The organism is Carboxylicivirga longa, from assembly GCF_050589825.1.
Taxonomy (GTDB): Bacteria; Bacteroidota; Bacteroidia; order Bacteroidales; family Marinilabiliaceae; genus Carboxylicivirga; species Carboxylicivirga longa.
Map to the genome: position 1 here is coordinate 57672 of NZ_JBNGOZ010000002.1, position 57671 is coordinate 115342.

Below are 57671 nucleotides of genomic sequence, written 5' to 3' on the forward strand. Positions count from 1 at the left end.
TTAATACAGAAGAACAGTGGCAGCGTTTCTTGTATACTTTGCAAAAAAGTAACATTCAAAATGCGACAAAGCCAAAAAATGACGCTAAAGTTCAATTATTTAGGGCCATTGCATCGATTGCAGCGGTGTTAATAGTTACCTTCTCCATTTACTATACTTACCAGATCGCTAAACCCACACAGCAGTCACAGGAACTTGTTAAGGCCAATATTCAACCCGGCACACCACAGGCCACTTTGTTATTAGGCAATGGACAAGAAGTTAGTTTAGAGTCTGCTACCGAAAAGATAATTGAAGAAGGTAACTTATCCATAGAGAACGAAAAAGGTGTTCTAGCCTATAATACAACTGAGAAAAAAATACCTGAAACAACTATAAACCAACTAATAACACCCAAAGGAGCAGAGTATCAGGTGGTTTTACCCGATGGCACAAAGGTATGGCTAAACTCCGATACAAAGTTAACGTATTCTGTTCCCTTTAATGACAGTGTACGCCAGGTTGAATTGAAAGGAGAGGCCTATTTTGATGTAGCTACTAATGTGAATAAGCCTTTTGTAGTCGAATCGGGCAACCAGTCCATTGTAGTACTGGGTACAGAATTTAATATCACCTGCTATTCGGAAGACGTTAATATAGTGACAACGCTTGTAGAAGGAAAAGTAAAAGTACAGCAAACTATCGATAAACAACGCATAACGGAAGACTACCTGCTTCCTAATGAACAGATAGTTTTCAATAAAGAGACAAATTTACTAACAAAACAAAGTGTTGATGTAGAATTATATACAGCCTGGAAAGACGGTCGGTTTAAATTTAGAAATGAACCTCTGGAATCTTTCCTAACGAAAGTAGCACGCTGGTATGATGTTGAAATATATATTACTGATGAGAGTATAAAGAATCTGCGTTTTACAGGCGATTTGCCACGATATAATAACATGTCAGATATATTAAATATCCTAGAGGCTGAGATGTCTGTTCATATTGACATTAAAGATGATAGTGTAATTTACGTATCAAAATAAAAGAGGGTGTTGCCGCACCCTCTCAGCTAACTGTATCCCCTTAAAAAAGAAAAACAATTAACAACTTACTTCAAATGTATGAAAAATAAACGATTACCAAGGCCTTTTCAGCCACCTGGAAAGTCTTATAAAATATGGATGATTATGAGGCTGTCTTTTGCTTTAATCTTTAGCTCGGTACTGGCTGTTTCCGCTAGTTCTTATTCGCAATCAAAACTGGTGAGTTTAAAGGTTAAGAACATTAGCATTTCAAATTTATTTGAGGAAATTCGTAAGCAGAGCGGCTATAGTTTCTTTTTTAACGAAACAAATGTGGCAGAGCTCAATACTGTTACTTTGCACAAAAACAATATAAGTGTTGAAGAGGTGCTAGAAGAAGTGCTGGCCAACACTAATTTAGAATTTACGATGGTGGGTGATGTCATCGTAATTAAACCAAAGGAAGCAGATCTGGCATCTGATCAGCAAAACGAAACCAAGATTATTAAAGGCCGTGTTACCGATGCCCAAACAGGCGAAAGCCTGCCGGGAGTTAATGTGTTGGTAAAAGACGGTATTTTAGGAACCGTAACAGATATTGACGGTAATTTTATTCTCAAATCACCCAAGCCGGTAAAAACACTCGTATTTTCTTTCATAGGCTACGAAGCCCTGGAGTTAGCAGTGCAAGGTCAGACAGAATTGAACGTGAAGTTGGTGACTGAGATGCTGGAGCTCGGGGAGGTTGTTGCAACAGGTTATTACACTGTTGATAAACGAGAGCTAACCAGCTCAATAGCTTCTGTTAAAGCGGAAGATTTGGACATGATGGGAGCCTTAAGTGTTGATAGAATGCTGGAAGGTAAAGCGGCTGGCTTGATGGTAACAAACATTAGCTCAACACCGGGGGCAGCATCAAAGGTAAGAATTCGCGGCGGAAGTACTTTTACAGGCAATCAAAGTCCGCTATGGGTAATTGATGGGGTAATATATGAGGATCCGGTTCCTTTAACTGCAGATGAAATCAATAGTTTTGACAATATCAATTTGATTGGTAATGCACTTACGGGTATTAATCCGCAGGATATTGCTAAAATTGACATACTTAAAGACGCATCAGCCACAGCAATTTATGGTACCCGTGCAGCTAATGGTGTGATTGTTATTACCACTAAGCGGGGTAAAGAAGGGAGCGCTTCGCTATCATACTCTGGCGGTTTGAGCTTTGTGCAGGCACCTGCGTACACCGATCTGGATCTGATGAACTCAAAGGAGCGTATTGCTGTATCCCGAGAGATGTATGAAAAGAACCTGGGTTTTTCTCAGCAATACACCAATGTAGATCGTTTGGGGTACGAAGGCGCACTGTTAAACCTCTGGGACGGAAGCTATAACTTCGATCAGTTTCAGAACCAAGTATCCTACCTGGAGACATTGAATGCAGATTGGTTTGGAGAGCTTTATCAACCCGCCATAAGCCAAAAGCATTCTGTTAGTGCATCAGGAGGATCTAAGGGAACGCGCTATTACTTATCAGTAGGTTACGATGACCAACAAGGAACAGACAAAGGTGTCGATTTAAATCGTATCACTGCCCGTTCAAACATAGATTTAGATCTGAGAGATAACCTCTTGCTATCGTTCCAGTTAAACGGTTCGGTTCAAAAAGCAAAATATAACCACAATTCAATTAACCTGTTTAATGAAGCTTACTACACGAGCCGTGCGGTACCTATTTATGGAGAAGATGGCGAGTACTTCTTTCAGAGTAAAGAAATTTACGACCCGAATGGTGCAAATAATCTTGTTTACGGAAGGTACAACATCTTGCGCGAAATGGAGAACTCTGAACGCAATATCACCAATAAGGATTTTGCTTTAACAGCTTCTCTGAAGTGGAAATTCCTAAAGAACTTCCGCCTGAATACAATGTTAAGCTATCGTAATACTACGAACCTGAAGGAAGAGTGGATTACTGAAGATACATGGTATGTAGCTAAGCTTAGAACCTATGATCAGTTTGAAGAACTCATAGAGGATAATATAAATGAAGGTGCCATGGTTCCCTTTGGTGGTATCTATAACGGGGGAATGATGAGCCAAGATACCTATTCTTTAAGAAATCAGCTCAACTTTAATAAAGTGCTCAAAGAAAAGCACGTAATTAATGTGAATCTGGGACAGGAAATTCGTTCTGCACAATATTGGGGTGCAACAGGCTTTGCTGTGCCAGGCTATAATCATTACCAGGGTCGCGGATTTATTAGTTTGCCAAAAGTGAGTTCAACGGCCGGCACTGTAGGACTTGATTTTTCAGAGTATGATTATGATTATGCGTTCAATTGGTTAACTAACCAAGGTAGTCAGTCGGTATATCCAAGCATTACCGATCAGCTTAAAAATACCTTCTCATTATTTGCCATTTTCAACTATGTGTATAATAACCGCTACGTGGTGAATTTCAATATGCGAAGCGACGGTTCGAATACTTTTGGACAATATCAACGCTACAAGTTTAAGCCAACCTGGTCAGCATCCGGTAGGTGGAATATTCATAATGAGAATTTCTTGAGCCATTTTGAGTTTTTCGATGAACTGGCTTTACGGGCATCTTATGGTGTCAGGGGAACAATGCCCAATACAACACCCTATCTGATCATTAGAGATTACGGTCGAAATGAGGTGGTTTACAGCCCGGAGACGATTGCTCAATTATCCAGTTTTCCGAATGCCAATTTGCGCTGGGAAAAATCAGAAACAGTAAATGCAGGATTAAACTATAGCATCTTAAATGGTCGTATTAGTGGCGCTTTCGATTATGCCTATACCAAAAGTTCTGACCTTATCCAGTTACGTCCGGTATCTCTGGTAAACGGAACCAGTACACAGGCTTATAACTCCGGCATTAAAGATGTTACAAGTTATGAGTTCACCATTCATACGGTTAACATCAAGAAAAGGAATTTTGGTTGGAGCACCAACTTTAACTTCTCGTATGACAAAGACCGTGTTTTAAAAGGCTTTGAAGATGGAGCAGAACAGAACCTAACCATTCAGAATTATCTCAATGGAAGCATTTATCGCGAAGGGTTTCCGACGAACGGATTTTTTTCATATCAGTTTGATGGTTTAAATGAGGAAGGGCTACCCACCTTTAAACATTTGGTTGAGGAAAACATGACAGCAGAAGAACAGCTGGAAGCAGCTTTAGTATATGAGGGAAGTCGTTTGCCATTATATTATGGAGGATTTGGAACTGAATTCAAGTACCGTAATTTGAGGTTCTCGGCCAATTTCAGTTATAAATTGGGGTATAAAACACGCTTATTAAAGCTTTATAACGGCAATCAAAACCTGCCCCTTCCGTACGAAAATATGCATAACGCCTTTATTGACCGATGGCAACAACCGGGCGATGAGTTACATACTGACATTCCGGCCATCTCAAATCATAACATGAGTTATACATATAGTTTAGAGGCCGATGGCTATAATAGAATATATGTAACCAACTACGGTAAAGTAGTGCCCGAAGGTAGAAGCGCCTGGTGGATGTATGATTATAGCGATGCGCGAGTAGTAAATGGTGATCATATTAGATTGCAGACCGTTACCCTATCCTACAACTTACCTAAAGAATTACTAAAGGGCGCTGGTATATCAAATCTGAATATTGGCGTCCAGGCCAGTAATGTTGCGGTTTGGGCCTTTGACAAGGAGCTTCGCGGACAAGATCCTGAACAGGTTAATGGTATTGGTTTACCAAGCTTGCCTACCTATAGTATGAGTTTAAATATGAGCTTTTAATGAGTTACTGCTAAAAGGAAAAAGATGAAGAGAATACTTTATATAATTTTGTTACTACCATTTTTTAGTAGCTGTGGCGACTTTCTGGACGAAGTAGACCAGGATAAGTTAGTCCCGGAAAAAACAGATCATTATGCCGCGTTGCTTTTGTACGAATTTAATTACAACTATCCCATATTCAGAACAGTGGATTATATGACGGATAATGTAGTGGAGAACGCTAGTGCACTAACGTCTAAAAAGTTTGATTATAAAACCACCTATACATGGCAGCGTGAAATAGAAATTGATGAGGACGGTAACGCGCTTTCCCGTATCAATAATGCATGGGAAAAAATGTATGAAGATGTTGCAATAGCAAACTATGTTATCGAATTAGTCGATGAGGCAATAGGTTCAAAGGAAGAAAACGATTTTGTGAAAGGTGAAGCCTTTTTTATCAGAGCTTTCTCATATTTTAACTTGTTGAATTTATATGGTCAACCATATGATGCATTAACGGCCAATGTCGATCTCGGTGTTCCCATCCGAGATAATATTGGGGTTGAAATGAACTATTCGCGTAATACGGTAGCTGAGTGCTACGAATTTATTGAAAAAGACATTCTTAAGGCACGCGATTTAATTCTAAATAGCGGGATTGAAAAATCTGTTTGGCACCCCACAGTTATTGCATGCGATTTACTAATGTCACGGGTTATGTTGTACCAGAAGAAGTGGGATGACGCTATTAACTATGCATCGCAGGTAATCGATGAAACTCAGTTGGGATACATGTATACCCATCGTCCTTTTATTTCTGAAGATAATAAAGAAATACTGTATTCTTATCACAATACAAATCCTGTGTTTCCAGCTAACAAAAGTGAATATAGGCCAAGCTTAGAATTGGTAAATCTGTTTAGTGAGAAAGATAAACGCAGAGAAGTATATTTTACAAAAATAGACGATGGTACAGGTAACATAGCCTATGGTGTTAATAAGTATGCATTAAATACTTATACAACCCTCGGGTACAATAATTTCAGGACATCAGAAGTTTACCTAAACAGAGCCGAAGCTTATGCGCAAAAGGGAGAGACTGAAAATGCCATTAACGACATTAAGCAGTTACACGCTGTTCGTTATAACAATGTAGATGAAATTACATACCCGGCAGTAGCTGAAGAAGTTCTCGCGTTTGTGTTAGAGGAACGTAGAAAAGAGTTGTGTTTTGAAGATCATCATCGATGGTTTGATTTAAGAAGAATGAGTGACAGGCCGGAAATTAAGCACGTATTTACTTTAGTGTCAAATGAAGGTACTGTTCTGGGAACCGAGACATACACACTGCTCCCCGATGACTATAATTATACCTTACCGATACCTTTAAAGGAAAGAGAAAATAATCCGCTCATAAGGAATAATGAGCGTTTCGAGAAAATTCCTGAAGTTGATGATGTAGTTATCATACCATAAAAAACATAGTAATGAAAAATAACTGGTTTATATATATAGGTTTAGTTGCATCGTTGTTATTGACAGGGTGTGAATCTGAAGATATGCTAACGCCTTCTAACATGGATAAGAATAGAGTTAGCGATTTTGTAAATAGTACTGATAAGCAATTCGTAAAATCTATTTATGAAAAATTTAATTGTGGATTACTGTATGAATATGATGCAGTTTTGGATTTTGCCTATACTGCTGCTAATAGCGATGCTTCGGAGAAATGGGCGAAAATCGAGTTATCGATGATTCAGGATGCTTATCTCGATGAAAATGGGAACATGCCTGCTGAAAGCAAAGATCAATACAATTTACACGTCGACAAAGCCTTAACATTTATCGATACAACCATATTTAAGTACATATCCGATGATGCACTGATGGCTCAAAAAATGCCATTCAAGGTACTTGTATGTAATATAATCGAGACTCCTACAGAGGTGAAAGGGAATAATGTTTTTACAGAATCCGATTCACGTATTGGCGAACAAGCAATAGGTGTCCTTAACTGTTTATACAATGAACATTCAATTGCCATTAGTACAAATCAGGATGCACTTTTGTATAATTCCGAGCAATACAGGAGAGATAATTTTTATATTTTTCTCTGTCGAATAATGGAAATGCATGACCTCTATGCCTATATACCCGAAGCTTTTTATGCTATGTCTTCAGAAAATTATGGAAGACTTATAGAAACAGTTTATGCCGAAGAATTTGGAATTGACCTGGAAGATGATTCTGAAGGTGCAGAAACAGTCCCCGATGTGGTAAGTAAAGATTGGTTTTACTCAAAAGGATTTATTGACGCCCGTTATTTCTATAATGGAACCATTGGTTTAACCACTATTGATGGTGAGCCGAAGGCAATTAAAAAGAAATATGTATTCGTTCAAGACATGAAGGCAGATGTAAGAAGTTATCTGAATGAAATGTTGCACCGTAACGAGGCAGAACTATTAGCCTTTCCGGATTCCATTAAATCAAAAATGCTGATTCTGATGAATTTAATGGAAGAATGGGGCGTGGATTTGAAAGCTTTTAATCCGGATCTGGAAATTGTTCGTGTCGGTTAAACCCTTAAATGTTGAGATTATGAAAATAAAATATTTATTACCATTGCTTTGCCTAGTAACATGCCTTTTTTATGCTTGTCAGAAAGTACCGACTTTTCCTGATCCTGGTTTCAAGCTGGAAAATCAGGACGTGGAAGTAAGGCGTGACACGGCTGATTTTTATACTGTAAAAATGCAGATGGAAGTGCCAAACGGTGTTGATAACATAGAAGTGTTGAATGCAACCAATTATGAGTTAGTCGAGTCTATTTCGGCATACGCCGGGAAAAAGAATTTTGAGTTTAATTACGAAATAGACCTACGTTCTTTTGAAAAGGATACCGTATTGTATTATATTTTTAAGGTAACAGATCAAGATAAGCGTTCGTTTAATCGTGGGTTTACATTATCGGTTAAACGGTTGTCATTCCCGGAAATCCGACTTGTTGGTGGAACCTCGCTCAACGTGGTAGTACCTGTCTATCAGCTAAAAGGTCTTATTTCAACAGGTTTAAATGAATTAGAGTCTGTTCAGGTATTGTTTAAAAACGAAGAGCAATATGCATATATTCCTGGCGCAAATGAAGCCGTATATGAGTATATTTTATCGGAGCAAATAGGATTTGGTACTTTGGTTGCAGGCGAAGAGTATCCTTTAGATATTATAATTAAAGATCGGAAAGGACAAACAAGTATTACAACCATAATGGTACGTAAAAGCGATGTATTAAAACAGCCTGTCGGAATAAATGTGTACACATATTCAGGACGAAATCTTTATTTTGGCCTCGAATACGATGAGTTACATCGGGTATCTAAAATTACCAAACAATGGGAGAATTCAGATGATATTGATAGCTATTTATTATCTTATAATGAAATGGGCTGTGTTGATACCATAACCTACCTATCTCGATACGAAAGTGATTATTATCAAGAATATGGGTTGAACCAGTATGGTCACGTATATAAATACAAGGAAGGAACAGCTCAGCTGGATCAGATTTTATATTTCGATATTTTTTATAATGACAATGGTTCAGTTGAAATTAGAAGCAATTATGAAATAGAAAGTCAAAATTTCCAATATAACGAAAATGGTATATTAACTTCCTATTATGGCGAATCGGCAACGCATGAAATGCAGTACACAGATCCTTTTAATACCGGAGAGTTTATATTTGCCGATTATTGGCAATTTGATTATTATAATATACTAGATAAAAACCGGCAACACCGCACTGATTTTGTACCTCTTTACATGCCATCTTATTTAGAAGGTTTACCACCCTTCTTAAGTTTAAGCGATAAAAGGTACTTCAGCGATATCTTTTTCAGTAAATATGTGTTTACAGGCACCCAACATAGTAGCGATGAGTACACCGGAACATATCTTGAAGAGCCTAATTATAAATATGAAACGGATGCTGATGGCAACCTAATTACCTTTACAAAAAACTATTTGTATAATGGCTGGAAGCCCCGAGCATATGTATACACATTCAAATATTAATTAAGTCGTTGATATTTATCAACAGAAAGGTCATCTGCATAGATGGCCTTTTGTTATTTTATTAGATAGTGTAGCTTTATGCATAATCCGCAATAGCAGTCATTTACTGTCAAATGCATTTATTTCCTGAAAGAAAGAAAAAGGTGAAATATAATTGGGTGCGATAGCAAAATTTAATGAAAAACAGATTTTTTTTATCCTGCTGTCACCCTCCCTCCCATCTCTTTGCGTCCTGCTTATAACAACGTTAAAATTCATTAAAAATGTTGTTAAACAGCATAAACGTATGCAAACATTAATTTTTTTAAATTACTCAATTATGAAAAAAATTTACTCTTTTTTGTTCTCTGTAATGTTAACAACTTTGGCCTATAGCCAAACGGTTAACTTGGTTGTTGATTCTCACGAGGGAGAAGCCGAAACTGCGCCCGGCAAGATGATTGCTAACAGTACTTTTATGGTATACGCTGGTAATGGTGCTAATACATGGACTGCTGCAAGGTCTATTGCCGGAAGTATTTACTATTACGACTATACCGATAGTGAAGTTTGGGTGTCGGATGGTACAGCCCCAAATACACGCATGCTCGAAATCAATGCAACATTCACAGTGGCAACCGATGCTGAAGGAACTGAATATACACAGCACAACAGTGCCGGTTTTTCTGATCAGATCCTTTTTAATGATAAAGCTTACTTTAACGCCAATAATGGTGAAGGTTTTCATGTATATTATATTGATGGCATTAGTGGGGATAAGGTTATGGCACTTGAAAATTCCTGGGCCAGAGTGCTGCCTGATCAGGCCAATGGAATAGTATACCTCACGGAAGGGTCAGCGTCGCCATGGAAGACATGGGATGGTGTTAATTTAAGTGAGCTGGTGGTGTTGCCGAACCAATACGAAGCCGATGGTACAACCCTTAAGGTTGAAAACTCATCTAACGGAGCTTGTTTGCTGGGGGATAAAATTGTTTTTGCCGGCTCTTATGTGGATCCAACGTTAGATGTTATAGGGACTGAGTTGTTTGTTTATGACCCAGCTGGTACCGACGGACCTCAGCTCCTTAAGGATATCCGCGTAGGTACAAGTAGTAGTTCACCAAAATATTTTGTTGAGCATAATGATATCGTATATTTTATGGCTAACGATGGCAGTGGTACTTATGCTCTGTGGAAAACAGATGGTACCTCGGCTGGTACAGTAAGAGTAACCCCAGGCGATGCTGAATGGACAGTTGATGTTAACGGACAGCCATTTTTGTTTAATAGTAAACTGTATTTCGAGGGAGATGATGATAACTCAGCTACAGATGCGTTGGATCAATTGTATGAGTATGACCCAGCTGCCAACACTTTGACCCGTATTTCAGGATTGTTGGATGCCTATAAAGCAAGCCTTCCTGCGCCGGAAGAGGTATTTATAAATTTTGACCCTAAAAGCTTTGTCGTTTTGGATAATACCTTATACTTCTACGCTAAATACTCTTTTGTAGAAGGCGATAAGACATACGACAGTACAACCAATGCCATTTATAAACTAAATGGTACATCAGTTGAGCTTGTTAGTGAATCAGTTGGGTTTTACCCTGTAGAGCTATTGGCTTTTAACGGTAAAATCTATTTCGCAGGTGAAGATACTGAGTTGATTGACAATGGCGACGGAACTTTTACAAGTTCAGGCGAAGAGCTATTTGTATACGATCCTAACGGAACACCTACTTCTATTGAACCTGTGCGTAATCAGAATGAGATTGATATCTTTCCAAATCCATCTTATGGCCATGTTAATGTAACAGGTTTTAATGGCGAAACAGCAGAATATAAGCTATACGACCTAAGTGGTCAGCTTGTTGAAAGAGGTATGCTTAACAACGATATCATTAACTATAATGTAAGTAAAGGAGTATATATTCTTAAAGTAGCTAATGGTACCTTAAGTAAAGCCATGAAGTTAATTGTAAGGTAGTAAATACACGTTGATATATTAATTTAAGGGTGTTGCAGTGCAACACCCTTTTTCTTTGTTATAAGTTGGGAACTTACGTTGAAAAATGAATATGGAATAAAGGAACTTGTCACACTGAATTGATTTTTATGCGTCTTAAAACTAAACGATCAATGTAATTTAGATTGTTGGTAAAATGATTCAAAGAATAAAAGACAAACCTACGAGGTGTTGCAAATTAGTTTTACCTATTTTGCTGGTGTGGCACCTATGTGCGCTGACTTCATGTAACCACACGAATACTGCGGAGACAAATGGCACGATAAACCTTCTGGTGGATGAAGAAGAAATGGGTTCAACCTCGGTAACAGGTAAAGAACTATTATGGAGTAAATGGCAGGTGAAATGGCCGGATAGTACAGGTCGTGTGCAGTTTAAAGCCAATATAGAAGAAGCTGATTTATTATTGATTAAAAGTAATAACTCATATAAAACTTTTCGTTGTTATTTAGAACCTGGTCAAACTTTAAATGTTATTTACAAAACTCATCAGTATACGATCATTGGTAATTCAATCGCAGCACGACAAAACATGCTGCTTCAGAAAGTTGATCAACAAATGACATTGTTGAGTAGTCAAAAGGAGTTAGAAAAATGGCCAAACTATCAAATCCTGGAACAATTGGTTTCCAAATTTTCAAATGATAATCCGGATGCTTCCACGGTTTTTCTTCGATTTATAAGGTTTAATATTCAGTATTTCTTATATACTGAACTGCTGGGTGAAAAGTCAGTCAAATCAAGCATTTATCGTGATTTTAATGGTGATGAGCTCAATATCCTGAATAATGTGATTAAGGATTCAAATTATGAATTGGCCTACTTATCGCCTTATTATCGTCAGTTATTAAAAATATACATTGATTATTATCGTGTAAGACTTTTTGTAGATAAAATAAAACCTGATGATAATCCCATATTAAATGAATTAGCACTATCGTCATTGTTAAGTAGTAAGCAGCTTAGTGAGTATCAAATGGCCATGAGTTTAAAAGCAATATTTCACGTTGGATGTAACCTTAATTTTGAATATGCCATTAATCAATACACGGGATATTGGAAGCTTTTTCTACTATCGGAATACAAAGAGACTTGTAACAGAATACCTTCCGGTTTAAATTTAGAAGATAATCACAAACAAATTACCATTTCAAAAAACTCTTTGTTAAATATACCTATTGAAATGGAGTCTTACCGGGGAACTTGGGTGTATTTAGAAATTACCAAGGGCAGCTTGGGGTATTCCCCATTTGAAACATACTATCTAAAACGGGTTAAAGAACGTGTGAACAATCTGGATTACATGTTTATATCCCTGGCCGATAAGAAAGTTTCAGGAAGAGATACGCTTGCCTTTCCAAAGGTTGTATGGGCTTCAGAAGAAAATTTACGCAGGCAACTCAAATCAGAGGTCTTACCATACTCTCTGCTGGTTAATCCTGCTGGTGAGGTTGTACGTATTAACCTGCCCAGGGCGTCAACCGGGATGTTGGAGCCAATGTTACGAGCAATTATTCAGCAAGAAAAATAAACTATTGATATGAAACGACCATACCAATTTGATATTCGGATTAATATGCAGGCGATGATCAAATTTAGTTGGAAGTTCCATATGGCAATTGAAAGAAAATATAATCATATGAAATCATTAAAGACAGCCGTCTTACTTTTATTACTGTTTTTATGCAAAACAGGCAATGCCCAGGAGTTGCAAATGCCGCATGAGGTGAAAATGGGACATTTGAAAAATGGGATGACCTACTTTATCATCCCGGATGGTAATCCGGGTAAAGTTAAACTGACGATGCTAACTAAAGTGGGCGCACTCCTTGAAAAACCAAACCAGCATGGTTATGCTCATATGGTAGAGCACATGTTGTTTAAAGGAAGTGAAAACTATCCGGGTAGAGCCTGCCTGGACGAACTGGAATTGATGGGCATGCGTCGTGGAATCGATTCTAATGGTTATACAGGGAGTAGTAGTACCCAGTATTTTGTGACTATTCCTGAAAACGATAAAGATTATTTTGAAAGAAGCCTGCGCCTTCTTAAAGACTGGATGTTCCATTTGCAAATGGATGAAGACATATTGGAAAATGAGAAGAAAGTCATTATTGAAGAAATTAACCGGGCAGGTGGCGATCCGGTTGGAGCGCCGAATTTAATTGGAACCAGCCTTGAAGGGCATGATCCACTAGGTACGAAGGAATCTGTAAAGTCAGCTTCTATTAATGGATTATACCAATTTTATAAAGACAATTATATACCATCTAATATGGCCTTGATTGTACATGGTAAAATGGATCAGAAGTGGGCAGAAAAGCAGATTAAAAGACTATTCTCGAAAGAAACGGCTGCCGCAGGTCATGAGCCCAATCGTTACATTAATATTAATAATACAACCGTGGTAAGTGGTCAGTATCCGAAAAAAAATGATCATGCTCCGGATATACTTGTAGTGCAGTTTAAAGATGAGCCCATAGAGGTAATAGATTATAAATCATTTAAGGCCTTTCTTAAAACGAAACTGATGAGCCGTATGCTGGACATGAGAATAAACCAGTTAATGGGCAACTCAGTTAAAAAGGTTTCGGTGAATATGGGTTCTGTTATTCCTGGTAATTCGGTCTATAATATCAGGTTACAGCTTTTAAATAATGTGTCTTATAAAGCAGTTTTTGATTCGTTTTGCAAAATGTTAGCACAGGTTCAACAGTATGGTTTCACCCCTGAAGAAATAGAATATGTAAACACAATAGAGACACAGTTTTTGGAAAGGCGACGTAAGATTAAGCCTGATATGATTAATAAAGTGCAAAACTTTTTTATTAGCGGGAATATGCCTATCGAGACAGAGCAATATGAGAATTTTACACTTAAAGCCTTGAAAGAAATAACTGCAGACGATTATCTGGCCTTGTTTAATCATATGCTTGATTTGGAAAAGACGATCCTGTACAACGGAACAAGCACTGCCTGTTCTCCGGATTTTAATGAAACTGCCATTCTTGGTAAACTAAAGCTTCTAGATACCATTTCAACACCGGAATTTGTGTTTGAGGGTAAATTAGCAGTGCAGAGAAAGCCAAAGGAAGTAAGAAGTTTTCAATTGGAGACTCGTAATATTGCCGTGATAAGAAAAGAGAAACAATTGGATGAGGGCTTAAAAGTATTGACTTATCCTTCAGGAGTAAAGGTAGTGCTATACGATTCAAATGACGAAAAGGCTACTGTAAAAATGATTTCGGCAAAGGGCTTGAGTTATCTTCCAGTCGAAGAACGAAATAGTTATGAAAAGTCCATCCGCTATATGATTTCAGCTTATGGTAAATATGATGATAAAGAAGCCAGAGTAATTGAGAGAAGCAGGGGCATCACAAAAAAGACATCCATCGATGACTATTTTTATGAATTAAACGTGAATAGTAAATCAGTAGATTTGGAAGAATCGTTGAAGTGTTTCAACTTGCTGATTGCAGAACCGAACTATCCGGAAGCCAAAGAAGTGATGAAAGCTTTAGAGCGGAGGAACAAAAGAAAAAAAGTGAATGACGATGCCAATAATAATGTTGAGGCAGCGTTAAGCGAAGCATTGGTGAAGCGTTTATACGAATACGACCGCAACATAAAAAACCAAATTGGAGAAGCTATTATACTGGTAGAAGGCAATTTACCTGATAATATCGAAGCAATTGTTTCACAATACATTGGAAGTTTGCCATCAACAAAAACAAGTGAGTTAAATAACATTGATGCGGATGGAATAATACCTGATTCTATCATCTATAACCCAATAGCTTGGAAACAGGATTTGTCTAAGATAGCTTATAATTTTAGAAAGCCATCTGAAAAAACACTCACGCTTCAGGATGAGTTACTACTGCAAGGTGTTAAGGAGTACGCGCATTTAAAAATGTTCAGTGTCATCAGAGAAAAGTATGGATTAGTATATGCTACCGGAAGGAATGCAGAGGTTTATAAGGTGCCTTTTAATTATAGTATGCTCAGACTGGCTTTTATGACCGATACATCCAATATCGAACGGGCATATGATATAATGACAAATGAAGTTTTGGCCCCATTGGATAAAGCCGTGCTAAGCGATATTGAGTTACAAAAGATAAAGGCCTTGGTACGTAGTTTATACGTAATGTCTTTTTATGAAGATCAGCGCATAAGAGATAAATGGCTAAAAGCTTATCTGAAATATGGTAAAGTGTATTCTGCAAAAGAGTTGGATTCTATAATTAAAGCGTTAAGCCCTAGGAAATTAGAAAAATACCTGCATGAAATAATTGATTTGGAGCGATTTGAGTTAAAGATACATTTGCCTGAAGAAATGATCTGAGTGTGATTCATAAAAGATAGTATCCTATAGAGGGACTTATTATCATGTTCACATTACGCAAACAGTAATAGCTTTTTAAAGGTTTGGATTGATTTTAGTTTGTAAGTTGCAATGGTTCTACCCTTGCAACTTTTTTGTATGCACCCTGTCACTCTGCTAGCATATTCATGCGTCCTTAATTAAATGTAAAGGAGGTTTTCTGAAAGGATGAAATGCCTTTATAATCAAAATATCATTAAAATAATCTTTATGAAAAAAATAGCTATAGCTTTATTAATGTGCCTTTCAATAATCGGAGCTGATCTGTATGCGCAGGGGATCAATTTTGAGCATATTACATTTGAAGAGGCATTGGTCAAGGCTAAGAAAGAAAATAAATTAATTTTTATTGATTTTTACACAGTCTGGTGTGCCCCATGTAAAATGTTGGCCAAAACAGTTTTTCCAGATTCAAAAGTGGGTGAATTATTCAACAAAGAGTTTATCAACCTTAAACTCGATGCAGAAAAAGAAGGCCGGGAAATAGCGAAAAACTACAAGGTCGATGCTTATCCAACACTGCTTTTCGTTAACGGAGATGGAGACATGCTTTATCGAAAAGTGGGCGGAATAAATATCGATCAATTTTTGGCTATGGGACATGATGTTATAAAAACAGCCAATAGTGATTACAGCTTGTTGAGTTTACAAGAAATGTTTCCACAAAAGCAAAATGATGAAAAGTTTCTGCGGATATACATCGATAGGATGATAGAGTACGGCCAGAATCCTGCTGATGGTATTGAAGCCTGGTTAAAGATTCAAACTGAGATAAAAGAGAATGGTGTGGATATGTTTGAGTTTATGCTCAAATATGTGAAATACATGCAAGTGGATGGTAAAGCCGAGGAAATATTAATTAGCAATTATGATGAGTTTTTTGATATTGCTACCCGTCAGGAAGAAGGCGTTCTTAAAAAGATGCAATCCAAAATGGTGAATAATACTGGAACTGCCGCCTATGCTCAAAAAGATCCTCAATTAATGCGTGCTTTCATCAACAATTGGAAAGAGTTGCACGGCGAAGATGCTAACATGGAGGCCTTAACGCAGTATGAACTGGACTACCTATTATTTGCAAAGGATATTGATGCCTATAAAGCAATGGCCGAGGCTTATATGGATAGTATTATGTCGGCTAAAAGCCTGCAGCAAATCAGGCAGGAAGACAAGGCATATTATGAGCACTACAAGGCTAATAAGTATAGACCAAGTCTTATTGCTAACTCTATCCTTAATAACCTTGAAAAAGGACGTGAAGCGCGGAAACAAACCAAGATCATAGAAAAAACAGGCTTCAGTTATTTAAAATATTGTGAGAGTAAAAAGGACTTTAAACGTCTGCATTCGTGGATTGACTATGGTGCGCAATTGGTACCGGGTGATTATAATATGGATAACCTGAGGGCAAGCGTACTGAATAAACAAGGCAAGACTAAAAAGGCCATTCAATACAAGGAGCAAGCATTAAATAAGTTGCCGGAGCGCGATAAAAAAAGAGGCGTTATAGAGCGACAGCTTAATGAATTGAAAAGCGATCAATAGTTAAAAATTAAACCAATGAAAAAATTATATAGTACAATTTTATTAGTACTTACGGTTGTAAGTGTTGTTGCGCAGGGTATTAATTTCGAAAACAGTAGTCTTTCAGACGCGCTGGCTAAAGCAAAGGCCGAAAACAAGCTTTTGTTTATTGATGGTTATGCCGTGTGGTGTGGCCCGTGTAAGCACATGGCTAAAACTGTTTTTATGGAAGAAGAAGTAGGAAAGTACTTTGATGCCCACCTGGTGGCTTTAAAAGTGGATGTTGAACGCGGTGAAGGGCCCACGATTAAGCGAAAATATAATATTAAGGGCTTGCCAGGATATGTTTTCTTAGATGGAGATGGTAATGTGGTGTATCGCTTCTCTGCGTCGATGCCAACAGATCGTTTTATGAAAGAAGTAAAGTTGGCAGTAAAGTACTCAAAAGACTCTCTTAGTTTAGGTCGTTTAGCAGAACGTTATAATACAGAAAAGAATGACGAAGCATTTTTAAAAACATATCTGGCTAAGTTAAAAGAGAGTAATTCGACTAATTATACCGATGTGCTTGAGCAATATTTAAGCATTCAGAAAAACATTGATGAGTCGAGCCGGGAAATGGTTCTTCTATTGGCCGATCATTACGAAGAGATCATATTTGGTGGACGGGCTGATGAGATTATTCAGCGAAATTTTGGGTCGGATGCCTGGAAGCAATATGTGCGTAAAGATATTCGAGAAGCATTTCAGAAGTTGCCCAAGAGCATGATAGAAAAAACAACCGATTATGCCGTTGCTAAAAAAGACACTGCCATCTTGGAAATGACCATGAGAAGAGCTGAGAAAGCGGGCGTAAAAGTAGATGATAAGCAGCGTAAAAGAGCCTATACTTATTTTTATGAGAAAGCAGGTATGGGTAAACAGTACAAAGCATTGGTGCGACAAGATAATGAGGCCTTTATTCAGTCAATTGATGTAGAACAAATGCGCAATGCCTATTTAGATTTGATGAAGCGAAAGGCTGAAGGCGATGCTATAGCTTTAGCCTCCAGGCCACACTCGGAGCGAATTAGCCATCAAATTTCTGCAATGGTTAATAGTTATGCCAAATTTGCCTGCACAGAACAGGAAAAAAAGGATGTAAAACGCTGGATGAAGGTTGCCTACCAAATTATTCCGGGCAATGCTGCTATTACCAGTCAATATGCAACGATTCTCTATAAGCTGGATGAGAACAAGGAAGAAGCCATTAAACTAATGGAAGAAGCTTATCAGCATGCCTCACAAAAGGACGATAAAAGAAGTCAAGGCATCAAGAAAGATCTGGAACTGATGAAAGCCGGTGAAAGTATTGTTTTAAAGTAATAAGCAAACGCTTTGCCTGAAGAATAAATCATTTTTAAGTTTAATAGTGGTTAATGGTAGCGCTTCGGGTCTTAATAGTAGATCCGAAGCGTTTTTTTTTTATAGCGATTTGTCACCCTGTTCCTTCTTATAGAAGTCTTAAAATAAAGCAATTCATACCTTTTGGTGACAAGGGTGAAAAATAAAATATCAATTATAATATAAAGTTTATGAATAAATCTCAAATACTACTGTTGCTGTTCATCTTGATTGGGCCATTGACTTTTTCGCAAGGCATCGATTTCCAGCATATTACTTTCGAAGAGGCACTTATAAAGGCACAGAAAGAGGATAAACTCATTTTTATTGATTTCCATACTGCCTGGTGTGGTCCCTGTAAAAAATTAGCCAAAGGACCGTTTAAGGATTCTTTAGTAGGGGATTATTACAACCGGCATTTTATTAATCTAAAATTAGATGCTGAAAGAGAAGGAAAGCAAGCGGCAGAGCTTTTTACGGTACGAAGTTATCCAACATTAATATTTGTTGACGGCGACTCCCAAATGGTGTATCGAGGTACAGGGTCAACAATGATTAAGAGTGGGGGTATGATACCCTTTGCCAAGTTGGCCTTAAAAGCTGCAACAAGCGATGAATATTCACTGGAAGATATGCAGAGGCTTTTTCCTGAAAAACTAAACGACGAAGCTTTCTTGAAAAAATACCTCAACATATTGGTTAAATACAAAATGGATCCTATTCAGGCGCTTGATGCCTGGTTAAGTGTGCAAACAGATATCGAAGAATCAAGCGGGGAAATGCTAGACCTTTTATTGAAATACGGCCATAGTATTTATTTAGGGTGTCAAGCAGAAACAGTATTGAGAGCCAACTACAATCATTATTTAACGATTGTACCAAAGAAAAATAAGATAAGGTTGGAACGAATTGAAAACCTCATCGCTATGACTACACTCAAAAGAGCTTATCATATGCAGGATCCAGAACTGATGCGGCGTTACTTAGACAAGTGTAAAGAAAATAATATCGGTGCGGCAAAAAATGGGAAATTGGGCTTTTATGAGATGGAGTATTTAAGGCTTGCTAATAATAATGAGGCTTATAAAAAGGCTGCGGTAGCCTATGTTGATAGTATTATTGACATGAAATCAGTAAAGCAAATTAAAAAGGATGATGCTGAGTCTTATAATAAGTTCCTGGAGTTTACTAAAGATAAGTCTGGTGTTTATATTGAGTATAAGCGAAAGATGATGAAACAAGGAAAAATTGCAACTCGCAATGTTAAGGACATAATGGAAGTCTGCCGCCTCTATTGGTCGCGGTGCGAAACAAAAGAAGATTACAGGCATTTAAAAAGTTGGATTAAATATTGTTACAAACTCATTCCGGGATATTGGGAAGTGAACAACCTGGAAGCTGACCTTATTTATACTCAAGGCCAGGTGAAAAAGGCAATCGATTTAAAACAGACAGCCATTGATAATGTACCATTTAACTTTAAAAAGAAGCCAAACCTGGAATATCAATTGCAATTAATGAAGCAAGGCAAAACAATAACTGTTGTACCAATTAAGTAAGGAAAATCGAACTAAGATGTTTGAACTATAGCCATTTGAACAACATAGTTTAAGGCATTAAACGCTTGTCGCTACACCGATGCTGATTATAGAAACTTATAATTGAATAATCAACAAAAAAATACAAATAACATGCGAAGAATAATTATATTACTAATGGGAACTTTTCTCATTGGCTCAGTAGCATATGCACAACAATTTGCAGACTTATCACAAACAATGCCTTTTGACTCAACCATCAGGAAAGGCTTGTTACCCAATGGTTTAACCTACTATTTAAAACACAATAGAGTTCCTAAAGGTCAGGCCAGCTTTTATATTTACCAGAATGTTGGAGCGGTGCTGGAAACCGATAAGCAAGATGGTTTAGCCCACTTCCTGGAGCACATGGCATTTAACGGTACTACAACCTTCCCCGGCAAATCGATGCTGGATATGTTAGAGCGAAATGGCGTTAAGTTTGGTAAGGATGTAAATGCCTATACCTCAAAGAATGAGACTGTTTACAACATTAGTCGTGTTCCGGTTAGTCGCAATGGATTACTCGACTCGTGCTTGTTAATTTTGCGTGACTGGTGTGATGAACTGGCACTGACTGACGAAGAAATAGATGCCGAACGAGGTGTGATATCTGAGGAATGGCGTACACGCAGAACTCCTGGTTTTAGAATACAAAATAAGATTGCACCAACGATCTATAATGGCAGTATTTATGCCTATCGGGATGTAATTGGAGAACTTGATGTGATCAAAAACTTTGATCCTGAAGACTTGCGATCCTTCTATCATGAGTGGTATCGAACCGATTTGCAGGCCATAGCTATTGTTGGGGACATTGATGTAGATGCTGTTGAGAAACAAGTGGAGGAACTATTTTCTGCCATCCCGGCCATTGAAAATCCAAAAGAACGCAAAGCAGTCCTAATTCCGGATAACCCAGAACCAATGTTTGTTCAGGTCACTGATAAAGAATACAAAAACGTTAATATCAACCTGAAAATAAGACATGAAGATACTTCTGACAATACACTAAAAAGTTTGCGCGAGTCCTATGTCAATAGCTTCTTTAACGCCTTGATGAAGGGACGTTACAAGGAGCAGATGTTAAAAGGTAAAGCGCCATACCTGAATGCCAGTGCCTCATACGGAGCCTTACAAAGAGGATATAAAGCTTTTAATGTATATGTAACAACCAGGGCAGGTAAAGAGTCAGAGGCATTTGAAGCAGCCTATGCCGAGCTGCAACGTGTCATTCAACATGGTTTCACCCAGTCCGAGTTGAATCGTTTAAAAACTAATACCCTAGTTTCCCTTACGAACAGTTATAATAACAGAAAAGGCATTAATTCCGATACCTACTGTAAGTCTATTAAAAGAGCCTACCTGGAAGATGTAGTTATTACCGATGCTAAATTCAAGTACGAATTTGCTAAGGAAATAATTCCGGGTATTACAGTAGAAGAAGTGTCTGCTGTGGCAAGTAAATATTTAACTGACAGCAACCGGGCTTATGTGGTTACTGCACCTGCAAGTGATAAGGACTCATTCATTTCACAAGCTGAGATTGAAAGCATTATTGCCAGACTGGAGAAAAGACCTCTTGAGCCCTATGTAGATGGCGTACCCGTGAATGTTTCACTGATGAGTACGACTCCAGAAGCAGGTCAAATTGTAAGTGAGAAGAGCATTGATATATTTAAGGCCAAGGAGTGGACACTTTCTAATGGTGCAAAAGTAGTCTTTAAGCGAGTGGATAATAATACCAATGGCCTTATACTTAAAGCTACAAGTCCGGGAGGGAGTTCACTATACAATATTGATGATTTACCTTCTTTTAGGGCGGCATCTGGTTTTGTAGCCGGCTTTGGTATTGGTAAACACGATCCTGTTCAGTTGAAGAAAATAACAGCGGGTACAACAGCCGGCTGTAGTTATAAATTGGGGGAATTTAATGAGTCGATAACTGCCAGCGCAAAGGTGAAGGATCTCGAGACTATGTTCCAATTGGTGTACATGCGCTTTGAAGAACCCCGTTTTGACCCCATGGCCTTCAATAAGCTCATGGAACGCAACTACTACAATGCTAAAAACCAGATTCAAACAACGAAAACTATCATGCGTGATACAATAGCTTTATTAACGGCCAATGGAAATCCTCGCGCGTTAAAGTTTGATAAAGCCTTTTTGGATCAAATGGATTTTGAGCGCATGAAGGAGATCTATTTGGAAAGGATGTCCAACGCGGCTGACTTTACTTTCATCATTGTGGGAGATGTCGATGAAGAAACACTTAAGCCACTGGTTGAAGAGTACATTGGAGCGATTAATACTAAAGGCGAAGTAGAAAAGTGGGTTGATAATGGTGATTATTTCCCAACCGGAAAAAATGAACACCGTATTGCCTTGCCGATGCAGGAACCCAAAGCTACTGTCTTTCTTAAGCTGAAAGGAAATGCCAAATATTCGCGAGAGACAGTAATTTATCACAATATTTTAGGGTCAATTTTAAACCTTCGCTTTACTGAAAATATTCGCGAAAAAGAAGGAGGTACGTACGGTGTTCGAGTACGCCCAACCGGATCCAGTATACCTGAAATGAAATTAGGATTGGACATTCAGTTTGATTGCGATCCGGCCAAGGCTGATTATCTAAAGCAGCTGGTTTATGATGAGCTGAAAAATGTTCAAAAAAATGTAGTGCAATCAGACTTGGAGAAGGTAGTACTTAACATGAAAAAAGGCAATCGAAAGGCCTTAAGAAACAACAAATACTGGATGTCTGTTCTGAAAAAATACTATGAGACGGGAGAAAACAGAATGTCGCCTGAGTACTTTGATAATGTCATTAATAATGTGACAACCAAAGATATTGCCAAAGCTGCCAGGAAATTTTTTAAGAAAGCAGATATATTAGATGTCGTTTTTGTGCCCGAAGAGTTAAACTAATATTACTCTTATACAAAAAGTACATCTATCAGAATTAATTTTAGCCGCCCATTTTCGAGTAATACTACGGAAGGGCGGCTTTATTTTGATATTAAACTGATCTCCACGAATTAAACGATGACTTATTTTCGGTTCATAGTTAGCCTTAAAATCACTATCTTCACAATTCACAAAGAAAGATTCGTTAACCACCTTAATTTGGGAAAAGCAAAAACAAATATTTACAATCAGCAGTACCAAGCTGTCTGCATTGCCTCATCCGGATTAAAGGGTAAAAACAAAAATCAGTTTTATGAATAATAATTTAGCTGTATTAATCGACGGCGATAATATACCCGCAGGATATGTGAAAGAGATGATGGAAGAAATTGCCAAATATGGCAACCCAACAATAAAACGTATCTATGGCGACTGGACCAAACCCGATTTGTCAAAATGGAAAAAAGTACTGCTGGAGAATGCCATTACCCCTATACAACAATATGCTTACACCTCGGGGAAAAACGCCACCGACTCAGCCATGATCATTGATGCCATGGACATCCTGTATTCTGAGAAAGTAAATGGCTTCTGCCTGGTATCGAGCGACAGTGATTTTACCAAACTCGCCACCCGCCTGCGCGAAGCCGGAATGCAAGTAATTGGCATTGGAGAAAAGAAAACCCCTACCCCCTTTATCGTAGCCTGCGATAAATTTATCTATGTCGAAATATTAAAAGATCGAGCCAAAGAAAAAGAATCAGAAGATGACAAAGACCACGACAAGGAATCATACGATAAAATAACCCCTAAGGAAATCAAACTGATCGCCGCCACCATCAACGACCTTTCGGACGATGACGGCTGGGCCTTTCTGGGCGATGTGGGTAGTTTACTACAGAAGAAACGCCCTAACTTTGACCCCCGCAACTACGGATTTCAGAAATTGACACCCTTGATTGACGCTACCGCACGCTTTGAAATTGAACAACGCGACAGCCCCAACAGCCGCCACAAACTTATTTACGTAAAAAATAAAGCACGACGCCTGCATAAGAAATAATATATATAACCTACCAATGCCTCCTACCCTATATCAGAACTCAGCAAACGTGACATAACAGGAACCAGATCAACCTGAATACTATTGAAATTTTAAAGTTCAGATTATTGAATAGACTACTTTTTGGGAGCAGAATTTAAGGTGCCATACACTTGAACAATACAAAATGCACTTTTATATTTGCATGTGTAGCTAGAAAATGAAATTTAGCTTAAAAGCAAATGACTAACATAGCTAAAGGATGTCACAAAACAAACTGATAGAGATTCCCTTGAGCTATACCAAATTGGCTTGGACAATTGTGGGTGCCATTATATTCGTCATTCTTGGATTGGGAATAATCTTTTACCCTGCGATTCTCAATATTGCCGCGGTGGGAAATCGCACCCTGACATCTATCATTGGGCTGGCAACAATAGCATTCTTCGGCACGGTAGCCATCGTTAATATCAGAAAAACATTGCACAATAAGCACGGCCTTATTATTAGCACACAAGGGCTTACAAATTATTCATACGAAACTCAAGCCACAACAATCCCATGGTCAGATATATTAGAAATCAAACCCATAAACACGCCGGGTCAGAAAATTATAGTTATAACTGTTAAAAATCCTGACGCTTATATCGAAAGAGAGACCAACAAATTTAAGAGGAAAGCCATGGAGCTAAACTATAAAACTCTCGGTTCTCCCCTTCACCTGTCAACCCATTCTCTGAAAATAAGTTTTGAGAAGCTACATGCCTTGCTGGTGCAGAAATTAAATGAATACAAACAAGCGGATACCACCTCCTAAATGATTACTCTTCGAACTTTCTCCCTATGACGCTTGTTTCCCTCAAAAACCAATGGAGCATGAAGCGGTTAGAAAACAAGGTAGCAATAATAACAGGAAGCGCCCAAGGTATGGGCGCAACACATGCCGAGCGATTTATTAAGGAAGGTGCTAAAGTGGTTATTACCGATTTGAATGAAGAAAAAGGAAGGGCACTAGCCAATCAACTGGGGAACAATTCTCTTTTTATTAAGCAAGATGTAACAAGGGAAACGGACTGGCAACGGGTTATTGAAAAGACCCAAAAAGCCTTTGGAAAAATTAACATACTGGTAAACAATGCAGGCATCACCATGAACAAGTCCATCCTGAAAATGACAGAGGAGGAGTATTTACGCATTGTGAAAATCAATCAATTATCTGTATTTATGGGAATAAAAAACGCTGCATTAGCGATGAAGGATAATAACGGGGGCGCCATTATCAATATCTCGTCGATTAATGGTATTGTTGGGGGTGCAGCTGGCTATACCGATACAAAGTTTGCGGTGCGCGGCTTAACAAAAGCTGCTGTTTTAGAACTGGCAAAATATGGTATCCGGGTAAACTCAGTGCATCCTGGGGTTATTGCTACACCAATGGTCGAGCAGGGAGATACCAAAAATTCCGTAGAAGCGTTTGCCAAGCACATCCCGTTACAACGGATTGCCCAACCCAACGAAGTATCTAATTTGGTGCTCTACCTAGCCTCTGACGAATCCCTGTATTCAACAGGGTCAGAATTTATTATAGATGGCGGCTTAACAGCGATGTAAAGATTAGCGGTAAGTTGAAAAAATGATTAATCGATGAAGTATTGAAGAGGGATCACGGCAATAAAGATACGATCCTGAAAATAAAAAAAGCCTCCAAGTAATTACTTGAAGGCTTCTCTGTGATCCTGGAGGGACTCGAACCCCCAACCTCTGCGGCCGTAACGCAGTGCTCTATCCAATTAAGCTACAGAACCAGTTTTTGTTGTTTGCTTGTGAACCATTGTTCTCAATTGCGATGCAAATATAGGGATAATGCAGATAAAACACCAAATCTAAAGGCATAAAAAACATAGCTTTTTTTGAGCTTTTGTAGCAATACCAAGGCTTTTAGCAATTTAGGTACACTAAAAAAATGAGATCTAAAACGACATATACTTTAAAAAGCAGACAGTAAACAATAAAAAAGGCCGCACGTATAATGCGACCTCTCCATTATAATATATTCTCTATTCAATCAAGTCGGCCATGGGTGTTGTTGAAAAGGCTTTCACTACAGGCTCAACTCCGGGCTGATCATAGCGGTAAGTCAAGGGCTCAGTATAAATAAGCTCACCAGCTGTATTAATGCTACGCAATATCAACTGCACACTCTCCTTCCCTTCCTCTTTTAACTCAGAGATATCGATGGAGGCAATTCCCCACTGCAGATTATTGTAAGGATCTCCATTCTTATTGTGCTTCAGCTCAAGAATTACCTCACCATTCTCGGTTAGTAAATCCTCTGTATCTTTCACCATATTAATAAAATGAACATAACCCGGGGCTCCACCATATTCAAACTGTACATTCAAATAATCATTGGTAAACCAGGTGTCGGTAATAGATACAGCATCGTTACCTATTGAATCTTTAACTGACTCCAATGTATTTTCATCAAAATTAAAAACAGGCTTTGTCAGTAACTCCCAGTATCCATTAATTTTCACATAATAATCGTAGCTTCCATCAGGGTCATCGCCTAGAATGGTATAATTAAGCATAATGCGCATGCCATCTTCTAGGCTCTCGGGCGATACATTGGTAGCCGCCGGCCATAAATCATCACCACCATCGGTAACCACATAGAAATAATCGCTGGTTTTTACAACCGTACCAGTCGTCACCCAAAAATCACCCAATGAGTAACCATCATCATTTGAACAGCTAAACAGCGTTACACCAATTAGCGCCAATACAAGTCCAAGTCTTAACTTTTTCATAGGATTCTATTTTATTATTAATAATTTACATGCTTGTCTAAAGAATAAATATCATGCCAGACCAACAACTTTTACATTGATTAACTATTAGAGGACTATTTCGAGGAGTGGTTGCGTGCTACCTGCCATTCACTGTAATATTCCATTGTTTTTCTAGCCACATAACGCTATTTTTGGATGATTTTAAAAACGGAAAGAAGCATTGTTATGAGGCAATTCACTATATACATTCTTGTTCTTACAATATTTTTACCCCGCCTTGCTGCTCAAGTACCTGACAGCAGCCGCTTTGTAAAACCACTGAAGATTAAACCTTTTGTAAGTGGCAGCTTTGGTGAGTTGCGTTCCAATCACTTTCATTCGGGATTGGATCTGACTACCAACCGCAAAACAGGCTATCGTGTGTATGCTTCTGACAATGGATATGTAGCACGCATCAAAGTATCTCCTTATGGCTATGGTAAAGCTATTTACATAAACCATGCCGATGGTTACACTACCGTATATGCCCACCTCGAAAACTATGCCCCACGCATCGACTCATTGGTGCAGGCCCGGCAATACGCTGAAGAATCCTTTGCCCTAGAATTGTTTTTCAAGGCAGGTGAGCTACCCGTTAAACGGGGCGAGGTAATAGCCTACAGTGGTAACTCGGGCGGGTCGGGCGGCCCCCACCTGCATTACGAGGTACGCGAGCAAGCCACTCAAAAGCCCATCAACCCCCTTCGTTTTCGCAACGATATTGCAGATAATGTTCGTCCCCAGATACAAGGCATTAAGTTCTACTGCCTGGATGAAAACGCCAGTGTGAGTGGACGCCGTGAGGATAAGTATGTACCCACCGTTTTTTACGATAAAGCCTTTCATCCCAAGGGAAGCAAAATTTTTACTGCCCATGGCAAAATCGGTCTGGGTGTCCAAGTCATCGACTACTTTTCAGGTAGCTGGCGCAAGTGCGGCATCACGTCCATCGATTTATGGGTCAACGACACGCTGGTGTACAATTTTAACATCGACAAATTCAGCTTTGCTGAAACCCGCTATTTAAATGCCCACATCGACTACGCTGAAAAACGACGCAGCGGTAAAGTCATACAAAAGAGCTTTGTTGAAGCCAACAACCGACTAAGTCTCTATAACAAAAAAAATAGCTACACGACAATACTTAAGCCAGGCGACATCAAAGAATGCAGCTATAAAATTATTGATTATGCCGGTAATGTCTCACGCCTTAACTTCACCATAAAGGGCGAAGAAGCACCTAATCCCCTCCAGCTAGCCCCTTCACCACTGCTGAAAGTAAACTGTAAAAAATCCTTTCAGCTGGATACCCTGGACATGCAGCTACACATACCGGCCAATACCTTTTACACCGACATTGATCTGTTTATACACAAGGAGGAGAAAGCCGGTTTTGTAACACCCATTTACCACATAGGCGATAATCACATTCCCTTGCACAAAGCCTTCACACTGCGCATTCCCGTGCCCGATTCCCTGCTTAAGCACCGCGATAAACTACTGATGGCCGGTGTTACCCCGCAGGGAAAGACTTTTTCGGCTGGAGGCCAGTGCGAGGGTCAGGAGCTAATATGCAGCACGCGCAGTTTTGGCCGGTTCACCCTTGCCATTGATTCAGTGCCTCCGCTTATTAAGCTGCATAAGGCGCCCCAAAACAATAACTACGCAGGTCGAAAAACCATACAATTTACCATGCGCGATTCATTTAGTGGTATTCAACATTACGAGTGTCGTATTGACGGACAATGGGCACTTTTTGAATACGATGCCAAAAATGATCGCCTCATCGGCCACTTGAAAAATATTCCCTTTCTTACCAAAGGAGAGCATCAACTTAGCGTGAAAGTAAGGGACAACAAAAACAACACCAGTACCAAAACCTACACCTTTAGCTATTAGCCATATTATTGATGTTTGATGGCCGCAAACAAACTATCTGTTGTATATTTGTTGGCATTCATAGTATGATGACAAACGTATGAGTAGAAAATTCACCATTTTTATATTCCTTTTAGTTAGCCTGATAAGCCCACTTACTAAGGCACAAATCAACACCGACAGGATGCTGACAATCGGTAAAAACGCCCTTTACTTCGAGGATTATGTGTTGGCTATTCAGTATTTCAACAAAGTAATAAAGGTGAAGCCCTACCTCTCCGATCCCTATTTTTATCGTGGGCTGGCCAAGTATTACCTCGAAGATTATAACGGTGCCGAACTGGATTTAAACACCTGCCTACGCAAAAATCCCTTTTTAGTGGATGCCTACAATGTGCGGGGCATCATCATGAGTAAGAAAGACAATCATGAGCGAGCTATCAAAGACTACAGTCAGGGACTTCGCATTGAACCCGGTAACATCAACCTGCTGATCAACCGGGGTAACAGCCATTCGGCCAGTGAAAATTACGAGGCGGCCATCGAAGATTTCGATCGTATTATTAAGAAAAAACCCTCATTACTGAGCGCCTACCTGAGCCGTGGCGCTGCCAAAATACATGCCGGCGACTCATTAGGCGCTCTGGCCGATTATAGCCACGTGGTTAAGCTCAACCCCTATCTGTCAGACGGCTTTGCCTTCCGTGGTATACTCTACTATCAGATGCAACGCTTCCAGGAGGCGCTACAGGACTATAATAAGGTAATTGAGCTGAAAAGTGATTATCCGGGCTATTACATGACACGAGGTGTTATCCGCTATCAGCTGGATGACCTGCGGGGCACCATGGCCGACTTCGACAAAGTGATAAAGCTGGATCCAAAAAATAGTGTGGCCTACAATAACAGGGGTATTCTTCGTGCCCAAATAGGCGATAAAAACCGAGCCATAGAGGATTTTTCAAGAGTACTGGCGCTCGACCCCAGCGATTTACTCACCCTCTACAACCGAGCCTTGCTATTTCTCGACCTGGGGCAAAGCAAAAGGGCTCTCAACGATTTTAATATCATCATCGATAATTACCCCAACTTTGGGCCCGCCTACTACAACCGCAGTCTTGCCAAACAGAACCTGGGTGATATAAACGGAGCCCGCCTGGACTACTCTACGGCGGTTAAGCTGGATGCTGATAAGCGTAATCAGCAGGATATGCTGGCTGCCAAAGACAACAAGAGTGCCGGCAAGCAAACTAAAGAGAACGGACGTAAGGCCACCCGTAAAAAATCCGATAAAGATATTCGCAACTACGATAAACTGGCGGTACTGGATGATTTTGGTGAAGAAGAGCAGGAGGAGGAGGAATTTGAAAGTATACGTGGCAAAATACAGAACCGCGACATCTTCATCGATCTGGAGCCCGTATTTGGTCTTACCTATTATCCGGGCGACACTCTTTTGAGCCGGCCGCCTTATTACGAAAAAGAGGTAATGGCTTTCAATAAAAAGGAGTTATACGAGCGACCTCTGGTAATTACCAACCGCGAGGTGGAAGCCGAAGGCCTTCAATACATCCGCCTTACCAATGCCATTAACAACATTACCGAAGAACTGCAGGATGATGCCACCGACCGGGCCATACTCATCACACGCGGTGTGCTGTACAGCATGGTGATGAACTACAGCAGTGCCATGGCAGACTATAACGAATTGCTTAAATCAGATCCCAACAATGTGGTGGCACTGTTCAATCGTGCCTACGCTCGCCATAAGATGGTAGAGATCATTAAAGCACTGGAGGCGGAGACCAAAGTAGACAATAATGTGATGCTGCAAGGGCCAATAAAAAGCCGGGGAACATCATCAACTAACATCCCGGATCATGAAAGTACAAGCATACTCGATTATGAGCTGATCCTACAGGATCTGAACCGGGTAATTGAATTATCGCCCAACTTTGAGGCTGCCTACTACAACAGGGCTATAATTCATTGTATCAAACGCAACTTCCTGCAGGGCGTAGAGGACTTTACACGTGCCATAGAACGCAACCCTGAATTTGCCGAAGCCTATTTTAACCGAGGGCTTACCCTCATATACCTGGAGGAAGAAGCACGAGGCACAGCCGATTTGAGCAAGGCCGGTGAGCTGGGGATATACAAAGCCTATAACGTAATAAAACGCTATGGCGCAGAGGAGCTGAGTGATAAAAACCGCATAGAAGAAGTGAAATAAATGAGTGTATTACCCGATAATTTTGATACGGATAATGCTGAATTTCAGGATGCCCTTAAACTGATTCAGCACACTAACTCATCGGTCTTCCTTACCGGGCGAGCCGGCACGGGTAAGTCAACATTTCTACGCTATATCTGCCAGCATACACATAAAAAACTGGTGGTAGTGGCTCCTACGGGCATCGCTGCCATCAATGCCGGAGGCGTTACTATTCACTCCTTTTTCAAGGTACCCTTCCGTCCTATCCTACCCGATGATCCGGACCTGTCAACAAACAAAGGACGCATCTTTGACTTTTTGAAATACCGCAAATCACACACACAGATCATTAAGGAGATGGAACTGCTCATCATAGATGAAGTATCCATGGTGCGAGGCGACATCCTTGATTTTATCGATCGCGTGCTGCGCGTATTCACCAAAAATATGAATCAGCCTTTTGGCGGTAAGCAGCTACTAATGGTGGGTGATGTTTTTCAGCTGGAGCCGGTGGTGAAACGTGATGACTGGCAGATACTGCGCCGCTTTTATCGCTCACCCTACTTCTTCTCAGCAAGGGTATTCAGCAAAATTCCCCTGGTACAGATAGAGCTCAAGAAGGTTTATCGGCAAAATGATGCCACCTTCGTAAACCTGCTGGATCGTATTCGCCTAAAGCAGGCCGGCAATAACGATATAACGGCCATCAACGCACGCTACAAGCCCACTTTTCAGAGTCCTGTAGACGAGTTTTTTATCACCCTGGCCACACGGCGTGATACAGTGGATTATATCAATGATAACAAACTGGAGCTACTGGATGGCGAGGAACATACCTTTAGCGGCAAAATATCGGGTGAATTCCCAGAGTCGGGTCTACCCACACTTAAAGAATTGGTACTTAAGGAAAATGCCCAGGTAATGTTCGTAAAGAACGACATGGAAAGACGTTGGTATAACGGTAGCTTGGGACGCGTGGAAGATATCGACGAGCAGGGCATCTATGTGCGATTGCAGAACGATCAGATCTACTTGGTGGAGAAAGAAGTGTGGCGAAACATACGCTACAAATACGATGAGAAAAACAACCGCATCACTGAGGAGGAGCTGGGCTCATTCACTCAATATCCGCTTAAGCTGGCCTGGGCCATTACGGTACATAAAAGCCAGGGGCTTACCTTCGACAAGGTGATGCTCGACTTCTCGGGTGGCGCCTTTGCCGGTGGACAGCTCTACGTGGCATTGTCGCGCTGCATCTCCCTGGAGGGAATCGTGCTAAAAACGAAAATATCGCCCCGCGACGTGATCGTCAACAGCGAGGTGGTGCGCTTCTCTAAGGCCGCCAATAACAAAGTGTTGATTGAGAAAGAGCTGAACAAAGCCGCCGCCCAGGATTTATACCGCAATGCCATTGCCCGCTTTGAACAGAACGAGTTTGCGGAGGCCGTGGCATCCTTTGCCCTCGCCAACGAAAAGCAAGAGGCATTGTCGGCAGTTCCTGTACAGCGCCTGATATCCCGTAAGCTTAATAAAATAAATAAGCTGGAGAAAGAAATAAAGGAACTCAATGCGGCCATTAAGCGACAGCAGAAGAATGTGGCTGATTTTGCCCGCGAGTACTACCTGATGGCCAACGAATGCATGGTAAAATTTAATGATACCGGGGCTGCCATGGCCAACCTCAACAAGGCGCTTAAGTTAAAACCACAGTTTTTTGATGCTCTCGTGCGCCGTGCTGCCCTGCATGTTGAATCGGGCGATTTAAAGAGCGCCGATAAAGACTACTCCAAAGCTAACAAGGTAAATAACAGATCGTACAAAGTGAAGTACAACCGGGGGCGCACACGACTGGCGCTCAGGAAATACGAGAAAGCATACAGCGATCTGCTACAGGCCACTGCCCTGAAACCCGACAAGCCGGCTGCCTATTTCTACCTGGGCGAAACCTGCGAGAAGATGGGTGAAATGGACAAAGCAAAAGAATACAAGGCCATTGCCAACCATCTGGGCTTTGAGGACTAAACGATGATCAGCCACTTGCGTCTATGCCGAAATAAATCGCAAGCATTCACTATCCTTTTAAAACTATGCTATTCAGACTTATCCTTCTCGCCCAATGTAATGGGTGGCATGGTAATATTATAACGCACCGCCCACACACGGATGGCGATGATCACCAGCACCGTTACCGCTTCACTAATCACCTGCGGCAAATGCAGATAATGCAGGATTAAAAAAACAATACCGCCGGTGATACAGGCTGTGGCATAGATTTCCTTATGAAAAATAAGCGGTAGTTCATTGGTCAGTGTATCACGTATGATACCGCCTACTACAGCGGTCGACAGTCCCATCATAACGGCAATGGGCGCCGATATGCCAAAATCCAGTGCCTTCTCAAGACCAATAACTGTAAAGGCAGCAATGCCAATTGTATCAAACAAAAAAAGCGTATTTCGTAACTTCAGCACATATTTCTTAAACAGAATGGTGATGAATACACCTGCCATAATAACAATGAAATAATTATTGGATTGTATCCAGGCCACAGGCAAATTGCCCAGCATCATATCGCGAAGCGTGCCGCCACCAATCGCCGTCGCAAAACCTATAAAGATAGCGCCAAATAAATCCAGCCGCTTTTGTGCTGCAGTAAGGGTGCCACTAATGGCAAACACCATGGTTCCTATATAATCGAACAGCAGTATCAGATCGAATGAAGGCATAATGAATTAATCGTAGTAAGGTTTAACATCAATTACCTGCATGCCAGCGGCCTTAGCCGCTTCAATACCAAGGTGCCCGTCTTCAAATACAAGGCAGTCAGCAGGTGCCACTCCCAAAGCGGCAGCAGCGTTTAAAAATGTTTCAGGATGCGGCTTGTAATGGCTTACATCATCAGAAGTAACAATAGCTTTAAAACGATCTTCGATACCGCTGCTGCGCAGCAGGCGCTCTGCCCTTTGGCGGCTTGCGCCAGTGCCCACAGCCATGGGCAACAATCCTCGATACCGCTCCAACACATCAAACACTGCGGGAATCAGGGTCACCTTATTCAGATTATCCTCCACTAAGGACTCTTTGTGCGCTACCAAATCCATGGGCGTAACAGCCAGCTCATAGCGAGCAATCAAATCCCTGGCCAGTTCAATCACGGGACGGCCTGTTAAAGTGATGAAAAAATCGTAATCGAAACTCACACCAAAGGGCTGACAGGCTGACAGCCATGCCTGATAATGAACGGGCGTACTATTTAGCAAAGTACCATCCATATCAAATATCAGCCCCTTAATATCACGGGATATAATAATATCTTTCTGTCGTTGATTATGTGTTTCTGCCATGCCTCCCAATTTAGCCGCGAAAGTAAGCATTTACTTCATATAATAGTACCTTTGCATTGCAACATTCACTTACTTTAACAGAACATAAGGCCATCACTTTTTGTTGCTAATACTATCATTACATTTTTAAATTAAATATCACGTACTATGGAAGAAATCGGCATTACCAACTTTAGCTGGCAACCCATCTACGACTGGATTATTGCCAATGGCATTAAAATACTGGCAGCCATACTTATTGCAGTCATCGGCCTTTGGATTATCAATAGGATTGTTAAGGGATTCAAACGCCTTTTACTCGCGCGCCAAATTGATGAAACCCTTGTGCCTTTTATTATTAGCCTTACCTCTGTCACCCTCAAAGTGCTTCTGTTTATCAGTGTAATAAACTACCTGGGCATACAAATGACTTCGTTTATTGCAATACTGGGTGCGGCTGGCTTGGCGGTGGGTATGGCGCTATCGGGCACCTTGCAAAACTTCGCAGGTGGCGTTATACTACTCATCCTTAAGCCCTTTAAGGTGGGTGATTACATTGAAGCACAAGGGCATTCCGGCTCAGTACAGGAGATACAGATTTTTAACACCATACTGCATACTCCCGACAATAAGGTGGTAATCATACCCAATGGCGGCCTGGCAACCGGAGCCATGATCAATTACTCTGCCCAGGACACACGCCGCGTGGATTTTGTCTTTGGCATTGGCTATGACGATGATATTGATAAGGCACGCAACATTATTATTGAGGTGGCCAATAATAACGAACTCGTCATGAAGGACCCCGCTATTTTTGTAGCCGTAAAAGAACATGGCGACAGCTCGGTAAACCTGGTCGCCCGCCTATGGTCTAAAACAAGCGACTATTGGTCGGTTTATTTTTATATGATGGAGTTTGTTAAGAAAGAATTTGACAAGCAAGGCATCAGTATTCCGTATCCACAGCGCGATGTACACATACACAACCAAAAATAATAAGCTACCCTAACATGAGAAAAATAATCAATTTATGTTTGCTCGCTCTGCTTGTGATACCTTTGGGTGTCCATGGGCAGACGGCAGGCAAAGACAGTTTAAGCAACTGGAAAATAGGCGGCAATTCATCGCTTACTTTCAATCAGGTTTCGCTCACCAACTGGTCGGCGGGTGGTAAAAACTCGGTGGCCGGTACTTTTCTGCTCGATGCCTTTTTTAACTACAGCAAAGACCGCGTCAATTGGGACAATGCCCTCGACCTAGGCTACGGATTAACCAAGCAGGGTAGCGATAACCTGGTAAAAACAGAGGATAAGCTCTACCTGAGCTCTAAGTTTGGCTACCGGGTGGATGGAAGTAAGTGGTTTTACTCTGCCTTGCTGGATTTCAAAACTCAGTTTGCCACTGGCTATAACGATCCACCGGAAAACACCGTTAAACTCTCGGAGTTTATGGCACCTGCATATATAAACTTCTCCCTGGGTATGGACTACAAGCCCAACGACAATTTCTCGCTCTACCTCTCACCCCTTACCAGTAAAATGACGGTGGTGCGCGATGATTCGCTGTCGCGGGATGGTGCCTTTGGGGTAGATGCCAATAAACACATCCGCAGTGAGTGGGGTGCCTCGCTAAAGCTAAAGGCACAGAAAGCTGATATTGTGAAAAATGTGGACGTAAGTACACGGCTTGACCTATTCTCCAACCTGGGTGATAAGCCACAAAATGTAGATGTAGACTGGGAACTGGCCTTTAAAATGAAAGTCAATGATTTCTTGAGTGCAGTAGCCACTTTTAACCTCATCTACGACGATGATATTAAGTACATCAACAAAGATAAAGAGACAGAAGGGCCACGGGTGCAGTTCAAACAGCTATTTGGCTTTGGCATCAGCTATAAATTTGGTGATAAGTAATAATAATAAAGTCACTACCAAAAGTGCTGATGGAGAAATACGGCTTAACGTAGTGGCTTTAAAAGGTACTCCAAACCATTTAGTTTAATCTCATACAGGGTGTGCAGTAGCATGCCCAGCTTTCCTTCCGGGAAGCCTTTATTGTGATACCACACCAGGTAAGGCTCGGGCAAATCACATAAAATACGTCCTTTATATTTACCGTAAGGCATGCGCATACGGGTCAATTGCATCAGTAGCTCGGGCTGCATATCACTGTGTTTTTTTTGAATTTGCGAATGTATCACTTTCGGGCCTTTCGGTCAACTAAATCCCCAACATAAATACTTTTTTAAAAATTATGTTGTTGGCCTATCAGATAGTTAGTAACTTACCGTTCAACAAAATGAAACACTTTTCCAGCATTGGAATTTACATCAAACCCAATACATTTATGAAACAATTTCCCACACTCTTACTACTGCTTGTAGCGTGCTTCACTGCGCAGGCACAACTCGACCTGAGGTATCAGGAACCATCACCTGAAATAATGAAACTGGCCGATGTGCCCATGCCTCCCAGCACCTCCATCAGCGACGATGGCACTACCATCGTGCTCTTCTACCGCAGTCAATACAAAAGCATTGAAGAATTGTCGGAAAAAGAAATTAAGCTGGCGGGCATACGTACTAACCCCACCACCAATATGTCATCTCGCACACGTTTCTCTAACAGCGTGAAGATAATGAAGAAAAAAGGCGACATTATGGAGGTGAAAGGCATGCCTGAGAAGGCTCGTCTGGCCAATTTTGCCTGGTCGCCCAACCAAAGTAAAATGGCATTTACCAACACACGGAGCCATGGCACCGAGCTATGGTATATTGACATGGCCACGGCCACTGCACACAAGTTGAGCGAAGCACGGCTAAACGGCAATTTAGGAAGCCCTTACAGCTGGATGAAGAACAACGAAGCCATGCTGGTTAAAATGCTACCTGACAATCGCGATGCCTTGGTAGACAAAAGCAAAGCCATACCACAAGGCCCCATCGTATCGGTGAATGAAGGTCAGAAGGCACAAAACAGAACCTACCAGGATTTATTGAAGGACAAGGTAGATGAAGAAAACTTCATCAAACTGGCCGAGTCGGAGCTTAAAATGATCAGCCTCGACGGAAAAATAAGCGACTGGGCGCCCAAAGCCATTTATCGTAGGATCAGCTTCTCGCCCGACGGTAATTATGTGCTTATCACAAAGGTGAAGCAACCCTTCTCCTACCTGGTTACCTATCGCCGCTTCCCCACCGACTACGTAATTTATAATGCACAAGGTGAGTTTCTCAAAACCATTGAATCCGTTCCCCTCATCGAGGAGCTCCCAAAGGGTTTTATGGCCGTTCGCACCGGCAAACGTGGTATCTCTTGGCGCGCCGATAAACCGGCCTCACTATACTGGGGCGAAGCGCTGGACAAGGGCGATCCGGACAATGAGGTCGAGTTCCGCGACCAGGTATTTGAATTAGCAGCTCCCTTTAGCTCCACACCCGCTCCCTTACTAAAAACGATCAATCGTTTTAGTGGCATTACTTGGGGCAACGACGAAATAGCTATTGCTTATGACTACTGGTGGAACACGCGTAACACCAAAGCCTACCGCTTCAACCCATCCAAGACCGACACAGAACCAACGATATTGCACGATCGTAACTACCAGGATCGTTACAACGACCCGGGCAATTTCATCACCGAGCGCAATGCCTATCAACGCAATGTGCTGGTCATCGACAAAGGGCATCTCTACCTCGAGGGCGATGGTTACTCAAAAGAGGGTCGGAAGCCCTTTATCGACAAGCTAAACCTGAGCAATGGGGAAACCACACGACTTTATCAGGCGGATAATACAGATAAACTGGAAACCATATCCAAGATTATTGATATTCGAAAAGGCCAGGTCATCACCCGCGTGCAATCACCCACTGATTACCCCAATTACTATGCCCGTAATATTAAATCGCGCAAGGCACCACGCCCCATCACTCATTTTGAAAATCCCTTTAAAGGTTTGGAAGGGGTATATAAAGAAGTGGTGAAATACGAGCGTGAAGATGGGCTGCCCTTATCGGGTACCCTATACCTTCCGGCCAACTACGATAGAAACAGCGGAAAACGTCTGCCATTAATCATGTGGGCTTATCCTACCGAATATAAAGACAAACAGAGTGCGGGACAGGTTACCGCTTCATCCAATGAATTTATATACCCCTGGTATGGCTCTCCCATCTACTGGGTGATGAAAGGCTATGCAGTGCTGGATGATGCCGCCTTCCCCATTGTTGGTGAAGGCGAAGAAGAACCCAACGACACTTTCATACCACAACTGGTAGCCAACGCCAAGGCAGCCATCGACTATCTGGATGAAAAGGGATATATTGACCCTGACCGAGTGGCGGTAGGTGGCCATTCCTACGGGGCTTTTATGACTGCCAACCTGCTTACCCACTCCGACTTGTTTGCTGCCGGCATTGCACGCAGCGGTGCCTACAACCGAACACTAACGCCCTTTGGTTTTCAAAGCGAAGAGCGCAACTATTGGGAAGCACCCGACATTTACAACACCATGTCGCCCTTTATGAATGCTCATAAGATGAAGCACCCACTGCTTTTAATACACGGTGTGGAAGACAATAACTCGGGCACCTACACCATGCAAAGTGAGCGTTATTTCAACGCCCTGAAAGGTCTTGGTGCCACCGTGCGCCTAGTGTTACTACCCTCTGAGAGCCATGGATACCGCGCGCGTGAATCGGTGTTGCACATGTTGTGGGAACAAGATCAGTGGTTAGAAAAATACCTCAAAAATAAGCAATAAGATAATACCCAGAGGATGTCCGGTAATTCGTTTTACTGGGCATCCTCATATATTTCAAAAAATCACCTATGCAACTGGAACAACTAAACCTACAGGATATCAACAAGCAACACTTTGATGTTGCCATATTGCCATGGGGTGCCACCGAGGCTCATAACCTGCACCTACCTTATGGTACCGACAATTATCAAAATGGCGTGATAATTAAACAGGCGGCCCAGCTAGCTACCGATAACGGCGCCAAAATACTGGTATTGCCTGAAATACCCTACGGTGTAAATACGGGTCAGGCCGATATCCCCTTTGTGATTAATATGCTACCATCAACACAACAAGCAATTATTAGCGATGTGGCCAACTCGGTGTTTAAACAATGCGATAAATTGCTGATTTTTAACGGACATGGCGGTAATGATTTTAAGACGATCATACGCGAACTGGGCTTGCAGCATCCTGGTAAAAAACTACTGTCCTGTAACTGGTTTCAGGCACTTGACACACGCAAGTACTTCCACCAGCCGGGCGACCATGCCGATGAGATGGAAACCAGCCTAATGATGTACCTCTATCCTGAGTTGGTACGTCCGCTAAGCGAGGCAGGCAATGGACAAAATAAGCAGTTTAAGGTGCAGGCACTCAATCAGGCATGGGCATGGGCAGAGCGCGAATGGACCAAAATAAGCAATGACACGGGTGTTGGTAATCCTTCCAAGGCCACCGCTGAGAAAGGCGAACGTTTCTTCAGTGACCTCACAACCGTGATCAGTCGCTTTTTGATTGAGCTAGCCCAAACATCCAACGATGACTTCTACGGGTATTAAGGCCGACATAGAACCCCGGCATTTTTACCGGGGAAGGTGCTGTTAACGCTACATCTTCCTCCATAAGTTAGAAGAATTTGTAAGTTACTTATCAATTAATCATTTTCGGAACGGTTCTTTAAAGGGCCTTGTGATAGAGAACCGTTCCTTAAAATACTACTCTTCATACTCAAAATACAGCTTGTAGAACTTCAAGCCCCGCTGACTATCGAAGCCCTTCTCGAGATACTGCCGCTTACCATGCACATACACATGAAAATTCTTATCCAGCTTAAGCACTGATTTAAAGTGCTTCTTCTCCGATTTAACAGCGTCCTTAGAGATATCAAAACTATCCTGAAGAGGCATGTTTTTCTCCGATTCAAAAAAGCTCTTATAATCCTGAAAGGCATCCACCACTTCAGGCTGACGAATCACTTCCTTTTCAAACTCACGCTCGTCGAAAGCAGCATGCTTATTAAAATACTCCATGGATCGATTGAGCATATCTACCTGATCAGGCCGTTCCACATCATTATCCTCATTAAACACCTCACCCACAAAACCCTTGCACATCTGCAGGTAGTTATTAGTAAAATAATAGTTATCCTCACGTGGCTTAAGTCCTAAAAAGTCATCTTTCCAGAAATGCGCCTCGTTGCCTTTATTTATATTATCCACCGAGCATATTTTGTATCCTAAATCCTTCTCAGTATTAAAGATCAGACAACCCTTATCCAGTTTCTTGATATTAATACCCTCCTGTGCGCCCAGTTCAAAATTATTATCACGCAGCATTACCTTCAGAAAAGTATCTTTATTTTCAGACTTAAAGATACCCAGCGCATCCACAATCTCACCGTCAACCACACAGTTATTGAACAGCACCATGTAAAATTCACCACCTTTAATCTTCGGATGATTGGACTGCTCATAAAGAAGATTGGCGATGCTGATAGAGTTATCATAGAAACAGGATGGATTGCTAAAGATTCCTTCAACCAGCCCATACATGGAATTTTGTGATAGCCCTTCCTCATGATGGAAATTAAAATAGGCCTCAGTCTTAAACGGTTTAAAGAAATACTGCTTTAAAACGTCAATGACCAATTCATCATCATTCAGCTGAAGCTCGCCCTTGGAGAAGCGCAATTCTTCACCCTCGGCACGGCAACCAATATGGTGTACTACAATATTTTGTATAGCAGTTTGTGTAAAGTCAATCATCGTCATTCACTAATTTATTTTCTTGGCGGATCATCCGGCTCACGAAAATACAATTTTTAAAGTGAAAAATATACCTTGCGGACAAAAGCACTGTGTCTGATAAGGCGATGCAAAAAAAACGGCACCTACCCGAGATGCCGTTACTACTCATGAAAAGGATACTCTTAGCACAGCCGACAATGTTTTGCGTACCATGATACCGGATGCTGTGCCCCGCTAATCAATTCGCTAATAATTTTTTTATCGTCCCATTTACTTTCGAAACTGCACGATTGATCCAAGGCCTTAGACAGTAATAACCACTCTTCCACCATGGGCTGGGTGAGTTTTCCCTCGAACTCCTTTAATACCTTCAGGCAACATTTGTCTATCATGTGAATTTTCGGCTCTTCCCGTTGCAAAGAGCATCGCGTTGTATAGAGATGATCATCAACACGAACAAATTCATTCTCATCCAATGAAACGGTAAATGTGAAACTAACTTGTGACATGGCATACCTCCTTTTAGTTTAGGTATCACACAAATTACGACATCACCTCAACGAAGTAAAGATGGCCATGAATTATTAAAGCAATTTATCTTCATTCTAAATAAATATTTTTGTCCACATTGGGATGATGGCAAGAGAAATAATAATTTCTTGCTACTTTTATAGGCAAAGTTTGCAACATGCGACAATTCATTGTTACCCTAACATATCTACTCCTAGCCACCCCCCTTATGGCACAGTACTACAGCTCTGGTGCCGATCCTGCCAGCATCCGGTGGCATCAGGTCAATTCAGAAACCTTTAAAGTAGTATATCCCAAAGAATTTGAGCCTGAAGCCAAGCGTTTTATTGCTATGCTCGATTCGCTATACACCTATGGGGGCTACACGCTCGACCACACTCCTAAACCCATCAATATCCTGATCCACAGCCAATCGGCCTACGCCAATGGCTTTGTATCATGGGCACCCAAGCGCATGGAAATATACCCTATGCCCCATCAGGACATGCTGCCCCAGGACTGGTTGGAGCAGCTGGCCATACACGAATTCAGGCACGTGGTACAAATCGATAAGCTCAATCGCGGTTTCACCAAGGTACTGACCTACCCTTTCGGGCAACAGGCTGTGGGTGCCGTTCTGGGTCTTTATGCGCCCCTGTGGTTTCTAGAGGGCGATGCTACGCTTACAGAAACCACTTTGTCGGCTTCCGGTCGTGGACGCAGACCTTCCTTTGAGCAGGAAATACGCGCTCAGGTGCTCGAAAAGGCAATCTATAATTACGACAAAGCCTACTTTGGCTCTTATAAAGATTATGTACCCAACCATTATCACATGGGCTACCTCTTTACAGCCGGCGCCCGTCATCGCTATGGAGCCGAAATATGGGAGAAAGCGCTGGATGAGGCCGGCCGCAAAAGCTGGTCAGTAACGCCTTTCAACCGGGGCATAAAAAAGGTAAGCGGCAAAAATAAGGTTCCCCTATACAATGAGGTATTTAGTGACTGGCAGCAACGCTGGCAACGGCAAAACGACACCCTTCAGGCAAGTAATCACCGCAGCATTACACAACGCAACAAACGCTATAAAAGCTATCGTTATCCCACTCCGCTGGATGATGATTACCTGCTGGCCGAAGTAAACGGACCAGGCGAGCGCAACCACTTCGTGAAAATCAATCGCCATAACGGCGCTGAAGAGCATCTGCTAAGTACGGGAGTGCGCAGCCGCTGTCCTTTCTCCTACAGCCATCAACGTATTGCCTGGGTGGAGCTTGAGCAGCACCCCCGATGGGAGAATCAACACTTCTCGGAAATAAAAACCTACGACCTGAGTACCGGCAAGATTAACAAAATAAGTCGTAGGGGGCGCTATGCAGCACCCGCCCTATCGCCCGATGGACAAACCATAGCTGCCATTTACACCAGCTTTACGAATCAATACAGTTTACGCCTGCTACAAGCCTCCAATGGCCACCTCATCAGGGAATATACCATTCCGGACAATGCCTTTCCCATGACACCGGCCTGGAACGAAGATGGCAGTGCCTTGGTTATGGTACTGCTGAACAAAAAAGGAAAACAGATTGCCCTGTTTACACCTTTATCGGAAAGCTGGCAGACCATAGTGCCTGCCGGTTTTACCGAGATACGCTACCCGAAGATCTACAAGGACTCAGTGTTCTTTACAGGATCGTACAGCGGCATTGAAAATATCTATCGCACAGCGCTGCAAGGTGGATCAATAGAGCAAATTACCACCTCGAAATTTGGTGCTGCTTATGCCAACGTTTATAATAACCTACTTTACTATCAGGACTACACATCGGATGGATACCAACTGGTTGAGCGCGACTTACAGACACTAAAAGCACAGACCATCACACCGGGGTCTCTACCCTCAGAGCCTTTTTTACAAGCGCTACACGAACAGGAAAAAGGACTACCTCAGCTGAAATCGGTGGATACAAGCGGATATAAATCCAAAAAATACAGCAAATGGAATCTGTTTAACTTTCACAGTTGGGCACCCGTCTATATGAATGTCAGCGACGGCGAGGTGGGCAGTGGTGTGAGTTTCTTATCCCAAAACCTGTTGGGCACCACCTTCACTTCACTGGGGTACAGGGCTGATCAGCAATATTCGCGTGAGAAGTTTAGCCTTAATCTGACCCACCGCGCCTGGTGGCCGGAGTTTAGCCTTGACCTTAAGATGGGTAACGAGAAACAAAACTACGATGGTTATTATACCAATAATACGGATACCTTTCGGGTGGTGGCCAACGCCAAACCTCAACACATTCAGGCCGAACTGGAAGTAACACTACCCCTGAACCTGTCGCGTGGCAAATACCTGCGTCGTATTGAGCCCTCAATGGCCTTCAGTTATCACCACTCATCCGACTACAAGGAAGAGATAACCTATGTTAGTATTATTGATGATGAAATTGTTGAAAAGGAAAAAACAGTAAATACCGTGCCGGGAATCGACATCAAATCCCTTGATTTCAACATATTTGCATATAACCTGTTACGATCGACCCAGCGCGATATAGACAATCGCTGGGGGCAGGTATTGGAGCTAAGCTACCGTACAATGCCCTTCAGTGGCTGGGACTACGGTAGCATCCTGGGTGTCCATACTCGCCTCTATTTTCCAGGAATTGGTCGCCATCATGCCATACGCATCGACAATGGCTGGCAAATTAAGCAAAAAGGAGAGCAATATGGTACCATGGGGCCTTTTAATTATTATATGATGTATCCCGATTACCTACGTTTCCCCCGCGGTGTGGATTCCTTCTATAACGATGAGCTTTACACCTTTAAGGGTGATTACATACTGCCTCTTATCAATCCGGATTTGAATATTCCCGGCCTCATCTATTTAAAACGCATATCGGCCAATGTATTTTATGATTTCTCGCAGGCAAGGCAAAAGATGCAAAGAAATGACACTGGGGCCTGGCTTACTGACACAAAGGATATTAGCTCCTTTGGAACAGAGCTAAGGGCTGAATTACACCCGCTGCGCTTTGTATTTCCCATCACCCTGGGTTACCGTTATGCCCACGTACCCGCCTACAATAAAAATCATCACGAAATACTGGTATCCATGGGGTTGTCAGGTATTGTTGTGGGTCGACAATAAGTCTGTTGAAGCAGAAGTTTCTCACCAATTTGTACGCTAAAAAAGCTTAAAAGATGTTTATATACAGGCCGATAGTAAAACCTTTGTAGTAATCTTGCGTTACGAAAACAATGCTATGGCGTGTTGAGTGCTAACCAAAAAAACAGGGAATGAGATATAGTTTGGAAGCGTACGTGGGATTTCTGATTTTCACCATCCTTATTGATTTCTTACTTCATCGCTTAATTCATAATGACAGAGAGCAGCCCTTGAGCCGCTTTGCTTTTCCCTTGGGCACTTTCTGGTTCATCAGTGTTCCGGCCTTCTACATTGCATCTTTTTCTACGATATTTGCATTGATACAAACAGCTGAATCAGCCCTTATTTATGTAGTATTTCAATGGTTGCTTACCTCCTACCTGGCCATCTATCTGCCCAAGTTATTTTATTACCTGGGCCATCGATTAACACACCATGCCATAAGAATTAAAAGTCGCTTTGCGGGTAATGGCCAATTTAAAAAGATGAACGAAGGCCGATACCCAACTATCTCACGTAAAAAATTCCTTAGTCAGGTGGGCATCCTTATGGCCTCAGCTCCCTTTATATCCCTCCTTTTTGGAGTTATGAAAGGACGCTTCGCCTTTAGCAAGCGCTACACCAAACTATCGTTCCCCAACTTACCGGCCGCATTCGATGGCCTTAAAATCGTGCAGATATCCGATCTTCATCTGGGCAGTCTTAATGCCAACTACAAGGAGATGGAAGAAGCCGTTCAACTGATTAACGATGAAGATCCTGACTTGATTTGTTTCACCGGTGACCTGGTCAATAACTTCTATGAAGAGACGATCGGTTGGGAGAAAATCTTTAGCAAGATGAAGGCCAACGTTGGGAAATATTCCATAATGGGCAATCACGACTATGGCGATTATTCCAAATGGCCCTCAAAGCAAGCGAAAGCTGATAACCTGCGTAAGATCAAGGAAGCCCATGAGCGCCTGGGTTTCACGCTACTAAACAACAGCTCTGAGCTACTGGAATGCGAAGGCGAAAAGATAGCTGTGACCGGCGTTGAGAACTGGGGGCATCCTCCCTTTCCGCAATACGGCGATTTACAGAAGGCTAGCAAAGGAACAGAAGAGATACCCTTTAAACTCTTGCTGTCGCACGACCCTGATCACTGGGATGCCGAGGTAACAAAAAAATTTGATCATGACCTGACACTGGCCGGTCATACACACGGAATGCAGTTTGGCATTGAATTTAAAAATTTCCAATGGAGCCCTGCCAAGTACAAATTTCGCCGTTGGGCAGGCTTATACAATATTGATAAGCAATACCTATACGTAAATCGTGGCCTGGGCTATTTAGGCATGCCAGCACGTGTAGGTATGCCGCCCGAGATAACCGTAATTGAACTCACACGCGGACCACTGGGTACAGAGCCCATGTAAGCTTGAGTAGTCAAATTAAGGAATACTACGCTATCCCTTAACCAACCATGCTTCAAGAGCTGTCATATGCCCTTCGCTCTCGTCCATACCTTGTCGATGCAACGCATCGAGCTTCTGTGGGTTATTTTCTATGCGCGACACGGCCAGTAGCTGTTGTGGCCTGATGATATAAACTCGCCCCTCCTGCTCCAGCTTATGCAGCTGCACAAGGGTTTTGTTATATCGCTCGGCTCGCGAAAGAATAGAGGCCACCAGCTTAGGATACTTACGGTAAATACATTTTATAAGAAACCGAAACTTAGGACTTTTCTTTTGATAGCCTTCATTGCGGGTTAGCACTACCACCGCACGCTCATAACCACTGTTGAGGGCATGCATCACCGGTATTGAATCAGCCAGACCGCCATCCATGTATTCATGTCCGTTAAGACGAACCATCTTAGATACAAAAGGCAGGCTCGAGGAGGCAGTTATTGCTTTTAACAAGGCTGCACGATCCATATTTTTGGTTTGAAGATACTCGGCTTGTCCGCTCATTACATCCGTAACGCCCACCACAAAATCACAAGGCGACCGGTAAAAGGCTTCAAAGTCAAAAGGTTCCAAATTATTGGGTATTTCACCATACACAAAATCCCAATCAAATAAATTACCCTTTTTATATAGGTTGCGCCAACTCATATAACGCGGATCAGCCGTATATTTTTCGTTCACCACCTTATTTCGGCCATATTGCTTCGACACATAAGAAATGCCATAAGCAGCACCTGCCGACACACCAACAACATAAGGAAAGTGCAAATTATTCACTTGAAAGGCGTCCAGCACCCCGGCTGTAAACATACCTCGAAAGCCACCACCTTCGAGTACGAGGGCTGTTTTACTTAAATCAACCATAGGTTATTAATACTTAAATCCTTTAATAATGGGACGTCCCACGGGGCCACTCATCTCTAAAATGATGGCGTCGCCTTTGCGGGGCAGGGTCTGTCCGGTCATCAACTCAAAGGTCGATAGGGCATTTTGCAATCCGACCTGTAACTTATTAATCTCCAGACGTCCCTCATTAATCAAAGATTGCATGGGATCCAGTGCATTCATCGCCACGCTTGCCTCCAGGCTCGCATCAATCAAAGACGATATAATCTCTGTATCATAAACGGTTAACACTTCATTATTAAGGCTTGTACATAAGGCAAATCGCTTCACTCCAAGCGTATTGAGATCAAGCCCCAGCAGTGCAGTTTGAGCTTCCAGCTGCGCCTTTTTCTTTCCTTCAAACGAAAGTGACAGATCCTCAAGTAAAAAACTCGATGCCTGCGACTTCACCAGAGGATAATCGCCGGCATAGTCGAGCTCACTCTCAGTTTGAATATGGAGTTTTCCCAGCGAGAACTTCCCATTAACTGTCGGATCGCCCCATACAAGACCTTCTTTATTAAGTTTCAATTCTAAAGCCGATTGAGTACTTTGCACATGCATGCCTTGCAAACCATCTCCCACATAAGTGAGGTGACCACGAGCCTGCATACTTAGTAAGGGCGCATCAAGGTGTATGGCTTTCATATTCAACTCTCGCTTATGCGGATCGAAATGCAAATCCAAAGTCACCTTATCAATATGGTTAAACTGATCTCGCTGCTCAGCAGTAAATCCCAGGGCGTCCATCCAAGGGGTCAGTGCAAATTCCACATGGCTCACCTTGACCTTCAAATGCTGACGAGTTTCGGGAAAATTATGATCTAGCCGAACCATATTATCCTGAGTCAGATGACCATCAAAGTCGAGTATGAGCTCCTCCACCAACAAATTGTCATCGGCTACCGGTACATAAAGACTTAAATCATGGGCCTTCAGCCGGAATGACTTAATCTCACCGTATTTTTCACTATTCAGCCAACGCATGGCTTCCCGATAGGGTATGTCAAGCTTAACCCTTTTAATATGGGCCAATTGCATTCCATCAGCACCCTTAATAAGTACACCGTCCAGCTGCATCTTCGACAGGATAGGATTCACGTTCAGCTCCGAAATATCCAGCTGCACATCCTCCCCCAAAACGGCTACACGCGCTTTCAGCTTTTGCTCAATCTTTTTGGCCAATATGCTTCCATAAACCCAGTTTCCCGCTATTACTGCCAAAATAAATATGATAATAATGCTTATCGCTTTTCTATTCATAAAAATGTATGTTTTCTAACGGTCGAATCAGGTTGTTAAGGTCTATTACCCACTTAACAATACAGATTGCTGATCGTAATAAAATACTTCATCCCAATTTAACTGAACTAAAATAGAAAAAAGAAACGGCGATTGAACGATATAGACACACATTTATTCCATCAATAAGCATAAGAAACTGAGCTATTATACTTGTAAAGTAGGTAGGATTCCCTTGTAAACAATCCCTTACATTGAATCATGAGTAATCAGGGCAGTGCACCCCCTAATTTATAAAAAGTAATCTCTATCGAAGATATAAAGTAGCGCCCACAGCAAGTGACAAGGTCATATAGGGTTTAACATACTTGGTGCGTATAGCCTCCAGCAGATAGGCATCCAACGAAGACACTTCGGCATATACGCCGAATCCTTCGAAGTAGGCACCCTTAATGTCGAAGCGCAACTCACCCCCTACAAAAGGCGAGAAATGAACTTTATTCTGAAAATAATATTTCTGTGGATAATAATCAGGAAGTTTACGAAAGGTATTATGCGTATTCCCCCAGGTAATAGACAAGCCCCCATAGGGCCTGAAATATTCAAATAAGGCCTTACGGGTAAAATTAAAGCTATTCTTCAACGAAACACTGAAAACACTATTTTTACTTCCCCCAAAATGTTCACCCAAATATCCAAAAAAAAGGGCCGGCTGATAAATTTCACCAATGGCATAGCCAAAGCCAACAGACATAAAGCCAATACTACCCGCATACTGTAATTTATATTGGCCGGGCAGAAACCAACGATGGCGGTAGGCAACTGTATCATCTTGTATTACCAATGTACGTTCCTTATAAGCTTTGTGTAGCAACTTGGGATAATTCGTGGAGTCAGACTCCTCCCTGTCCTGAGCTACTCCTTTGCTGGCGTACATCACCAAAAAACCCACCATCAAGGTTCTAAGTTTGAGTATATATTGCTGCTTTCCCATACTGCTAATAATAATGACGTTCTACCCTAACCGTATCAGCCTGGATATCCAGGATAATGAGTTCATCACGGATGGGAGCCGGCACGGTCAGGTAATGAATATCGCCATAAGGCTGCGATAACTTATAAGAATGATCATGCCCATGTACCGATAATTCAATGGCGTTGTTTTTCAAAAGCTCATTAAACAGATATTCATTTCCAAGGGAAAATTGTTCTGACCAGGGAGGCAAATGCGAAAAAGGTATTACATGCTGATAAGCTTCGCCATTGCTTAACGCCCCGTTAAACCACTCAAAATCCGGATCTGTAACCTTCTTCTCCCACACTATATTGTCAAAGAACACGAACTTAACATCGCGATAGTTGAAGAAGAAGTTTGACGCGCCAAACATCTCGTTATAGATATCATAGCCATTACCCAGGCAATCATGATTACCGATAATGGTGATGACGGGCACCTCAATGCGATTCATTATGTCGCTATACCAGTTAAACTCACCTCCATTGGCACTAAGGGTTATATCCCCCAGATGAATTACAAAGTCGAAATCATCGCGACTATTGATATAGTCCACCTGCTTTAAAAACTCATCGTAGTATGTATGCGAATCGGCGATTAAAGCAACCCTAAAGGGTTCAAACTCGTGATCAGCCGAGGGCAGGAGCCGATTATAATGACTTATATTTTGGCGCTTATATTTTGACTCCACAATGTTCTCGTAGGGGCTGTATTCAATTATATCCTTACACGAGAGCAGAAGAAGCAGGCTAAAACTGATGATCAACACTTTTCTATTCACATTCAAAATCATACGATGCCTTTATTAACTCATTAGTATTAAACAGAATTACATAACCAATGGCAAATATATTGATCAAAACATCAGGCTATTAATAAAAAATAACCAATCATTAAAAGTCACTGATGAAGCAGCCCTTCATCAAGATGAAATGAATAAGTCATCAAGACAATACCAATTGGCCAATCAGCAAGTGATGATTAAATCGAAACGCTCCTTTGTTAAAGTGGTTTACTATCTTTGCGCCACATATTTCTAATACATGGAACAGCAACTACATAACATTATATTAAAGGCTACAGGAGCCAGTACCATTAAAACTACTGATATTCTCCAAAACCTATGGAGCGGCTATGGTAAGATACTGCGCGTTACCTTACAGGGTGGTAATCACACATCGGTGGTGGTAAAGCACGTGAAGCTGCCGGATAAAACGAAGCATCCCCGTGGATGGAATACCGACTTATCACATCAGCGTAAGCTCACCTCCTACAAGGTAGAGACAGCCTGGTACGCTGAATGGAACTACCTGTGCACGGAAGACTGCCGCACCCCACAATGCCTTTACCTGACACAGCACGGCGATGAAGTGATTATGGTGCTGGAGGACCTGGATGAAGCAGGCTATCCCTTGCGGCTGAATGCGGTAAGCTGGCAGCACATTACTACCTGCCTGCGCTGGCTCGCTAATTTTCATGCCACCTTCCTGCATCAAAAACCCGATCAATTATGGCCTATTGGCACTTATTGGCACCTCGACACACGACCTGATGAGTGGCGCATTATGGATGATCAGTTACTGAAAGCAGCCGCCTCAGCCATCGATAAGAAACTGCGGTCAGCGCGCTTTCAGACCTTCGTTCATGGCGATGCCAAGCTGGCGAATTTTTGTTTTGCCCCCGATGGCCGCTCGGTGGCAGCCGTTGACTTTCAATACGTGGGTGGCGGATGTGGCATGAAGGATCTGGCCTATTTTGTGGGCAGCTGCCTCTACGAAGAAGAATGCGAATCCATGGAAAAAGAGATTCTGGATACCTACTTCAAGGAACTGAAAAAGGCACTTCAACACCATCATCCTCACATTGATGGTATCGCTCTGGAGCAGGAATGGCGGGCATTATACCCGGTAGCGTGGACCGATTTTCATCGATTTCTAAAAGGATGGAGCCCCGACCACTGGAAAATAAACAGTTACAGCGAACGGGTGGCACGCGAAACACTGGCTACAATTCATAAAACCACGGTATGATACTGCAACCATCGCATTTAAAAACACTCTGCGAGGCAGCCATTGATGCTGCGCGAAAAGCAGGTGCGTACATTAACTCTCAGAGCAGGTATACACAGACAGTGCAACACAAAGGAGGTACACACAACCTGGCAGCTCAAGTTTTTACAGAGGTAGATCTCGCCAGCGAAAAAATTATTCTCGATTGCCTAAAGCCATCCCTCAAGGACTTTGACCTGGCATTACTAAGCGAAGAAACCAAGGACGATGGCAGCCGCTTTGAAAAAGATTACTTCTGGTGCATCGACCCCCTGGACGGTTCCCTGCCTTTCATCGAACACAGCGACGGCTATTCAATTTCTATAGCCCTGATCAGCAAAGCAGGAATACCTCATATTGGGGTGATATACAATCCGGTGGATAACACCCTCTACCATGCCATTAAAGGACATGGTGCCTTCAGAAACCACACCTTATGGCAGTTGCATCCAAAGAACAGCATGACGCTGGTATGCGACCGTAGTTTTTTAAATCATCCGCGCTACGAAGAAGTAGTTTCTAAAATAAAAGCCCGTAGTCAAGGAGAACTAAAAATAATAAGTCACGGAGGGGCAGCGATGAATGCGATGTGGGTATTGGAAGGCCATCCGGCTGTATATTTCAAGTTTCCCAAGGCTGAAGAGGGTGGTGGCAGCTTATGGGACTACGGCGCTTCGGCCTGCATCTTTCATGAAATAAAAGCGCATGTATCAGACGCCCATGGTCAACCCCTAGCGCTTAACAACCCACTTACCACATTTATGCACCAAGGTGGAATCTGCTATGCTTCTACACCGGAAATACAAGCCATTACTCAACTACTCATTAAATGATCGGCCAATGGGTATTGACATCCCTACATAAAAGACCTGGCCTTCCAGATGCGAATCAAAAAGCGCACTGAAAATGGTTGGTGAACCCACAAAAAAGCGTCCATAACGGGCCGCGGCTCCCACATAGCTACCCTTCACCGATGAATAGCTAAGGGGCAAAAATGCAGCCCACTTCCGTTTTTCGTAGCGGAAAGTTAAATTACCTCGCCAAACCTGACGACTGACCAATCGAACCTGAGAACGATAATAATTGGGGCTATAAGAAAAAGAAGTATTGACAAAAAAGCTCGGACGCAAGCAATAATCAAGTGTGGCACCCACCGTTAAGGGCAGTTTTGTATTAAAACTACCACCGTCTTGCTCCTCAAAGTCAACGGATTTCTCAATGGAATCTTTTAGAGCCTGTAAGCTTTCCACCCCTTGAAAGCGGCTATAAGGAACATCCTGCATACGCACCCAATACGATGCCTGCGCTCTTGTTTGTTTGTGCTTGATATAACCCCAGTCGGCAATGGCTAAACCCACCTTATATCGGTAAGGAATTCCCTTAATTCCTTGCAGGTGGTCAGGTAAGTACGAGTAGCTAAGTCCAATGTCGACGCCTACGCCAAAATCGCCTGACTGCTCTACAATATCACCTCCATCCACCGTCTTCCCAAGGCTTTCATTAAAGCCATAGGTGAGATGGAAATCAAACTGTTCTATCTGCTCTTTATCAAACATGATGTCGATATCATCCATCTGAAGGTAACCCGATCCTGAGCCATTTAACAACTTCAGTGTTAAACCACCCGTTAACCAGTGAGTATCGGTTTTAATCAAGGATGATGACCAGCTAAAGGCATATTCGACCCAACTATTGAGTAAAGAACGAAAGTACTCACTTTTAATGTCCTCCAGATATTCTGGATTCTCCAAGCCCTTGAATAGCTTTAACAGATCATCATTGGATGAGTTATAAACCCCATCTGCCCTATAACTAACTGCCACAGCGAGTGCATGACGATCATTCAAACGATAACTAAGCGAAGGAAGCATCATCCGCCCTTTTACGTATAGTAAAGATTCTTCCGACCCTAAAAAGTGTTTCAAATCAGATAGTCCTACACGTCCTACAACATCCCAAAAGTCCTGGGAGGCAAAATTCATATCACTCATCAAAGCAATGTTGGCCGACAGTAAATTAACATTCCACCGGGCATCGTTGCGGATCAGATCGCCCGGTTGATTGACCAGGCCAACAAAAGGCAGGTAAGAACTGGAGTGCACTCCTTTATATTCCTGAGCATAAGTTGGAGTAGCAACAAAGCAAACCAGTATTAATGAATAGATAAGGCGTTTCATGGATCGGTATTAGTACTACAAAATAATGCATTTTAATGCTTTATGAAACTTATTTGAGTAACTTTATAATTTAAAAAATAAAATGTCGAGCATACTCAAACACAGAGGCCTTGAAAAAGAAATGGAGATAGTGGCCAGCCGTTCCAGCGGACCCGGCGGTCAGCATGTAAATAAAGTAAACACCAAGATTACTTTACGCTTTAACATAACGAAATCCCTTCTTTTGACCGAAGCGGAGAAGCAAACCTTGTTACAACGCCTGAAAGCTCAGCTTAGCACACAGAATGAACTGATAATAAACTGCCAGCAGAGTCGGTCGCAAATACAGAACAAACTGAGGGCTATCGAGCAGCTTTATACCATTCTACAGAATGCTTTGCGCCCCATTAAGCAGCGCCGAAAAACCAAACGAACGAAGTCATCTATTGAGAAAAGGCTTAATACAAAAAAGATTCAGTCGCTAAAAAAGGCAAGCAGGCGACTCAAAGACTTTTAAAATAACTACTTTTGTAGCCCATTTTTATAATAACCATTACACAAAACAATGAAAGACATCACTTTAGGACAAGGACTGGGCAAGATAAGCTTTGGTTTGAACCGTCAGCAGGTACTGGATCTACTGGGCGAGCCCAGCGAGGTAGAAGGTATGGATGGCGACAAGGACTCGGGCGCTATGGAAGCCTGGCACTATGATGAGTTACACCTATCGTTATCATTCGAAGAAGACTGCAACTGGAAGCTCACGTCCATTACTACAGCATCACCCGAGGTTCTTTTTGAAGGACTGGACCTGATCGGCCTTAGTCAGGGCGAAGTGATGGAGCAGATGGAAGTATTTAACCTGGGGGATTTTGAGTTGGAGGACCTGTCGACTGAAGGCGTTCCCAACCAATCACTGGCAGCCAACCCCGACTTTAGCCTCAATCTATTTTTCGACCATGACATACTAACCGAGATTCAATGGGGTCCCTTCTGGGATGATGATGAGGAGAAGCCAATCTGGCCCGACCAAAACTAAAGGCTGCGGGATAAAGGCATCAGCCCCTCCACACAGCCTCATTCAATAAAATTTTCTACACATTGTAGGTAGTGCTCGATGTATCGCCACCCCGCCCGGTCCAGTTAGTATGAAAAAACTCGCCGCGGGGCTTGTCGATGCGCTCATAGGTATGGGCACCAAAATAATCACGCTGTGCCTGCAAAAGATTAGCCGGCAATGTGGCTGCGCGGTATCCATCGTAATAACTTAATGCAGTGGCAAAAGCAGGTGTGGGAATACCATTCATCACTGCGGTAGCCACCACCTTGCGCCATCCGGCCTGTGCCTTATCAATGGCAGCCTTAAAGTAAGGGTCGAGCAAAAGGTTTGTTAGACCTTGTTGCTTATCAAATGCTTCTTTTATCTTGCCCAAAAAGGCCGATCGAATAATGCAGCCACCTCGCCACATAAGGGCGATACCGCCATAGTTTAGATTCCATCCATGCTCAGTGGCTGCCGCTCGCATTAGCGCGTATCCCTGTGCATAAGACACAATCTTTGACGCATACAAAGCATCCTTGATGGCAGCTACAAACTCCTTTTTATCACCATCATAACCTGGCGTAGGCCCGGTTAAAACGCTGGAAGCCTCTACCCTTTCGTCCTTAATGGCCGACAGACAGCGCGAGAAAACAGCTTCTCCAATCAAGGTCAGGGGCACGCCCAGCTCAAGCGCGGTGATGCCCGTCCATTTACCTGTACCTTTCTGACCGGCCTTATCCAATATCTTTTCCACCAAGGGTGAGCCATCCTCATCTTTATAGGCCATTATATCACGCGTTATCTCAATCAGGTAAGAATCCAGCTCCTGCTCATTCCACTCTTTAAACACATTATGCATCTCATCGGCCGTCAATCCCAGCACTTCTTTCATGATGTGGTAAGCCTCACTGATCAGCTGCATATCACCATACTCGATGCCATTGTGTACCATCTTTACAAAATGGCCGGCACCGTCTTCACCTACCCAATCGCAACAGGGGGATCCGTCTTCTACCTTGGCGGCGATAGCCTGAAAGATAGGCTTTACAGCAGGCCATGCAGCTTTTGAGCCGCCCGGCATGATGGAAGGCCCCAGTAAGGCACCTTCTTCGCCTCCTGATACGCCTGCACCAATATAATGCACTCCGTGAGCTTCTACTTGCTTAATACGTCGATCAGTATCGGGATAATGCGTATTACCTCCATCAATAATAACGTCGCCATGCTCCAGGTGTGGCAACAAGGCCTCAATGGTAGCATCAACAGCCGATCCAGCCTTAATCATCATCATCACCTTACGCGGACGCTCCAACTTACCCACCAATTCTTCCAGCGAATAAGTGGCGACTATATTTTTGTCTTTACCCCTTCCGTTCACAAAATTATCTACCTTATCGGTAGATCGATTATAAACGGCTACCTGATAGCCCTTACTTTCCATGTTTAAAACCAGGTTTTCACCCATAACGGCCAAACCGATCAAGCCTATATCTGATTGCTCTTTCATCTGCTCAAATTTATTTATCAATGTTCAGATGGAACTTCCAAATAAATTAGATCATCCGCCTGTGTATTAACTTGGACAATCAAATTTGCATGGTCGTTTCATTTAATTATATTTCAAAAATGAAGGATTATACCCTTCTTACCATTAAAAGAATACTCCCCTTAAAACGCTCAATGCACCTACCATTATTACGGTAAATGATGAGATTGTATAACACTTAAAGCCCACCAATGTTTACGTCAGGCAGCGTTGATACAGCTCTTGTTAAGGATGCTAAAAGCGGATTACTTGCTCACCTTCCGTATCTTCCTGAGGCGACGAATAAAGTGACGCCGCTTCCGATAAAGAGCGATGGAGGGCAAATAAGCTACGGCAAAACCCAATGACAGGATCAGGATTGTCAGCTTAATCATACCCAAATTACGGAGGCTAAAAGCCAAGATGACAAAGGCAATATTGATTCCACCAATGATCAAACTAATCTGTAGATGACTGAATCCCAAGGCTAGCATGCGGTGATGAATATGATTCTTATCGGCCATAAAGGGCGAGTTACCTTGCGACACGCGCAGCATAAACACACGCAATGTATCTATTATGGGCACTATCAGAATGGCAATGGCAACGGCCGGCGCACTATTCATTGTGTACAGCAGCTTATACTGATTATCGGGGCGATTAAATTCACTAAAGTGGATGGCTACAACAGCCACCAGAAAACCAAGAATGAGCGATCCCGTATCACCCATAAAAATCTTTTGTCGCTTAGAAAAAATATTGTAATAGGCAAAAGCCAGCAATCCTCCTACCAAAGCAGCAGCCAGCGTGGGAATGTGAAACTCATTATTAATAAAATACCAGGCAGAAAAGGAAACGGTAGTGACAATACCCGTAATGGCAGCCAGGCCATCGATACCATCGATCAGGTTAAAGCCATTAATAATAAACACCATGCCCACAATGGTGAGTATAGTGCCCCAGAATGGATCAGGTTGTAAACCGAAGAAACCATGAAAATCGGTAATTTGTAAACCTCCCAAGCCCACAATGATAATAGCAGCAATAAGTTGCCCCCCGAGCTTAACCATGGGAGCTGTCACCAAAATATCGTCTTTTATACCAATGCCAAAAATAATCAGTAAGGCAGGTATAAGAAAGGGAATTTCTATGAACTCAAACCAATCAACAAACAGAGAGTAGGTGAACAGGAAACCTATGAAAATCGCCAATCCGCCCAAGGTGGGAATGCGCATGCGATGGACACTTCGCTTATTAGGTTCATCAAACAAACTTTTGGAGTGTGCCACGCGCAAGATGGTGGGAATGGACAAAAAAACCATCATGAAAGACAAAAACGATGCGAAAGGCATCAGCAACTGAATAGTGTAACCGTTCATATTAATTATTTCATCAAATCTGAGCACAAAAATAGTAAAAAGAACGAGAGCTAGGGTAGCACAAAGGCATTATCATGGGTGACTAAAAGGGCTGACAAGTACTGCACCATCTTCATGCACAGCACCGCCACTGGGCTTTACAGCAACTTTTCTTATCTTCGCAGCCGATGAATACAAACATGAATAAAATTCAATTACTAAAACGTCTACTACCCGGCTTTATGCCCATCATCGTATTTATTATGGTAGACGAGCTTTGGGGTACCCTCTATGGTTTGATCACTGCGGTGATAATTGGTTTGGGCGAGCTTGGCTATCGTTACATCAAAGAGCAACGTATCGAAGGGTTGATACTAATTGATGTGGGACTCATAGTGGCACTGGGTATTGTATCCATTTCACTTGATAACGCAATCTTTTTCAAACTAAAGCCCGGCATTATCAGCCTTATGCTAACAGGCTTCATTGGCTTCTCGGCTTTCTCAAAACGGAACCTGATGCTACAAATGACACAGCGTTATATGAGGGGTATTAATC

The 57671-nt window shown here is 42.0% G+C and carries 42 protein-coding genes and 1 tRNA gene (2 of these 43 cut by a window edge); 29 read left to right on the forward strand and 14 right to left on the reverse strand.

The genetic code is table 11. The features are described from left to right. The 15 genes from ACRD7A_RS01995 to ACRD7A_RS02065 form a co-directional block, all read left to right on the forward strand. Positions 1 to 1028: the 3' portion of a FecR family protein gene (locus ACRD7A_RS01995; RefSeq protein ID WP_430809668.1), read on the forward strand. Its footprint begins 184 nt before the window's first position; only the last 1028 of its 1212 coding nucleotides appear in the window; its start codon lies beyond the left edge, outside the window; the stop codon is at positions 1026 to 1028. A 144-nt stretch (positions 1029 to 1172) separates the two neighbouring features. Next, a complete protein-coding gene (locus ACRD7A_RS02000; RefSeq protein ID WP_430809669.1) occupies positions 1173 to 4814 on the forward strand; it encodes a SusC/RagA family TonB-linked outer membrane protein in 3642 nt (1213 codons plus the stop codon). A gap of 24 nt (positions 4815 to 4838) precedes the next feature. Beyond that, positions 4839 to 6272, forward strand: coding sequence for a RagB/SusD family nutrient uptake outer membrane protein (locus ACRD7A_RS02005; RefSeq protein WP_430809670.1), 1434 nt, complete (start codon positions 4839 to 4841; stop codon positions 6270 to 6272). An 11-nt stretch (positions 6273 to 6283) separates the two neighbouring features. Beyond that, entirely contained in the window at positions 6284 to 7378 is a 1095-nt protein-coding gene (locus tag ACRD7A_RS02010; protein ID WP_430809671.1) for a hypothetical protein, read from the forward strand. A gap of 19 nt (positions 7379 to 7397) precedes the next feature. Continuing rightward, on the forward strand, positions 7398 to 8870 hold the full coding sequence (locus tag ACRD7A_RS02015) for a hypothetical protein (RefSeq protein ID WP_430809672.1): 1473 nt from the start codon (positions 7398 to 7400) through the stop codon (positions 8868 to 8870). Positions 8871 to 9189: 319 nt separating this feature from the next. Continuing rightward, positions 9190 to 10839, forward strand: coding sequence for a T9SS type A sorting domain-containing protein (locus ACRD7A_RS02020; protein WP_430809673.1), 1650 nt, complete (start codon positions 9190 to 9192; stop codon positions 10837 to 10839). A gap of 313 nt (positions 10840 to 11152) precedes the next feature. Then, on the forward strand, positions 11153 to 12409 hold the full coding sequence (locus ACRD7A_RS02025; RefSeq protein ID WP_430809674.1) for a TlpA family protein disulfide reductase: 1257 nt from the start codon (positions 11153 to 11155) through the stop codon (positions 12407 to 12409). A 108-nt stretch (positions 12410 to 12517) separates the two neighbouring features. Further along, on the forward strand, positions 12518 to 15226 hold the full coding sequence (locus ACRD7A_RS02030) for a M16 family metallopeptidase (protein WP_430809675.1): 2709 nt from the start codon (positions 12518 to 12520) through the stop codon (positions 15224 to 15226). A 249-nt stretch (positions 15227 to 15475) separates the two neighbouring features. Further along, complete coding sequence (locus ACRD7A_RS02035) at positions 15476 to 16810, forward strand: thioredoxin family protein (protein WP_430809676.1); 1335 nt, start codon at positions 15476 to 15478, stop codon at positions 16808 to 16810. Positions 16811 to 16825: 15 nt separating this feature from the next. Beyond that, entirely contained in the window at positions 16826 to 18154 is a 1329-nt protein-coding gene (locus tag ACRD7A_RS02040) for a thioredoxin family protein (protein ID WP_430809677.1), read from the forward strand. Between the two features lie 209 nt (positions 18155 to 18363). Then, positions 18364 to 19731, forward strand: coding sequence for a thioredoxin family protein (locus ACRD7A_RS02045; protein WP_430809678.1), 1368 nt, complete (start codon positions 18364 to 18366; stop codon positions 19729 to 19731). A 132-nt stretch (positions 19732 to 19863) separates the two neighbouring features. Beyond that, the gene (locus ACRD7A_RS02050) at positions 19864 to 22677 is read left to right on the forward strand and encodes a M16 family metallopeptidase (protein WP_430809679.1); all 2814 of its coding nucleotides are present in this window, start codon (positions 19864 to 19866) and stop codon (positions 22675 to 22677) included. Between the two features lie 292 nt (positions 22678 to 22969). Continuing rightward, positions 22970 to 23719 carry an NYN domain-containing protein gene (locus tag ACRD7A_RS02055; protein WP_430809680.1) on the forward strand — a complete coding sequence of 250 codons (750 nt, stop codon included), beginning with the start codon at positions 22970 to 22972 and terminating at the stop codon, positions 23717 to 23719. A gap of 241 nt (positions 23720 to 23960) precedes the next feature. Continuing rightward, entirely contained in the window at positions 23961 to 24515 is a 555-nt protein-coding gene (locus ACRD7A_RS02060; protein ID WP_430809681.1) for an STM3941 family protein, read from the forward strand. Positions 24516 to 24574: 59 nt separating this feature from the next. Continuing rightward, positions 24575 to 25309 (forward strand): glucose 1-dehydrogenase, encoded by a 735-nt coding sequence (locus ACRD7A_RS02065; RefSeq protein WP_430809682.1) that lies wholly within the window; start codon positions 24575 to 24577, stop codon positions 25307 to 25309. 120 nt (positions 25310 to 25429) lie between these two features. On the opposite strand, the gene ACRD7A_RS02070 is transcribed toward ACRD7A_RS02065, so the two are convergent. Together ACRD7A_RS02070 and ACRD7A_RS02075 are read right to left on the reverse strand one after the other, a co-directional pair. Beyond that, positions 25430 to 25503 (reverse strand) — tRNA-Arg (locus tag ACRD7A_RS02070). A 252-nt stretch (positions 25504 to 25755) separates the two neighbouring features. After that, entirely contained in the window at positions 25756 to 26508 is a 753-nt protein-coding gene (locus ACRD7A_RS02075) for a NigD1/NigD2 family lipoprotein (RefSeq protein ID WP_430809683.1), read from the reverse strand. 207 nt (positions 26509 to 26715) lie between these two features. Between ACRD7A_RS02075 and ACRD7A_RS02080 the strand changes: the two genes are divergently transcribed. From ACRD7A_RS02080 to ACRD7A_RS02090, 3 genes are all read left to right on the forward strand, one after another. Then, on the forward strand, positions 26716 to 28428 hold the full coding sequence (locus ACRD7A_RS02080; RefSeq protein WP_430809684.1) for a M23 family metallopeptidase: 1713 nt from the start codon (positions 26716 to 26718) through the stop codon (positions 28426 to 28428). A gap of 79 nt (positions 28429 to 28507) precedes the next feature. Beyond that, positions 28508 to 30640 carry a tetratricopeptide repeat protein gene (locus ACRD7A_RS02085; protein ID WP_430809685.1) on the forward strand — a complete coding sequence of 711 codons (2133 nt, stop codon included), beginning with the start codon at positions 28508 to 28510 and terminating at the stop codon, positions 30638 to 30640. Continuing rightward, positions 30641 to 32644, forward strand: a complete 2004-nt coding sequence (locus ACRD7A_RS02090; protein ID WP_430809686.1) for an AAA family ATPase — start codon at positions 30641 to 30643, stop codon at positions 32642 to 32644. 68 nt (positions 32645 to 32712) lie between these two features. Here ACRD7A_RS02090 and ACRD7A_RS02095 read toward each other — a convergent pair whose 3' ends face one another. Next, positions 32713 to 33348: a trimeric intracellular cation channel family protein gene (locus ACRD7A_RS02095; RefSeq protein WP_430809687.1), complete on the reverse strand. Its 636-nt coding sequence runs from the start codon at positions 33346 to 33348 to the stop codon at positions 32713 to 32715. Between the two features lie 6 nt (positions 33349 to 33354). After that, positions 33355 to 33966: an HAD family hydrolase gene (locus tag ACRD7A_RS02100; protein ID WP_430809688.1), complete on the reverse strand. Its 612-nt coding sequence runs from the start codon at positions 33964 to 33966 to the stop codon at positions 33355 to 33357. A gap of 147 nt (positions 33967 to 34113) precedes the next feature. Between ACRD7A_RS02100 and ACRD7A_RS02105 the strand changes: the two genes are divergently transcribed. Both ACRD7A_RS02105 and ACRD7A_RS02110 read left to right on the forward strand, forming a co-directional pair. Beyond that, positions 34114 to 34941, forward strand: coding sequence for a mechanosensitive ion channel family protein (locus ACRD7A_RS02105; RefSeq protein ID WP_430809689.1), 828 nt, complete (start codon positions 34114 to 34116; stop codon positions 34939 to 34941). 14 nt (positions 34942 to 34955) lie between these two features. After that, positions 34956 to 35858 carry a DUF3078 domain-containing protein gene (locus ACRD7A_RS02110; RefSeq protein WP_430809690.1) on the forward strand — a complete coding sequence of 301 codons (903 nt, stop codon included), beginning with the start codon at positions 34956 to 34958 and terminating at the stop codon, positions 35856 to 35858. Between the two features lie 44 nt (positions 35859 to 35902). Here ACRD7A_RS02110 and ACRD7A_RS02115 read toward each other — a convergent pair whose 3' ends face one another. Beyond that, complete coding sequence (locus ACRD7A_RS02115) at positions 35903 to 36109, reverse strand: DUF3820 family protein (protein WP_430809691.1); 207 nt, start codon at positions 36107 to 36109, stop codon at positions 35903 to 35905. A gap of 182 nt (positions 36110 to 36291) precedes the next feature. Here ACRD7A_RS02115 and ACRD7A_RS02120 point away from each other — a divergent pair, with 182 nt between their 5' ends. Next, positions 36292 to 38706, forward strand: a complete 2415-nt coding sequence (locus ACRD7A_RS02120) for an alpha/beta hydrolase family protein (RefSeq protein WP_430809692.1) — start codon at positions 36292 to 36294, stop codon at positions 38704 to 38706. A gap of 68 nt (positions 38707 to 38774) precedes the next feature. Further along, on the forward strand, positions 38775 to 39527 hold the full coding sequence (locus tag ACRD7A_RS02125) for a creatininase family protein (protein ID WP_430809693.1): 753 nt from the start codon (positions 38775 to 38777) through the stop codon (positions 39525 to 39527). A 156-nt stretch (positions 39528 to 39683) separates the two neighbouring features. Here ACRD7A_RS02125 and ACRD7A_RS02130 read toward each other — a convergent pair whose 3' ends face one another. Beyond that, a complete protein-coding gene (locus ACRD7A_RS02130; RefSeq protein ID WP_430809694.1) occupies positions 39684 to 40739 on the reverse strand; it encodes a nucleoid-associated protein in 1056 nt (351 codons plus the stop codon). Between the two features lie 158 nt (positions 40740 to 40897). After that, positions 40898 to 41224, reverse strand: a complete 327-nt coding sequence (locus tag ACRD7A_RS02135) for a hypothetical protein (protein WP_430809695.1) — start codon at positions 41222 to 41224, stop codon at positions 40898 to 40900. Positions 41225 to 41403: 179 nt separating this feature from the next. Between ACRD7A_RS02135 and ACRD7A_RS02140 the strand changes: the two genes are divergently transcribed. Beyond that, the gene (locus tag ACRD7A_RS02140) at positions 41404 to 44373 is read left to right on the forward strand and encodes a TolB family protein (protein ID WP_430809696.1); all 2970 of its coding nucleotides are present in this window, start codon (positions 41404 to 41406) and stop codon (positions 44371 to 44373) included. Positions 44374 to 44522: 149 nt separating this feature from the next. After that, entirely contained in the window at positions 44523 to 45809 is a 1287-nt protein-coding gene (locus ACRD7A_RS02145; protein WP_430809697.1) for a metallophosphoesterase, read from the forward strand. Between the two features lie 30 nt (positions 45810 to 45839). On the opposite strand, the gene ACRD7A_RS02150 is transcribed toward ACRD7A_RS02145, so the two are convergent. The 4 genes from ACRD7A_RS02150 to ACRD7A_RS02165 form a co-directional block, all read right to left on the reverse strand. Continuing rightward, positions 45840 to 46706 carry a patatin-like phospholipase family protein gene (locus tag ACRD7A_RS02150; protein WP_430809698.1) on the reverse strand — a complete coding sequence of 289 codons (867 nt, stop codon included), beginning with the start codon at positions 46704 to 46706 and terminating at the stop codon, positions 45840 to 45842. Positions 46707 to 46712: 6 nt separating this feature from the next. Next, positions 46713 to 47990, reverse strand: coding sequence for a hypothetical protein (locus tag ACRD7A_RS02155; RefSeq protein WP_430809699.1), 1278 nt, complete (start codon positions 47988 to 47990; stop codon positions 46713 to 46715). Positions 47991 to 48276: 286 nt separating this feature from the next. After that, positions 48277 to 48963 (reverse strand): hypothetical protein, encoded by a 687-nt coding sequence (locus tag ACRD7A_RS02160; protein ID WP_430809700.1) that lies wholly within the window; start codon positions 48961 to 48963, stop codon positions 48277 to 48279. A 4-nt stretch (positions 48964 to 48967) separates the two neighbouring features. After that, positions 48968 to 49777 carry a metallophosphoesterase family protein gene (locus ACRD7A_RS02165; RefSeq protein ID WP_430809701.1) on the reverse strand — a complete coding sequence of 270 codons (810 nt, stop codon included), beginning with the start codon at positions 49775 to 49777 and terminating at the stop codon, positions 48968 to 48970. 250 nt (positions 49778 to 50027) lie between these two features. On the opposite strand from ACRD7A_RS02165, the gene ACRD7A_RS02170 reads away from it, so the two are divergent. Continuing rightward, the gene (locus ACRD7A_RS02170; RefSeq protein ID WP_430809702.1) at positions 50028 to 51014 is read left to right on the forward strand and encodes an oxidoreductase family protein; all 987 of its coding nucleotides are present in this window, start codon (positions 50028 to 50030) and stop codon (positions 51012 to 51014) included. After that, the gene (locus ACRD7A_RS02175) at positions 51011 to 51865 is read left to right on the forward strand and encodes a 3'(2'),5'-bisphosphate nucleotidase CysQ family protein (protein WP_430809703.1); all 855 of its coding nucleotides are present in this window, start codon (positions 51011 to 51013) and stop codon (positions 51863 to 51865) included. Before ACRD7A_RS02170 ends, ACRD7A_RS02175 begins: the two co-directional genes overlap by 4 nt. On the opposite strand, the gene ACRD7A_RS02180 is transcribed toward ACRD7A_RS02175, so the two are convergent. Beyond that, positions 51851 to 53209 (reverse strand): DUF5723 family protein, encoded by a 1359-nt coding sequence (locus ACRD7A_RS02180; RefSeq protein WP_430809704.1) that lies wholly within the window; start codon positions 53207 to 53209, stop codon positions 51851 to 51853. The genes ACRD7A_RS02175 and ACRD7A_RS02180 overlap by 15 nt on opposite strands. A gap of 82 nt (positions 53210 to 53291) precedes the next feature. On the opposite strand from ACRD7A_RS02180, the gene arfB reads away from it, so the two are divergent. Continuing rightward, positions 53292 to 53705 (forward strand): alternative ribosome rescue aminoacyl-tRNA hydrolase ArfB, encoded by a 414-nt coding sequence (arfB, locus tag ACRD7A_RS02185; protein WP_430809705.1) that lies wholly within the window; start codon positions 53292 to 53294, stop codon positions 53703 to 53705. A gap of 48 nt (positions 53706 to 53753) precedes the next feature. After that, positions 53754 to 54227, forward strand: a complete 474-nt coding sequence (locus ACRD7A_RS02190; protein WP_430809706.1) for a hypothetical protein — start codon at positions 53754 to 53756, stop codon at positions 54225 to 54227. A gap of 55 nt (positions 54228 to 54282) precedes the next feature. Here ACRD7A_RS02190 and gnd read toward each other — a convergent pair whose 3' ends face one another. Both gnd and ACRD7A_RS02200 read right to left on the reverse strand, forming a co-directional pair. After that, complete coding sequence (gene gnd, locus ACRD7A_RS02195; protein WP_430809707.1) at positions 54283 to 55737, reverse strand: decarboxylating NADP(+)-dependent phosphogluconate dehydrogenase; 1455 nt, start codon at positions 55735 to 55737, stop codon at positions 54283 to 54285. A 284-nt stretch (positions 55738 to 56021) separates the two neighbouring features. Beyond that, positions 56022 to 57134, reverse strand: a complete 1113-nt coding sequence (locus ACRD7A_RS02200; protein WP_430809708.1) for a glycosyltransferase family 4 protein — start codon at positions 57132 to 57134, stop codon at positions 56022 to 56024. A gap of 179 nt (positions 57135 to 57313) precedes the next feature. Between ACRD7A_RS02200 and ACRD7A_RS02205 the strand changes: the two genes are divergently transcribed. Then, positions 57314 to 57671, forward strand: the 5' portion of a protein-coding gene (locus tag ACRD7A_RS02205; RefSeq protein WP_430809709.1) for a septation protein IspZ. 215 nt of this gene lie beyond the right edge of the window; the window shows 358 of its 573 coding nt (coding positions 1–358); it begins with the start codon at positions 57314 to 57316; the stop codon falls past the right edge of the window.

Coding starts and splice junctions, on each gene's coding strand:
- ACRD7A_RS02015 (WP_430809672.1), top strand. CDS start 7,398: ATGAAAATAAAATATTTATTACCATTGCTTTGCCTAGTAACATGCCTT.
- ACRD7A_RS02045 (WP_430809678.1), top strand. CDS start 18,364: ATGAATAAATCTCAAATACTACTGTTGCTGTTCATCTTGATTGGGCCA.
- arfB (WP_430809705.1), top strand. CDS start 53,292: ATGTCGAGCATACTCAAACACAGAGGCCTTGAAAAAGAAATGGAGATA.
- ACRD7A_RS02095 (WP_430809687.1), bottom strand. CDS start 33,348: ATGCCTTCATTCGATCTGATACTGCTGTTCGATTATATAGGAACCATG.
- ACRD7A_RS02170 (WP_430809702.1), top strand. CDS start 50,028: ATGGAACAGCAACTACATAACATTATATTAAAGGCTACAGGAGCCAGT.
- ACRD7A_RS02105 (WP_430809689.1), top strand. CDS start 34,114: ATGGAAGAAATCGGCATTACCAACTTTAGCTGGCAACCCATCTACGAC.
- ACRD7A_RS02120 (WP_430809692.1), top strand. CDS start 36,292: ATGAAACAATTTCCCACACTCTTACTACTGCTTGTAGCGTGCTTCACT.
- ACRD7A_RS02125 (WP_430809693.1), top strand. CDS start 38,775: ATGCAACTGGAACAACTAAACCTACAGGATATCAACAAGCAACACTTT.
- ACRD7A_RS02155 (WP_430809699.1), bottom strand. CDS start 47,990: ATGAATAGAAAAGCGATAAGCATTATTATCATATTTATTTTGGCAGTA.
- ACRD7A_RS02110 (WP_430809690.1), top strand. CDS start 34,956: ATGAGAAAAATAATCAATTTATGTTTGCTCGCTCTGCTTGTGATACCT.
- ACRD7A_RS02135 (WP_430809695.1), bottom strand. CDS start 41,224: ATGTCACAAGTTAGTTTCACATTTACCGTTTCATTGGATGAGAATGAA.
- ACRD7A_RS02165 (WP_430809701.1), bottom strand. CDS start 49,777: ATGATTTTGAATGTGAATAGAAAAGTGTTGATCATCAGTTTTAGCCTG.
- ACRD7A_RS02090 (WP_430809686.1), top strand. CDS start 30,641: ATGAGTGTATTACCCGATAATTTTGATACGGATAATGCTGAATTTCAG.
- ACRD7A_RS02000 (WP_430809669.1), top strand. CDS start 1,173: ATGAGGCTGTCTTTTGCTTTAATCTTTAGCTCGGTACTGGCTGTTTCC.
- ACRD7A_RS02020 (WP_430809673.1), top strand. CDS start 9,190: ATGAAAAAAATTTACTCTTTTTTGTTCTCTGTAATGTTAACAACTTTG.
- ACRD7A_RS02115 (WP_430809691.1), bottom strand. CDS start 36,109: ATGCAGCCCGAGCTACTGATGCAATTGACCCGTATGCGCATGCCTTAC.
- ACRD7A_RS02040 (WP_430809677.1), top strand. CDS start 16,826: ATGAAAAAATTATATAGTACAATTTTATTAGTACTTACGGTTGTAAGT.
- ACRD7A_RS02175 (WP_430809703.1), top strand. CDS start 51,011: ATGATACTGCAACCATCGCATTTAAAAACACTCTGCGAGGCAGCCATT.
- ACRD7A_RS02145 (WP_430809697.1), top strand. CDS start 44,523: ATGAGATATAGTTTGGAAGCGTACGTGGGATTTCTGATTTTCACCATC.
- ACRD7A_RS02140 (WP_430809696.1), top strand. CDS start 41,404: ATGCGACAATTCATTGTTACCCTAACATATCTACTCCTAGCCACCCCC.
- ACRD7A_RS02080 (WP_430809684.1), top strand. CDS start 26,716: ATGAGGCAATTCACTATATACATTCTTGTTCTTACAATATTTTTACCC.
- ACRD7A_RS02065 (WP_430809682.1), top strand. CDS start 24,575: ATGAAGCGGTTAGAAAACAAGGTAGCAATAATAACAGGAAGCGCCCAA.
- ACRD7A_RS02005 (WP_430809670.1), top strand. CDS start 4,839: ATGAAGAGAATACTTTATATAATTTTGTTACTACCATTTTTTAGTAGC.
- gnd (WP_430809707.1), bottom strand. CDS start 55,737: ATGAAAGAGCAATCAGATATAGGCTTGATCGGTTTGGCCGTTATGGGT.
- ACRD7A_RS02130 (WP_430809694.1), bottom strand. CDS start 40,739: ATGACGATGATTGACTTTACACAAACTGCTATACAAAATATTGTAGTA.
- ACRD7A_RS02060 (WP_430809681.1), top strand. CDS start 23,961: ATGTCACAAAACAAACTGATAGAGATTCCCTTGAGCTATACCAAATTG.
- ACRD7A_RS02075 (WP_430809683.1), bottom strand. CDS start 26,508: ATGAAAAAGTTAAGACTTGGACTTGTATTGGCGCTAATTGGTGTAACG.
- ACRD7A_RS02085 (WP_430809685.1), top strand. CDS start 28,508: ATGAGTAGAAAATTCACCATTTTTATATTCCTTTTAGTTAGCCTGATA.
- ACRD7A_RS02200 (WP_430809708.1), bottom strand. CDS start 57,134: ATGAACGGTTACACTATTCAGTTGCTGATGCCTTTCGCATCGTTTTTG.
- ACRD7A_RS02055 (WP_430809680.1), top strand. CDS start 22,970: ATGAATAATAATTTAGCTGTATTAATCGACGGCGATAATATACCCGCA.
- ACRD7A_RS02010 (WP_430809671.1), top strand. CDS start 6,284: ATGAAAAATAACTGGTTTATATATATAGGTTTAGTTGCATCGTTGTTA.
- ACRD7A_RS02190 (WP_430809706.1), top strand. CDS start 53,754: ATGAAAGACATCACTTTAGGACAAGGACTGGGCAAGATAAGCTTTGGT.
- ACRD7A_RS02100 (WP_430809688.1), bottom strand. CDS start 33,966: ATGGCAGAAACACATAATCAACGACAGAAAGATATTATTATATCCCGT.
- ACRD7A_RS02150 (WP_430809698.1), bottom strand. CDS start 46,706: ATGGTTGATTTAAGTAAAACAGCCCTCGTACTCGAAGGTGGTGGCTTT.
- ACRD7A_RS02030 (WP_430809675.1), top strand. CDS start 12,518: ATGAAATCATTAAAGACAGCCGTCTTACTTTTATTACTGTTTTTATGC.
- ACRD7A_RS02050 (WP_430809679.1), top strand. CDS start 19,864: ATGCGAAGAATAATTATATTACTAATGGGAACTTTTCTCATTGGCTCA.
- ACRD7A_RS02160 (WP_430809700.1), bottom strand. CDS start 48,963: ATGGGAAAGCAGCAATATATACTCAAACTTAGAACCTTGATGGTGGGT.
- ACRD7A_RS02035 (WP_430809676.1), top strand. CDS start 15,476: ATGAAAAAAATAGCTATAGCTTTATTAATGTGCCTTTCAATAATCGGA.
- ACRD7A_RS02180 (WP_430809704.1), bottom strand. CDS start 53,209: ATGAAACGCCTTATCTATTCATTAATACTGGTTTGCTTTGTTGCTACT.